The sequence below is a fragment of the Desulfosporosinus sp. genome (genome assembly GCF_014237355.1).
Taxonomy (GTDB): domain Bacteria; phylum Bacillota; class Desulfitobacteriia; order Desulfitobacteriales; family Desulfitobacteriaceae; genus Desulfosporosinus.
Genome location: NZ_JABZFS010000021.1, coordinates 1 through 57,671, shown reverse-complemented (window position 1 = coordinate 57,671; position 57,671 = coordinate 1). Strand labels below are relative to the sequence as shown.

Genomic DNA, 57,671 nt, shown 5'->3' with positions numbered 1-57,671 from the left:
CTGAAGTAAATCAGAACTTTATTCGTAAGTTTTACATTCAGACAGACAAATATTTAGGTGAATTCTTACATTTGTTAGACGAAGGCTGGACCATCATGATTGTTGCTGACCATGGTTTACTGGTAGGGGAAGAATTCCCACCACAAATTGGTGAATATGGCGGTATGAATGTACAAGTAATGCAGGAACTAGGTTATACCGTTATGAAAAAAGATGAAAACGGTAATAATCTGAAAGAAGTAGATTGGGAAAAGACTACAGCTGTCCAGACTCGAAGTAACTATATTTATATCAACTTAAAAGGTCGTGATGCCCATGGCATTGTTGACCCAGCGGACAAATATGAACTGGAAAGAAAAATTATGTCTGACCTGTACTCTTACAGATATAAAGGACAGCGTGTTATCGGGCTTGCCATGCGGAATAAAGACGCTGTTGTATTAGGAACAAACGGTCCGCAGTGTGGTGATATCTTCTTCACTGTTGATGAGGGATATAGCCGGTTACATGGTGATGGGTTATCCACTGTAGAGGGTGCTTTCGATACCTCTGTTACCCCAATTTTTCTAGCAGCAGGGAATGGAATTAAAGAAAACTTTAAAACAGCTAGAACCATTAGACAAGTTGATATTGCACCGACTATTGCAGCTTTAGTAGGTGTAAGAATGCCTGCCCACTGCGAAGGAGCACCAATCTATCAGATTTTAACCGAAGAATTCTAATATAAAAAGGGCAGGCTAATTCACATAACCTTGACTTCGTGGAATAGCCTGCCTTTATTCGTTTACCATGAACGGAAATTCTTTTTGGACTTCTTTGATACGTAATTTAAAATGCTATTTTAAAGGAGTGAAAAATATGTCCTTAGAACAATTAAATACAAATAGTTTCGAAAAAATAATCTATGATAATGAGGAGCCCTGTCTTGTTATTTTTTCTAGAAAAGCCTGTCACGTTTGTAAAGAGGTCGTTCCTGTTTTGGAAGAGCTTCAACCGCAATACCGAGACAGGGTTGGATTCTATTACGTGGATGTAGAAGAAGATAAAAACTTGTTCCAACGATTCTCCTTAAAAGGAGTTCCTCAGATTCTTTTCTTTAAGGAAGGCGAATATCAAGCAAAACTAGCAGGAGCTGTTGACGAAGACAAAGTCATAGATAAGATTGCGGAAGCTCTAGAATCGTAATCACTAAAACATTCTACAGGGAGGGAGATATTTAAGAAAATGGGAGATCTGACCTACGATTTAATTATAATCGGCGGTGGCCCCGCAGGACTCACGGCAGCTATTTATGGGGGAAGAGCAAAGCTGAGAACTTTGGTCATCAACAAAGGGACGGTTGGCGGTTTGGTTAATACTACTCGAGAAATTGTCAATTATCCGGGCTATGGGCAAATCAGTGGACCCGATCTTATGAAAGACTTTAAAAAGCATGCCGAGTCCTTTGGAGTTGAATTTTTACGAGATGAAGTTGTAAGTGTTAATTTTTCTCAAGAAGATAAAATTATCTGTACCAAAAAAAGGAAAGAATACACGGCCAAGGCGGTTATCATTGCTTGTGGCAGTGAGCCAAGACTATTAAATATTCCTGGCGAAAAGCGGCTTCAGGGCAGTGGGGTTGCCTATTGTGCAACCTGTGATGCTGAGTTTTTTGAAGGCGAAGACGTTGTTGTCGTTGGCAGCGGGGACCAAGCCATCGAAGAAGGCATGTACATTACTAAGTTCGCTCGCAAAGTCACCGTGATTGTACTCCATGATGAAGGCGTTCTCGATTGCAATAAAGTCAGTGCAGAAAGGGCCTTACAAAATGAAAAGATGGAGTTTGTATGGAACTCCACCATTGAAGCAGTCATGGGCGAGGCTAACGTCGAGGGGGTTAAAATCAAGAACTTAAAAACGGGCCGTTCAAGCGAACTTGCTTGCCAGGGTGTTTTTTTCTTTGTTGGGATGATTCCTTCGACCCATTTTCTTCAGGAAAGTGGCATTGGGATGGACAGAAGAGGCTATATTCCCGTTAATGACTTGATGGAAACGGATCTCGAAGGGGTATATGCAGTTGGAGACAATCGGGTTAAATATTTAAGGCAAGTGGTTTCTGCTGCAGGTGATGGGGCAACGGCCGCAGTCGCTGCGGAGCGCTATATTGAGGAACTAAATTCGTTTAGTACGAGTGTACTGAAAAGTAACAAAAAAGTTCTATTGCTTTTCTTCAATGCCATAAATAATCAAAGCTTGGAGTTTAGCACTTTATTAGAAGAGGCAAATCAAGAACTCGCAGAACTCTATAAAGTGGTGAAAATCGATACGGCTACTAAGAAAAATCTTGCCCAAAAGTATGATGTCAAAATCGTGCCATCAGTTGTTGTATTGGACAGAGGGCAAGAAATCAAGCGATTGGACTACTTGATGGATAAAGAAAAACTAAAAGCTCAATTAAGCTAAGGCAAATCATTATTAGTAAATAGAAAGCATTAGATGACATATTACGAGAAGTTGATTTTTATGAGTACCCCCCTGATATAGATTTAGATATGAGCCCAGCTACTTAAGGTGTAATACATTAACTAGTCAAACAGTGTGTAAGGATAATTAAAAAATCAAAGAAACCTACCTTTGCAGGGTGGGTTTCTTTGATTTTTTGTTTAATACCTTATATCAGGAATCGCTGTTTGTATTTAATTCCGAGGAGTCTCCTAACCCTTGTATTCTCATTCTGAACAGTCGATGTCGCGCTCTAGTTATAGCGACATAGAGCAATTTAAGATCGAGGTCTTCATCACTATAGCCTTCATAGATATTAAATATAAACACAACATCAAATTCCAGTCCTTTGGAAACGTAAGAGGGCACAATCAAAACTTGGCCTTCATAAAGGGTTTCATCCCCTAGTAAAATTTCATAGGGTGTGCTTAGACTCTCTTTGAGCAGTTGACATTCTTTAAGAGTCTTTCCAACGAGGGCGATTGATTTATAGCCACTCGCAATCTGGATTTTAAGCAAGTTTTCTATGGCATGAACCATATCTTTAACACATTTAAAGTCTAGAACATCCGGAGGAACTCCATGGCGGATGACTGGTTTCGCCAAGAGGATATCTGAGCTTTTTACTTTTTTAATAACTTTGTTTGCATACTCCATAATTTCAATTGTGGTTCGATAGCTTTGCTCGAGGGTTAAATAGTTGCAGTCGAGAGCAGGAAAAACGTCTTGAATAACTTGATCCCAGCTTTTTATTCCGCGGTAGGAATGAATCCCCTGAGCCAAATCTCCAAAAATCGTAAACATATCTGTTTTTAGTATGCTACGTAGGGTGTAGAGCTGAAACACACTAAGATCTTGGGCTTCGTCAATAAAGACATGACTGACATCAAACTTTTCTTCATAACCGAATAGAAGATGCTTTAAATAGACTAGTGGAGCCAAATCCTCTAGTTCAAGTTTGTTTTGGGCGATCAGTTCGGCAGAAGAACTACACAGGTACTCAAGGGTAGGTCTGTCCAGACCTTTTGCACCAGTATCTAAGAAAACGTCTGGATCAGTAATAATCCGTTTATAATGATTCAACAGATCAATTTTAGGGAAGAGCGTCAGATACTTCTTTACCGCAGTCTTGGCGGAGTGGGTGAGTGACTTTAGGGTTTCATTGCGTAAGTCAACCAAAGCTATCCCTTTTTCACGTCGCGCCTCTTCATCGAAGGTTGAAGAAGAACGCACTTCCTGGATTTGACGGTTAAACTCCTCTTCTACTAGTTTTAAGGCAGGCTCTTTCGCTGCTTTGAGTTTATTAGTCAACACTTTTTTGATCATTTCAATTCGCTTCTGTAAGGGAAGAAAACTATATTCTTCAAGAAAAACTCGTTGAATGTCTTGTGCTTCTAAAATGACATAATCTCCGAGTTTGAAATCAACCTTCGGTACAAACGTCTCTTGTAAGCGTTCTACATAATGATCGAGGACAGCTTTAAATTGAAGGGAACCTTTGAATTCTGAGGCCCCAGTAATATATGAAGAATTTAATGAAGCCAAGTTACTGTATTCCAACAATTGGAAGAGTTTTTGTTCAGGCGGAACTAATTTGACTTTCGCTGTTTTACCGATCAGATCCAACATGAAGTCAATCAACGTCGTCTGAGTGACTCTTTCTACGCCAAGCTCCGGTAAAGCCTCGGAAATATAATTAAGAAATAATCTATTTGGGCCTAGAATAATAAAGTTCTCGGGGATGAAACGATCTTCATAAGTATAGATAAGATACGCCATTCGATGAATTGCTATAGTCGTTTTACCACTGCCAGCAACTCCTTGAACAATTAAGGGAGCGATATCTGCGCGGATCACTCGATTTTGTTCCGCTTGAATTGAGGTGGCGATATCCTTTAAACGATTATCGGCACTTGCCTCAAGTGAGGCTTGAAGGAAAGCGTCATTAGTTGTGATGTCGATATCTCCAATTTCTAATAACTGTCCATTCTCAATGGTATGTTGACGTTTAAGACCAAGCTCTCCTTGAATGGTTCCTGTGGGAGACTGATAATCAACGTTACCCAATCGCCCTTCATAATAGATCGAGGCAATAGGGGAACGCCAATCGAGGATGAGGGGCTCTTGATCTTCCTGGGTAAGCAAAGATAACTTGCCAATATAATAGCGCTTAAAGTCTTGGCTACCCTCTTGTTTAAAGTCAATCCGGGCAAAGTAGGGCTTTTCAAGTCCTTGATTGAGTTGGTAAAAATGTTCTTCTCCGTATTCTAAAAGCTGAGAAGTCACTAAAATTGAAATATAACTCTGACTGCTGTCTAAATAATCTAAGTCAATAAAAGCTTGTCGAATTTCTTCCCGCTGACCTTTGCGGTTCTCGACAATCAAATTAATCATTTTTCTCATGTATGTGATTGTAGAAGCAAGACGCTTTGCTTCTAGGTCAAATTCGGGATGATGACTGCTCATGGGTTGCTACTTGCTCCTTTCATTCGAATTTGGACTTGGAGAAATTAGGGCGGCAACTAGCCCTAATAAAGGAAACACTATCATTAAGTAAAGGACCTCAGTATAGCCGCCCCACTGATCGAAGGCTATACCTAGGGGCAATGGCCCAAGCGCCGCTCCAATAATCATTACACTAGAAGCAATTCCTCGAATACTGCCTAAGTGGCGACGCCCATAATAATTAGGCCAAATCAAATTTAAAGTAATTTGTTCAAAGCCTACAACGAATCCCCACATTAGCCCAAAAACAATGACACTAAGTTGAGAATCTACACCTTGAAGGGTTAACAGAACCATGATTTCGCCTAGAAAAACGAAGGCCAGAGCATAGTTTGTTTTCACTCGTTCTAAAATGAACCCAGCAAGGAATGAAACGGGGAACCCTACTAGGGCCATTAAAGTTAAAATAAAGGCTGAATTTAAGGGTGAAATCCCTCGTTCCCCCAGAATGGAGATCAAATGAAAGGTTAATCCTGTATTTATTAAAGCTGGAACCGCAGCAGCCAGAAGGATAAACCAGAAGGTTCTCGTTTTCTTTGCTTCCGCTAGGGTCCAGTTAATTTCTGTATCAATGATATCCTTCTTTTTGTCTATTGGAAACGATTCAGGACTCTTGACTATTTTTGGGGAGTCTCCATCGGGGGATAACCCAACGTCCTCAGGTTTGTTGACGGTAAAGTAATAGGTTAGAGGGGTAAACAGAAGGATTAGTAATCCTCCCCATACCCACCAGGTAACCCTTAAATCCCAGGTTTGGATCATCCAGACATTGAAAAGAGGAATGAAGGATGAACTGGCAAATCCTCCTAGGGCCATTATACTGAAGGCTCTTCCTCTTTTTTGAATAAACCATTGAGGAACCAAGGTGCTGGGAATAAGGGTCATGGAGCCTTGTCCAAATAATCGGAGCATAAAAAACCCAACAAATATCCAAAGGGGTCCGAGGAGGGTACTGTTCCATAAGCATGCTAATCCCAAGCAGAGGCCGATGACAGCACTCATTTGTCGCTGTCCATATCGATCGATTAGTCGTCCCATCATAAAGAGAGAAAGACCGGCGGTTAAGCTAGCCAGGGAATAAATACTGGAAATAAGGGAGCGACTCCAACCTAAGTCGGTAATATAGGCATTTATGAAAACGGAGATAGAATAGGTTTGACCGGGACCTGAGAAAAACAAACTTAGGGCTGAGATGGCGACGATAATCCAACCATAGAAAAAGGAAGTGTTTACAGGGGTTTTCCCTTGAGAACGGTGCACGGCAACTAAGCTCCTTTGCTCTTGACTAATAAAGAAAATCCCTACAAAGACTTTTAATAGGGTAATTAGACTTCTTGAAAAATCGGTATAACCATAGGGCGCCTCTTGGTCTTGGTATAAAGATGTCTACTCACAGCATCTCTAACACGATTTTGAAGAAGGTTGGTTTCATGGATACCATTCTGGAGACTGCCGGCTATGGTCTCTCTGGTGATGGCTTTTACCTCATCGAGGATTACGTTTGATTCTCGAACATAAACAAATCCACGAGTGACAACATCTGGACCCGCAAGGATTGTGTTGGTTGCACTGTTGAGCGCTAAAATGATGATCAGGATTCCATCTTGGGATAGGAGTGATCGTTCTTTCATAACGCTGCTTCCGATATCTCCGATTCCCAAGCCATCGATAAAAACTCGCCCGGCGGTAACGTTATTTGCCAGCTTTGCCCCATGCCGTGTAAACTCTATTACATTGCCAATTTCGGCCACAAAAATATTACCCCTGGGAATTCCCACTTGCGCAGCTAGTTCAGCATGTTTCATGAGCATGCGGTATTCTCCATGAACTGGAATAAAGTACTTAGGTTTTATCATGCTGAGCATTAGTTTAAGCTCTTCTTGGCTGGCGTGACCAGAAACGTGCATTCCAGAGATGGATTCATAGATGACCTTCGCCCCTAACTTGAAGAGCTGATCAATATTTCGAGAGACGGCTTTTTCATTTCCAGGGATGGGAGAAGCTGAAAGAATAACTGTATCTCCCGGATAGATGGAAATTTGCCGGTGATTATGGTTCGCCATGCGGGTCAGGGCAGCCATCGGCTCGCCTTGACTGCCTGTCGTCAGGATGCATACTTGATTGCTCGGTAGGAGCATGGCCTCATCGACGTCAATAAGTGTGTCTTTAGGGACATCGAGGTACCCAAGCTCAGCAGCTATGCTCACGACATTGACCATGCTTCGGCCGACGGCAGCGACTTTGCGCTGGTATTTAAAGGCGGCAGTGATTGCTTGCTGAAGTCGATTGACATTGGAAGCAAAACTGGCGAAAATAACTCGCCCCTCAGCATCTGCAAAGGCCTTGTCAATATTTTGTCCAACGAGTCGCTCAGACTTTGTAAATCCTGGGCGTTCCACATTCGTACTGTCCGACAAGAGGCAAAGAACTCCTTTGTCTCCAAGTTCAGAAAACTTGTGGATGTCAAGGACCTCTCCGCTCACCGGGGTATGATCTAGTTTGAAATCCCCGGAATGAACGATGGTTCCTAGAGGGGAATGAAGGGCTAAACCGACTGAACCTGGTATGCTATGGCTCCCATTAATAAAGTCAACCGCGAAGGATCCTAGTTTAATGGTTTCTCCAGGTTGGATCACCTGGGTAGTGACTTGTCCCAATTTAGCTTCCGTTAGTTTATATTGAACTAAACCAATGGCAAGGCGAGTTCCGAAAATAGGGACATTAAGATGTCTCAACAAATATGGGAGTCCCCCGATATGATCTTCATGACCGTGGGTAATCAGGATTCCAAGGATGAGGTCTTTGTTTTCGATGAGGTAAGTATAGTCAGGGATAACAAGGTCGACTCCATACATATCCTCGTCAGGAAAAGCCAGACCCCCGTCAATTATCAGGATTTGATCATTATAGCGGATAGCGGTGGTATTCTTTCCGATTTCCCCTAGTCCACCGAGGGGAATAATTTGCATTTTGCTTTCTTTAGGCAAGTAATGATACCTCCATATGATTCAAAGCTTTACTTCTATTAATGACTTTTTCACCGCTTCAGTAATATTTAAACTCCCCTTTAAGAGGAGTTTATTGATTCCGGTTTTTCTCACGGGTAATTAAGATAATTAGCATTGTCCCAACTTCCTCATTGCAGGGGATCCTGTTGTGCAGCGAGGATAATACCGACTGCGTGGCTAAAGATCAGTTGTTATTTAGAACCTTTCCCCGCGTTTTTGTTTTTCAATAAACTCATTAAGATCTTCTTTTTTTACCCGCCAACTACGGCCAACTTTAAAGGCGGGTATTTTACCATCCTGAACCAAGCGATAGGTGGTAACCTCGCTGATTTGGAGGTATTCAGCAACTTGGCGTAGGGTCATTATTTCTTTATCTTCGGCCATTTGGACTCACTCCTTAATCCTTTGCATAACTTTGGTGATTACTAGTGATCAATACTGATAACTAAATCATATAATAGGTATCTAACGAAGGCAAACTTTAACTAAAGATAGATTGTTTAGACAAATTGCTGTTTATGATTATTTGTGATAATGTACTACAGGCACTCCCGAGAATTTGATGTCCCCAATGTGTTAATCAGTAGCAAGTATTTTCTTTTTGCTCTGAGGGGACACTATCGGCAGTAGCTTATCGTAAAAAAGTGAGGTTTGTATGGTAACACTATCGTTCAAAGAGTCGTGGCTTGATATTAAAAATGACGTATTGGCAGGGATTGTCGTTTCACTCGCTTTAATACCAGAGGCAATCGCTTTCTCAATTATTGCAGGAGTAGACCCAATGGTGGGGTTGTATTCATCCTTTATAATTCCGATAATTATAGCCTTTGTCGGTGGAAGGCCTGGCATGATTTCTGCCGCTACAGGAGCAATGGCTCTTTTATTTATTACCTTAGTGAAAGACCATGGTATTGAGTACCTGTTCGCTGCTACAATACTAACAGGACTATTTCAGATCTTGTTCGGAACACTCAAACTAGCAAGGTATATGAAATTTATACCCCGATCAGTAATGGTTGGGTTTGTTAATGCTCTAGCGATTATGATTTTCACGTCTCAATTTCCTTACCTATTTGGCCAATCATGGCCATCCTACGCTATGACAGTGGGTGCTTTAGTGATTATCTACGGTTTACCCTTGATAATTAGATCAATTCCTTCGACGCTTGTGGCGATTGTTGGGATTACTGCCATTGCCATAATACTCGACGTCAAGGTCCCCATGATCGGAGACATGGGAATCATTACACGTTCCTTACCTAGTTTTTCTGTACCTGACCTGCCGATTACCCTGGAGACATTACTAATTATTGCACCGTATTCCTTTGCCTTAGCAATGGTAGGGCTTACTGAATCCTTGCTAACCGCAACAATTGTGGATGACATGACGGATACAGGAAGTAATAAAAACAAAGAAAGTCAGGGACAGGGTATTTCAAATATTATCGTCGGTTTTTTCGGAGGGATGGCTGGGTGCGCCATGATTGGGCAGTCGGTCATTAATGTGCAATCAGGCGGAAGAGGTCGATTATCGACGTTTACTGCAGGAGCATTTTTGATCGTTCTAATTATTGGCCTTAGGGATTATGTCGTGCAAATTCCTATGGCTGCCTTAGTTGCCGTGATGATTATGGTGTCTATTGGGACCTTTGATTGGCAATCGCTAAAAACCTTGAGCATTACTCCTAAAACAGATGCCTTTGTCATGATTTTTACCGTTTTGACAGTTTTTGTAACTCATAATTTAGCGTTAGGCGTTTTAGCAGGAGTAATTTTAAGTGCAGTCTTTTTTGCCTCCAAAATTTCTAAGGTATATGTAAAAAAACGAATAGAACAAGACGGAATACTAAAAACATATAAGATTAGTGGACAGCTATTTTTCGTCTCTGTAACAGACTTAATTAATGTATTTGATTTTACGATGGATAACCGAGATAATATACAAGAAGTGGATATTAACTTTAGTAATGCAAATCTGTGGGATGATTCAGCCGTTGCTGCGATAGATAAGATCGTCTTCAAATACAGGCAATATGATATCAAGGTTACGTTAAGTGGACTAAATGAACAGAGTGCGCGATTGATTGATAAATTGGCCACCCATACAGATTTGGACTCTGGGCCGCCCATACACTGAGTAAGACAATGATACCTATAATAAATTGGGGGTTGTACTTATGTTTGAAAAAATCCTTTTGGCAGCCGATGGCTCGGAACACTCAATAAGAGCTGCAGAAAATGCCATTGTTTTAACGCAAAATAACCCTGAGGCAAAGATTGAGATTGTCTATGTGATCAACAGTGAGGCTTCTAAAGCAGATGTATTACGTGACCTAGATACAGACGCTATAACCTTAAAAAGGAATCAAAAGTTGCTTCCGCTTCAGGAGAAGATGAAACAGGCGAAGGTTGATTTTAAGGTGAAGTTTATTCACGGTGAACCAGGGCCTGCGATCGTAAAATATGCGAATGATGGTAAATTTGATGTTGTTGTGATAGGTAGCCGGGGTTTGAATACCTTACAGGAGTTTGTTTTAGGGGGGGTTAGTCATAAGGTAGCAAAAAGGGCTAACTGTCCGGTGCTAATTGTAAAATAGGTAGTTATTGATAATCTTTGATTTTATTGTTATCTAGCTCTCGTTATAATTCATTCAAATATTGGCTAATTCTATAATAGAATTAGCCAATATTTGAATGACGATGGATTAATTATGTAATTGGACTAAGCCACTATTTTATGTTAATTTTCTATTAACATAAAAAGAGGATATAATTATAATAACGTCTCATAAGGAACTTTGCAGTAAAGGAAAGCACCAATTTATAGATAGGATGGATAATAAATGAATACCTTCAATCAGCTTGGGCTCGATGAATCTTTGGTCAATGCTCTCAGACAACAAGGAATTGTTGAACCAACTACGATACAGGAGAAAGCGATTCCCTTGATTCTAGCCAATAAAGATGTATTGGGTCAATCGGAAACAGGCACCGGTAAAACTTTGGCTTATCTTCTGCCAATCGTTCAGAAAATTGATACTCTCAAGAAAGAAACCCAAGCGATAATTCTCACGCCGACCCATGAATTAGCTATACAAATACAGCGTGAAATTGAAATGTTGTCAATAGGCTCAGGTTTGGCAGTCACGTCAACCGCGATCATAGGAAATGTTAATATATCCCGGCAGATAGAAAAGCTCAAACAGAAACCACACATTATTGTAGGTTCCAGTGGTAGAATTCTAGAGTTAATTCAGAAGAAGAAAATAGTTGCTCAAACCGTCAAGACGATGGTCCTTGATGAAGCGGATCGTTTACTTGATGAAAATAATGCGTCTCTCGTTAAGTCGGTGATTAAGACGACCTTAAGTAGAACTCAACTATTATTATTTTCAGCGACGTTACCACCTGCGACTTATCTGCGGGCTTCAGAATTATTGAAGGCTCCTGAGATCATTCGGGTTACGAATAAAATTATGATTGCGCCTACTGTTGAGCATATGTTTTTTTTAGCTGAACAGAGAGATAAAATCGAAGTTTTGAGGAAGCTGATTAGGATAATCGTTCCCACACGTGCCTTAATATTTATTAACAAAAGTGAAGAAGTTGAGAAAACTGTGGAAAAGCTAAACTATCATGGCTTAGAAGCAGAAGGGATTTACGGAGGCGCCAATAAAGCAGATAGAAAAAGAGCGATGGATGATTTTCGAACTGGCAAAAGCACCTTATTAGTGGCTTCAGATCTTGCTGCCAGAGGATTAGACATTAAGGAGATCACCCATGTCTTTAACCTAGATCTACCGGAGGAGCCACAACTATATCTACATCGGGTTGGCAGAACGGGTAGGGCGGGGCAAAGCGGGGTAGCTATTTCTATAGTTAATGATAAAGAAGTTTCCTTTTTAAGGAAATTAGAAAAAACCTTTGAAATTCGGATTAGTGCAAAGGAAATGGTACAGGGGGAAATTGCTGATATAAAGAAAAAGCCGCACAAGAGAAGATAAGGGAGACCTGAGTTGAACTTTTGCTCACAAGTAGTATAATTAAGTAAAAACTGGAGGAATCCCGAGGAAATGGAGCTATTAGGTTAAATGCAAGAGGTGCGCATATATAACGGTATAGTACATATGTTTGGAACTACCCTTAATGTTTATGCTTACATAGTGGACGGCATGCTTATTGATAGCGGGCCTCATAGGCTACAGGACGGTATTGTAGATTTCTGCCTACATTACCGTCCTGATAAAATTGTTCATACTCATTTTCACGAAGACCATACTGGAAATACGGCCTATTTAATTAATAAAATCCAAGTTCCTGCATATATACATCCGGATTCTTTGGATATTTGTCGTCATAAAGGAGATATTCCATTTTACCGATTAGCCTTTTGGGGGAATAGAAGGGGCTTTAAAGCAGAGCCCTTGCCTGATGTTATTGAAAATGAGCATTCTCGCTTTGAAGTGATTCATACACCTGGACATACCACAGACCATGTCGTATTTTTAGACAGGGAGCAAGGTAGATTATTTAGTGGAGATCTTTTTCTTCACCCTAAGACACGGGTTGTTAGGCGAAGAGAAAACATACCCCTTCTCATGAAATCGTTACGTAAACTTTTGCAAGAACAGTTTGACACAGTCTATTGTGCTCATGGAGGGGAGATAAAACAAGGCTATCGTTCGCTTGAGCAAAAGCTCAGTCACCTTGAAGAATTACAGGACCAAGTCCGGAGCCTTTCTCAGCGAGGGCAGGATATTAAAGCAATCGTCAAGAGAATCTTTCCTCAAACCCCGACTATAGCCTATTTTAGTCTTGGTGAATTTTCTTCCTACAACTTGGTCCGTTCACTCATTGAAGATAACGATACGGAAGGAATTTGAGATTATGCAGACATCTCCTCTGGATTTAGCTAAACAGCTTGAAGATGAAGGTTATCTTATAGATCAAGAAGCAGCGACCACCTTATTTCTTGCATTAGCCTTAGAAAAACCTTGTCTGATCGAAGGACCAGCTGGGGTGGGCAAGACACAGTTGGCTTTAGCGTTGGCTCGGGCAGAGAAACGAAGACTTATAAGGTTACAGTGTTACGAAGGCCTTGATATAAGTAAGGCACTCTATGATTGGAATTATGCTAAACAGCTTTTGCGTTTACAACTTGCTAAGACTGAAGATTGGGATGAGATAAAGGTTGATCTTTTCTCTGAAGAATTTTTGCTTTCCAGACCTCTTTTAGAAGCTATTCTTTCACCCGAACCGGTTTTATTACTGATTGATGAATTAGATAAGAGTGACGAGGAGTTTGAGAGCTTTCTCTTGGAGTTACTTGCAGAACAGCAGGTCTCAATTCCTGAATTAGGTACTCTTACATCCAAATCAAAACCTATTGTCCTCTTAACCAGTAATAATTCTCGAGACTTCAGTGATGCTCTTAGACGGCGATGTATACATATCTATCTTACCTATCCGTCCCTAGAACGAGAAATTGCGATCCTCGGTTCTCAAGCTCCTGAGCTTGCGGAGGGGCTAATTAAGGATGTTTGTGAGTTTGTTGGTAAGACCAGGAAGCTACCCTTACAAAAGCTTCCCAGTGTTTCGGAAACCATTGATTTTGCCCGGGCTTTAAATGCTCTCCAAAAGGTAGAATTGAACTATGGAGACCTAATGGGGACCCTCAGTGTGTTACTAAAATATCCTAAGGATGTTGCTAAACTGGAAGAGCGTCTAAAGAAGTGGGAAACCGAAGCATCATACAAACGATAATACAACAGTCCAGCCTAACCCTATTCGTGAACCAATTCGGACCCCGTTCCCCGAACTACTGACCTCGGACCCCGCGCCTCGAACCTCGCGCTTCGCACTTCGCACTTCGCACTTCGCACTTCGCACTTCGCACTTCGCACTTCGCACTTCGCACTTCGCACTTCGCACTTCGCACTTCGCAAAAAGGGATGGAGACTATGGATGGATGGTTATTTATCAGGTTAATTCACGCTCTAAGGCAGGTTTCGTTATCGATTTCCTCGCAGGATATTCTTGACGCCCAGACTTGTCTAATTCGATATCCTAGCTTACCTCGTAAACAACTATTAAAATCATTACTGGTTCATCGTCCTCAAGATGTTGGCATCTTCGAGACGGTTTGGAGAATCGTCGTTGAAAGTAATGAATCCTACGAAACAGAGCATCCCCTTGACATAACCTCTAATAAGGACTCAGGTGAACATCAAAATAGTCAAGGCTTTGGAGGGCAAGGAGTAGGGCGAGGATCTGGTGGAATTAGTTTGACTGCAATAGGGGATATTCAGGACCTTTCACGTATTTCTAAATTAGTTCCATTTTCGCGGCTTGAGGAGTTAATAGGAAAAGGGATAGAGTTTGAAGAAGTTGTTAAATCAGCTTTAGCAGAAATCGACTATTATACTTGGGTTAATTCCTTTGATTTAGCCTATCAGCGGGGTACTCTTTCTGAAGACGAGTGGTATACCCATCAGAACACTCGGTCCTCTATCCTACGTGAGATTCGGGAGCAGGTATTAATGACGCAAGTTGGGTTTGATAACAGTTGGGAACCTCTTGTTCGACAGCACTGGATGTTTAAATCATTAAGTTCGTTATCTGAAGAAGAAAAGGAACTTGTCAGGTCAAGTATACGAAAATGGGCACGAAAATTAGCTTTACGGCCAGGCTCACGTTGGAAATCTTACAACAAAGGAACAATAGATATAGCGAGTATCGTTCAGAAAAGTGTTCAGTGGGATGGATTATTTTTGCGATTATGCTATCGACATAAAATGCCTCGTGCTCCTGAATTGGTAGTGCTTTGCGACGTCTCTAATTCCATGGCTTCATTTGTGGAATTTTTAATACATTTGGTAACATGTCTTAGAGCTCGTTTTAGAAAAATAAGAGTCTACTTTTTTATTGATGCAGTTTGGGATGTCACTGAGTTTGTTTGGGATGATGATATAAGTGGAGTGAAACAAGAGATTAAGAGCTGGGGACATAAGGTAAGTTCCGGATTTTCGGATTATGGAGCAGTTTTTAAGGAGCTCGCTAAAACTAAATTTATTGATGTGTCATCAAGAGCGATTCTAATGATACTGGGAGATGGAAAAAACAACTATCGTCCACCTCAATCGGACTATTTTGCCGAAATCTCAGAAAAAGTAGGTAAAGTGTTTTGGTTGAATCCTTTAGAAGTAAAGGAGTGGTTTGAGACAGATAATGTTATGAAAGACTATAAGAGCTATTGTTCTAAAGTCTATCGGTGCCGAACTGCCAGTGACTTACAGAGAATTGTAAAGGATGTTTTCTAAGTAAATAAATGATCAAGTAATTAAATGGATGATTTGTGGATCTCCCGAGCGAGTAATGCCGCGCCTAAAGCTGCTGTAATCACGGGTTCCTGGAATACGAGCAGGGGGTACCCTAGCTGTTTGGTTAACGCATTAACAACTCCACGATTAAGGGCTACTCCTCCTGTAAAAACGATATCCTTTTCTAATCCGGTTCGTCGTGTCATTGAGGCTACTCGGCTGGCTACTGAATCACAAACTCCGGCTAAAATGTCTGATTTTAGCGCCCCTGCTGATACTTGGGAAATTATTTCCGACTCTGCAAAGACAGTACAAAATGACGAAATTTTTGTCGGGTTTTTAGATGAAGACACTAATTCCCCAATTTTAGGCCATTCTACTTCTAGGGCTGAGGCCATTACTTCTAAGAACCGACCCGTGCCTGCAGCACATTTGTCGTTCATGGTAAAGTCTCCAACTCTGCCATTTGGTAATAGTTTGATTACTTTACTGTCTTGTCCCCCAATATCAATTATGGTTCGAGAACTAGGAAACAGATGACTTATTCCTTTAGCTTGACAAGTGATTTCGGATACTTCCCGATCCGCGGGAAAGGTGACGCGCCCATAACCCGTTGCTACCGTGGCACTGATCTTTTGAGGTGTTAGACAGGATTCCGCGAGAAGTTGTTCTTTTAGGCGTGTGGCAACGTCTTTTCCGCTATAGCCTGCGCGGGTTTTTAACTGACCGAGAATTTCTAAACCATCGTTTATGAGAACCACTTTAACTGTAAGAGAACCGATATCTACTCCGACAAAGTATTTTGTCATGAACTCTTTACCTCCTTATGGGGTGTGCGAGGTTCGTTTCGGACCTCGGACCTCGAACTTCGATCATCATAGATCGTCAAATGTCTCTAAAAAAGCCTGAACACGATTGCGGACGGGCTCTTCGGCATAAGCTCTAGGGTCAGCCATGTCCGCCTCGATCATTAATCCTGGAACTCCAGTTTCATGTATTACTTCTTTACGGATCACTTCTTGCACCAATGAATAGGGTTTGCAAGAACGATTTGAGTGCATTACGAAACCATCGGCCTTGAATTCTTTAATAAGGTTAATCAACTGATTGGCTCGATACTTAGGTGAACGGTTAAGAAAAACTTCAGTGTAAGTAGCGGCTAAGCTTTCCAGGGGAGTACCGGGAGCTTGCTCGACAGCCCACCCCCCGCTATAGGTGTCAGTGACAAAACATGCACCTTTTTCGGAAAACATTTTGTAGAAACTAAAGAGTTGAGGCCAGATGGCGATGTTATCCCAGACTAAGCGAATTCGTTCGTTTTCGATGGCACCCTGAGCAAGATCTACTCGCTCTTTGACCTCGTCTCTGAGCTTACGGTAAAAGTTAATTCCCTCATGTGAGCCTCTCAGAACCACAATAGGTGCCATGTTGATAAAGAGATCGGGTGCGTTGAGGGGAGAGGGGCTAGCGCGGCAATACTGGCGGGTTTCTATCCAGAGTGAGGTGATTTCACGGCTCAGGCTCATCTGTTGAGCTAATTTTTTTTCATCGAGTCGCCGATGGGTAATTTTCTCCAAATCTGTGACCATAGCTTTTAATTGTTCCAAGACGTACTCTTTTGCCTGTGTGGTTAGTTCACCTGTAAGAAATGGAGTATCTAGAACCAACAGTGGTACATCAAAATGACGTGCTAATACCTCATACCACTTTAGTACTGTTCCACAAATATTATTGCAGGCTACTAAGAGGTCAGGTTTAGGCATTCCTCCTAAAGGAGCAAGGTCAGGCCTTAGTACTCCGCCAATATTTGACCGGGCATAGGAACAGAGGTCTTGGGAATAACCTGCTGCTTCAGCGACTTCACACAGATTAACCGTTGCGTTACGTGCACTATAGATAGCCGCATATTGTTCTGGATAAGCAGAGTGAATGTTAAAGGCACGTAGGAGTTCCACTGGGGCACCGCTGGTAACCCATGCTAAAGGACGTCGCATGAGTTTGCCCCAGTAACGGTGATAGTTTGTTAAAGCATAATAACGACCCATGGTTTTTTGAAGTGTCTTGCTGCTAACTAGAGGACGGTAATTACGTCGTTTTTCTTGTGACACCTGCATCTTATCTTCTCCTTTACAATCCAGGGCCTTCGAGCAAACTCTCTAAAAAGGCCTGGAGTCTAGTTCTTTCTTGTCCGCCAACATTTGCCCCTTCGAGTTCAAGTGTCAGAGTACGAATGCCGCATCTGCGGAAGCTTTCTGAGAGTGTCACGGCATCCCACGCATGAGGTTCGCAATATTTTCGGACGATGATAATTGCTCCTTGAGCATGTCGTTGTTTAGCTAACGCAGTTAAATATGAAATCCGTTCATTTAGACTGCGGTTTTTACACGGACAGGGGGGCATGTTAGTGTACCTTTGGACGATGTCCAAAAGTAGATTTTCCGATCCGCTTACAGTCACGCCAGAATAGTGGCGATACCCGGTACATGTATCATCGGCAACGACTCTGCCTCCTAATTCTTCGATCATTTCAAAAAGGCTGTTATTTTCTAGTACAGCGCTGCTGACTAGAACGTTTGCTTTGTTGTGGGTTTCTTTTGCCATATCCTTTAATAATGGAAGGCAATTCTCGAGAGCTAGAGCATACTCAGGACGCGGCATTAGCTGTCCGGCTCTGAGTAGAGAAAAAATCAAAGGGGATGGAAGGTTAAAACGAAGTTCATCGAGTTCGGTTACTAGTTTTCGCGTATTCGCACATAAGACTAGGGCAGCTCGAAGGGCTTCGTTTTGGATTTCATGTTTAGTAAGGGCTGTAAGCTCATTCAGAAGTGAACCGAGCTCAGCATGATAGTAGCTTGAAGCCCCTGGGGCATTTAACATAACAGGAGGGACAATGTCAACGGTTATGCTGTTACCGCAGGCTGCCCAGATTCCGCTTAGACACTGCATAGTGTCGCAGGTATGAGTAAACCCGATACCGACAAGGTCGCTCCACTTCTCTCTTACTTCCATGTCTAGGGTTCCCCTGGCAAGAGAACAGCAATAAGCTGGAAGTTCCACTGGAGTGGGGTTCTCCGAATCCGGTAAGAGGCGCAATGGCTCTAGACCTGCTGCTAAAATAAGTTCTTCGGGGAAATATGAGCAAAAATAGCCAAAAAATTTTCTGTTTGGGTAACGAATTAGACGTTTTGCGCCCATTAGAGTCGCTTCTTCAAGAAGTAGTTCCAGTGATTGTCTCGGATCTTTTAGATGATTATTCTCAAACATGAGTGACTCCTCTCCTTATGCTTAAATGTCTTAACTTTACTCCCGAAGGGAGCGCTTTAGAATTTTACCGATAGCTGTCTTAGGAAGTTCTTGGCGAATCTCAACTTGTTCTGGGACTTTATAGGGCAAGAGATGCTTTCGACAAAATGTGATAATATCTCCTTCTTTGACCATGGCACCTTCTCTCAAGGTAATAAACCCCTTGACGAGTTCCCCCTTATAGTCATCCTTGATGCCAATAACGCATGCTTCTCTTACAGCGGGGTGTAGATAGAGGACATCTTCTACTTCGCGTGGATAAACATTGAACCCGCCAGTAATAATCATATCTTTCTTACGGTCTACAATATAAAAATAACCCTCTTCATCCATGTAGCCAATATCACCGGTGTAGAGCCAACCATCTCGGATTGCAGAAGCAGTTTCTTGGGGTTGATTATAGTATCCAAGCATGATCTCCGGACCCCTGAGCACTATTTCTCCAATTTCTTGGGGTGGGAGGATAATTTTCCCGGTCTCAATATCCCTCACCTGCATAATAACATCAGCAAAAGGTATACCAATGCTGCCTGTCTTATTTACGCCACGATAGGGATTGGCACAAAGCGCTGTAACGGCTTCAGTAAGTCCATATCCTTCCATCAGTCGACTTTCTGTGAGTTTTTCAAACTGGCGTTTGACTTCAGGAGCTAAAGGGGCTGCACCGACAAAACAACCACGTAGAGATGAAAGGTTATACCGCACTAGGTTTGGATGGTTAATGAGGCCTATATACATGGTAGGTACTCCAGCAAAGAGAGTAGGCTGGAAGCGGTGAATTCCTTTGAGAATGTCATCTACATTGAAACGCGGAATAAGGACACAAGAAGATCCTGAAATCAGAGGTGCATTCATACAGACTGACATACCAAAGCCATGAAATATGGGGAGAACTGCTAATAAACGGTCGTCTTCTTGCATTTGGACCCAAGCAGCTCCTTGGGTTGCGTTGGCAACTAGGGCTTGATGTGAAAGCATGACTCCTTTGGGTTTGCCAGTAGTTCCTCCTGTATATATTAGCAACGCTATATCTCGGATAATATCAATAGTTGTTGGGATTAAAGGCTGAGATTCTTCTTTAAGCAGTGGTTTAAACCACTTGCAATGAGGTAAGCGAGTTTTCGTCTCATCGGAGAATGTTCGAGAAAATGGATAAAGAATCTTCAGTGGAACAGGCATAAATTCGTTTAAAGCAGTATAAAAAGTATGCTCTAAGATATGGTGTTCACCTGAATTGTGACAAGTATCGCGAACATTCTCCAAACGTCCTGCTAAGAGATCCAAGCCAATAACAACTCTGACCTGGCCATCACGGAAAATATGGAGGAGCTCAGATTCTGTACTTAGGGGATTAATCGGTACTACTACAGCGCCGATACTTAAAATAGCAAAATAACTTATTACATATTGAGGACAGTTTGGTAAAAGAAGTGCAATTCGGTCCCCTTGTTGAATGTCGATCCCCTGTAAAGCCGTAGCTAAATTGTTTACATAGTGACCCAGTTGTCTATAACAAATGTTTTTGCCGAAAAAAACTAAAGCTATAGCCTCAGCGTGCTCTTCGACACTTTTACGGAATAATTCATCTAGAGAGACGGTAGGGTACTTAAGTGTTATTGGAACTTCAGAGTCATAATGTTTGGTCCAAGGAAGAAATGGTTTATGGGGTGTAATGTTATTCAATTAATTGCCCTCCTTGCACATAATTTTAACTTTACCTATTAAGAGAATTTTAATTTTCTGACAAGACAGAAAATTAATACTAATTGTATTCATGAATAGCTATTCAATGCGTGTTATGTTCTTAAAAGCGCATTTAATGTTAATTATAAAAAAGTAATTAGTTTAAGGAGGATAATCGTTTTTTTTGGAGAATACTAATATTCATAGTCAATAAAATGAATGGAGGCTAACTAATGACAAACCTAAGAGAGCTTTATGTATGTGGCATTTGCGGAAATGTTATTGAGGTTGTTCATACGGGAGCATCTTCATTGGTCTGCTGTAACAAACCTATGGATAAACTTGAGGCAGGGACGAAAGATGCTAGTTTAGAAAAGCATGTACCCGTTATTGAAGAAGCAGATGGGGGGATCAAAGTCAAAGTTGGAAGTATAGCTCATCCAATGGAAGAAAAACATTTTATTCGATTTATCGAAGTTTTAACGAAGGGTCAAGTTCTCAGGGCTGAGTTAGAACCGGGTCAAATACCCGAAGCCTTTTTCTTAGTTAAAGCAGATAACGTTGTTGAGGTTAGAGAGTACTGCAACATTCATGGTCTCTGGAAGACCATGATGTAATAATTGAAAAAGAGAGATAGGCAGGATAAAATCCTGCCTATCTCTTATATAGGGCTTGACACTCTAAACTTGATATCCTATAGTTTTTTCTAATGGGTGAAGAAGGGAGAAAATGCATTAATGACACTTAATAAAGAGGATATGATGATTGGCTTTGTTGGCACAGGAGTTATGGGGAGGAGTATGGCAGCTAATTTAATGAGGGCAGGTTATCAAGTAGCTGTATATAACCGAACTAAGGCTAGTGCTGAGGATTTGATTAATATGGGAGCGGTATGGCAAGATACTATCGCTGAATTGGCTGGGCGATGTAAGGTTGTCATCTCCATGGTTGGTTATCCAAAAGATGTTGAAGAAGTTTACTTCGGGCCAGATGGGATTATAAAGCATGCTAAGGGTGGAAGTTATTTAATAGATATGACAACTTCGGCACCAGAGCTGGCAAAGAGGATTTATAAAGAAGCACAGTCACTAGGGTTGTTTGCACTTGATGCACCCGTTTCAGGTGGGGACGTAGGAGCAAAAGAAGCTCGGTTGGCAATAATGGTGGGCGGAGACGAAGAAGTGTTTAATGCAATGCTTCCTGTTTTTAATTGCCTTGGTAAGAATATTATTTTACAAGGGAACTCAGGGGCAGGACAATACACTAAAATGTGTAACCAAATTGCTATAGCTTCAAATATGATTGGGGTATGTGAAGCCATGGCCTATGCTAATAGGGCTGGCCTGAAACCGGAGAATGTTTTAAAGAGTATTGAAACAGGAGCGGCCGCAAGTTTTTCTTTAAGTAACTTGGCTCCTCGTATGTTAGCTAATAATTTTGCTCCTGGTTTCTACGTTAAGCACTTTATAAAGGATATGACGATTGCCCTAGATTCTGCGCAACAAATGGGACTTCTTACCCCTGGCTTAGAATTGGCAAAGACGCTATATGAGAGATTAGCTGATCAAGGGGAAGAAAACAGCGGTACGCAAGCCTTATATAAGCTCTATTTGGAAAGCAAGAGCTAATTAGTGACTGCATAATAAAGGAGAGTTAAACCAACATCGGTGTAACTCTCTTTTATTGTTCCAAGATCATATGAAGTTTTTCTATCGCAAATTTTTGGTTTAAACGATAATAATTCTGCTCTAGAAGGAATTCGAGGGGAGAATGTAGAAGATATTGAAGATATTAGGTAACTCTGGACTGAAATGGAAAACTATTAGACTTTTTTGGGTAATCGGGCCTTTTTAGTAGTGATAAATACCAAATAGGGTCTTAAGCCCATTGTAATTGAGGGCTTAATCACCTACAAGGTCAAAAGTTTAGATGTATCTTCAGGGGTATTCTGCATATTCTATTAAATCTGAACCAATTGTGAGTAATTTTTCCATGTTTGCCATACGATTTATTAATTATCGCCATATTGACTTATTACGACCAGAGTGCTAGTCTTATTTTGGAAGTAAAAATTTTTTTAATATAGTTTGTGCATTTTGTTACGTTTAATCTGAATACATATAAATAGGTGTAGACAAGTTCTTAATTATATATGTGAAAGAAATCATATTCCCTTGAGGTTATGATGAAGTTGAAGACTTCTATTCATATCGTCAATTAGCCATAGTATCCTATATATTCCCCAAAGTACTATAGAAAGCAAATATCTCCTATTTAAAATAGGAGGAATGCTATAAGGTTGGTCAAGGGATCCTTGTCCAACTGACTCGGTGAATTCCGAGAGTTTTATTGACATATAAGGGAGGTAGAAGGATGGCGCATAAGAGTATTTTGGTGGTCGGAGGGGGAGTAAGCGGACTTACAGCCGCTGTTGAAGCTTCCGAAGCAGGAAGTGAGGTCTATCTGGTTGAACAGAAATCCTACCTAGGTGGTAGAGTGGCCCAGATGAACCAGTATTTTCCGAAGTTGTGCCCCCCGAACTGCGGGTTGGAGATTAATTTTAAACGGATTAAGCAAAATCCCCGGATCAAATTCTTCACTTTAGCTGAAATCGAAAAGATAAACGGTGTAGAAGGAGATTATACAGTAACAGTAAAATTAAATCCCCGTTATGTAAATCAGAACTGCACAGCTTGCGGTAAGTGTTCCGAAGTATGTCCTGCAGAAAGGTCTAACGAATTTAATTACGGAATGGATAAAACAAAAGCTGCTTATAAGGCTCATGAGTTCGCTTTCCCAATGAAGTATGTTATAGACGGTGAGGCGTGTTTAGGAGCAGAATGCGGAAAATGTGTTGCCGCATGTCAGTACGGTGCTATTGAATTAGATATGGCGGCAAAAAGCTTTGATTTGAATGTTGGATCAATCGTTTGGTCTACGGGTTGGGAACCCTATGATGCCACGAAGGTTGATTATTATGGTTTTGGGAAACACCAAAATGTTATTACGAACGTTATGATGGAGCGTTTGGCTGCTTCAAATGGACCTACTGCTGGAAAAATTGTTCGGCCATCCGATGGAAAAGAAGTTAAAACCATTGCTTTTGTTCAATGTGCTGGTTCCCGTGACGAAAATCATCTGCCCTATTGTTCTGGAGTTTGCTGTATGGCTTCGCTAAAACAAGCAACCTACGTCAAAGCAATGTATCCGGATTCAAAGGTTTATATGTTTTATATAGATGTCAGAGCGATGGGTAAACACGAAGAGTTTTATACCAAAGTTCAAGATGACATCACTATGATCAAAGGAAAAGTTGGCGAAATCTCTGAAGATCCAGAGACTAAAGATGTAATTGTTCAAGTAGAAAATCAGTTAACTGGCGAGATCATGAAGGAAACTGTTGACATGGTTGTGTTAGCTACAGGAATGGTACCAGCTACTTCGAATGTACCGGATGCAATAGCCTATGATGAGGATGGCTTCGTTGTTTCCGATCCACAACAACTAGGGATTTATGGCGCAGGATGTGTTAAGAAGCCGTTAGATGTTTCCTCATCGGTTAAAGATTCTACTTCTGCAGCGCTTAAGGCCATTCAATCTACGGTGAGGAGGTAGCCCAATGGATAAAAAAACAGGTGTTTATATCTGCACTGGCTGTAGTATCGGAGAATCTCTGAAAGTAGAGAGCCTGTCCAAGGTTGCCACCAAGGAAGGCAAGGTTCCGGTTTGTAAAACACACCCCTTTCTCTGTGGTGCAGAAGGGGTTGCATTAATAAAGAATGACATTGAAGCTGAGGGTGTTAATACAGTTCTTATAGCTGCTTGCTCACCCCGTGTTAATTATGATGTCTTTGAATTTGACGGTTCAGTAATCATGGAAAGGGTCAATATCAGAGAACAGGTCATTTGGAGTCAACCAGCTAATGACGAGGATACCCAGATGATGGCTGAGGATTATCTGAGAATGGGCCTTGCTAAAGTGAAGCATATCGATCTGCCGGTGCCTTACCAAGGTGTTGATATGGTCAAGACCCTCCTAGTAGTAGGTGGAGGCTTGACAGGTATGAGTGCCGCTTTAGAAGCTGCAAAAGCAGGGTATAAAGCAGTTCTAGTTGAAAAAAGCCCCGTTCTTGGAGGCTGGATGAACGGCTTGTTTAAGCAAGCTCCCCGGAAAGCGCCTTTTACAACCCCTGAAGAGGTTGACATAGCTGAATTGGTTAAACAGGTTGAAGATCATTCAGACATTACCGTCTACACTAGCGCAGAAATACAAGAAATTGCTGGTGCCCCAGGTATGTTCGATGCATCGATCAGTCAAAATGGCGCTACAGTTAAGGAAAGAGTCGGTTCTGTGGTTCTCGCTACAGGCGCTGTCCCTTATGATCCCACAAAATTAGACTATCTTGGTTATGGTAAATATGAGAATGTTATTACATCACAACAAATGGAGGAACTGGCTTCTAAGGGCAAGATTGTTCGCCCAGACGGAAAAGAAGTACAGAGTATTGCCTTTATCCAATGCGCTGGCTCACGGGATCCTGAACATTTACCCTATTGCTCTGCAACCTGTTGTGTAGAGTCTTTAAAACAGGCGTCTTATCTAAAGGAGCAGAATCCAGAAGCTAACGTATTTGTTTTCTACAAAGATATGCGGGCTGCTGGTCAGTACGAACGTCTCTATCAACAAGTGCAAAAAGATGGAGGTATCTTCGTTCGAGGAGAAATTAAGGGTATTACCGAAGATGGGGATAAGAATCTGCTCATCGAAGCAACCGATGTTCTATCTGGAGCAACGATTGCGACTGAAGGCGTAGATATGGTGGTTTTAGCCAATGGTATGGTTCCTACGACAGCTTTTGGTGAGGATATAGCTGCCAAGGCTGACACTGAAGAAGATGCAAAAGAAGATGATGGTCCGAAGCCGGAAATTATTCGCAAGTCCAATCTCCTGAATCTTGCCTATCGTCAAGGTCCAGAGATGCCAACATTAAAATATGGTTATGCAGATTCTCATTTTATCTGCTTCCCATATGAAACTCGACGTACAGGAATTTATGCAGCTGGTAGCGTCAGAGCTCCGATGGATGAGTTATCCTCCGTTGAAGATGCTACTGGAGCAGCGTTAAAGGCTATTCAATGTATGGAATCAAGCGCCAAAGGCGTGGCTGTACATCCTCGTGTAGGGGATATGTCTTTCCCGGATTTCGCAATGTCAAGATGTACCCAATGCAAACGTTGTACAGTGGAATGTCCCTTCGGTGCGATTAACGAAGATGATAAATTTAATCCGTTGCCAAATCCTACACGTTGCCGCAGATGTGGAATCTGCATGGGAGCTTGTCCAGAACGGATTATCTCGTTTAAAAACTACTCAGTACCTATGATTGGTAATCTTATTAAGTCAATCGAAGTCCCTGATGAAGATGAAGAAAAACCAAGAATCCTGATCTTTGCTTGTGAAAATGATGCTTACCCAGCTTTGGATATGGCTGGTATCAATCGGCTGAATTATAATGCATGGGTTCGTGTTATCCCACTTAGATGCCTTGGTTCATTGAGCTTAGTCTGGATCGCTGATTCAATGTCACAGGGAATTGATGGGATCTTCCTACTTGGCTGTAAGCATGGCGATGATTATCAATGCCACTTCATTAAAGGTAGTGAGTTAGCCGAAATCAGATTATCAAAAGTATCAGAGACCTTAAACAGGTTGGATCTGGACTCTGAACGTGTGCGAATGGATCAAGTCTCTATTACGGATTATGACAAGATACCCGCAATGTTAGATGACTTTGCTGAAAAACTGAATGAGCTGGGCCCCAACCCCTACAAAGGGTTCTAAGTAGACCCCTCCTACCATTAGATAGCAAAGGAGCAGTATTATGGATGAAATAAAAGAAGTTTCTCTGGAGATGAGAGAATATATTATTTCTTCAGGGGCGGAAACGCTCAACTGGTGTATGCAGTGCGGTCTCTGCACCAATCTATGTCCTTATCGACAGGTCCCAGGTGAGCTAAGCGAAGTGTTTAATATCCGAAAAATGCAACGTCAAGGTCAGTTGGGTTTAGAAGGTTTTGATGATGAGAGTGTGCTTTTTGCCTGTGTTACCTGTGGTATGTGCCAATCCAATTGTCCAAGAAGCGTAGAAATCATTAAAAATGTACGTTCTATGCGTAATACCATCGTTGGAGCCGGCATCTTACCGGGGCATTTACGTCCGGTTGCAGGAAGTCTTCATGCTAATGGTAACCCATGGACTGGGCCTTCCGAGAAGAGAGCTGATTGGCTTGAAGGTTTGAATGTCCCAGCATATTCGGAAGACACTGAGTATCTGCTTTATGTCTGCTGTACTTCATGTTATGACACTCGCAGCCAAAAAATCGCTAAGAGCGTCGTAAAACTCTTGCAAAAAGCTGGAGTTAGTTTCGGAGTACTCACAGGTGAAGAGAAGTGTTGTGGTGAAACCATACGTAAAATCGGGGATGAAGAACTCTTCGCGAAACTCGCTGAATCAAATATCAAGCTGTTTAATGGAAAAGGCGTGAAAAAGATTATCACGACTTCACCACACTGCCTCTATACCTTTAAACAGGATTACCCCGAACTAGGTGGAGAGTATGAAGTTATGCATTATGCTGAACTTCTAAGCAGTCTTTTAAAAGACGGAAGGCTATCTTTACCAGGTGAATTAGCTAAAAAGGTCACGTTCCATGATCCTTGTTACTTAGGGCGGCACAATTTGGTTTACGATGCTCCAAGAGAACTTCTAGAAGCAGTTCCAGGGGTAGAGTTTGTAGAATTAGATCGCGCTAAGAATAAGAGTCTTTGTTGCTCTGGCGGTGGCGGACGGATTTGGGCGGAGGTGCCCTTTGGGGAGCGCTTCGGCGAGCTGCGAATCAATGACGCAGTTAAACAAAATGCGGATGTTATAGTTACAGCTTGCCCTTACTGCATCACAATGCTGGATGATGCCTGTGCTGGATTAGAAAAGGGCGATGTCCTAAAAGTTATGGAAATGTCAGAATTCCTCTGTGAATCGCTTGAGAAGTAAACGCGTGGAAATTCTGAGTAAATATTGATGTTAAACTAACCCCAGGCTAAAAGTAAATGAAAAAGTTCAGATGGCTTATAGCTATGGGGTTAGTTAACTGATATGGTGAAAAAAGACTCAAAGTGTAAGTGAAAGGGGGGATGCCAGAAACTCTGTTTATATAGTGTCTCTTCCGACAGAATTGTTGTTGGTGATGGGCAGGATAAACACTTGTTTCTGTAGTAGACTCACATTCATTATAAAAATTAAGGAGGATTAGACGATGTCAAAACTAGTACCACCCCATGGTGGAAAGTTAACACCGGTATTACTTCCTGAATCACAAAGAGCGGATGCTTTAGCAAAAGCTAAAACATTACCAGTGATTCGCATGACTTCCAGAGAAACATCTGACCTATTGATGATTGGAATGGGTGCATTCAGCCCATTAACAGGTTTCATGGGCAAAGCCAATTATGAGAGTGTTGTTGAAACAAAACACTTAACCAATGGCTTGGCATGGCCTCTCCCAATTACCGTTTCTGTCACACGCGAACAATCTGAAGCTATCAAAATTGGCATGGAAGTAGCTTTAGTCGATGATGAAACAGATACTTACTGCGGTATTTTAACGGTTAGTGATAAATATGAGTATGACAAAGTCAAAGAGTGCAAAGCAGTATTCTTTACTGATGACCCAGAACATGATGGTGTCAAAAAAGTTATGGCTCAAGGAGACGTCAACGTTGGCGGTGAGTTAGTAACATTTAGTCAACTCGGCTACGCTTCAAAATACGGTGACTACTATGCTACACCAGCGCAAACCAGAGCGATCTTCGACGAAAAAGGCTGGGCAACTGTTGCAGCTTTCCAAACTCGTAATCCATTACACCGTTCGCATGAGTTCCTTTGCAAAATGGGAAATGAAGTCTGTGATGGACTATTCATTCACCCAATCGTAGGAAAACTAAAATCAGGCGATATCCCTGCTGAAACTCGTCTAGAATGCTACGAAGTTCTTATGAAGAACTATTTCAATGAGAAAAATGTTGTGATGAAAGTTTATCCGATGGAAATGCGTTATGCAGGACCTAGCGAAGCAATTCTTCACGCTATTTTCCGTCAAAACTTCGGATGCAGCCATATTCTTGTAGGCCGTGACCATGCTGGTGTAGGCGACTACTATACAGCATATCAAGCACAAGAAATCTTCGAAACCTTTAAACCAGGTGAAATCCTTTGCCAACCTCTAAAAGTGACAGCAGCTATGTATTGCAATAAGTGCGAAGGCATGACTACTGAAAAAACTTGCCCACACGGTAAAGAAGATCATCTGAAAATCAGTGGCACGAAGCTAAGAGCAATGTTGGCAGCTGGTGAAGTACCACCTAGCAACTTCAGTCGTAAAGAAGTACTGGAAATTCTTCTTAAATATTACTCCTCAAAATAAAAAACTTTGGTTTGAAAATTAAACAAGAGAATCATTCTTAAGTTTAGTTTCAAAAATATATGAATGATGGAGGTTAAACGAATGCCAAGTTTTGTAATGCAGGAAAAGTGTGACGGATGTAAAGGGCAAGACAAAACAGCTTGCATGTATGCATGCCCAAATGACCTGATGTTGTTAGACAAAGAAAGAATGAAGGCTGTAAACCTTGATCCTAGTCAATGCTGGGAGTGCCTATGCTGTGTTAAGGCTTGCCCACAACAGGCTATGGACGTTCGCGGATATGCTGACTTTGTTCCACTAGGCGCTTCTTGCGTACCTCTTCGTAGTTCCGACAGCATTATGTGGACAGTTAAATTCCGTAATGGCATGACCAAACGCTTTAAATTCCCAATTCGTACAACCGAAGAAGGTTCCGCAGTACCTGATGCTGGTTATGAAGTCACCACTGACATCAACAGCTACGAACTGTATACCGAACCTGCTTCAATGCATATGCCAGTTTGGACTTATAAGAAGTAAGCTCTTGTAAAAAGGGAATAAATAGGGAGGTTAAAATCAATGCCAATGAACTTTGAAACAGTAGAAATAACAACCGACCTTCTCATCATTGGAGGCGGAATGGGGTCCTGTGGTGCAGCAGTTGAAGCAGCATATTGGGGCAAAAAACATGGACTCAAAGTAACCTTAGTTGATAAAGCATCAATGCCACGTTCCGGTGCAGTTGGAATGGGATTGTCTGCTATTAACCTATATGTAGGACTTGCAAAAGGCAAAAACACCGTTGAAGACTATGTTAGATACGTAAAAAATGACATGATGGGGATTGCCCGTGATGACTTAGTCGCTAACATTGCACGTCACGTTGATAGCTCAGTTCATATGTTTGAAAAATGGGGACTTCCTTTATGGAAAGACGAAGATGGCGGATATGTTCATGAAGGTAAATGGCAATTAATGATCAGCGGTGAGTCCTATAAAGTTATCGTTGCTGAAGCAGCTAAGAACGCTTTAGGCGAAGAGAACATTTATGAGAGAGTTTTCATCACCGAGCCACTATTAAAAGATGGTAAATGCGTAGGAGCCGTTGGATTTAGCGTTCGTGAGAACAAAATCTATGTCTTCAAAGCAAAAGCTACACTCTGTGCTATGGGTGGTACAGTAGGAGTATTTAAACCAAAATCCACTGGTGAGGGCGCTGGCCGTTCTTGGTATCCTCCCTTCTCCACAGGTTCTTCCGCATACTTCACCATGAAGGCCGGAGCTGAAATGACCTGTCAAGAAGTTCGTTTCGTTCCTATTCGTTTTAAAGACGCTTATGGCCCTGTTGGAGCTTGGTTCTTACTCTTCAAATCCCGTGCAACCAACGCATTGGGCGAAAACTACATGGAAACCCGTGCAGATGAACTTAAAAACTGGGGTAAATACGGATCAGCTAAGCCGATCCCAGCTAACCTACGTAACTACCTTGGCTTGATGGACATCAAAGAAGGCAAAGGACCTCTCTACATGCGGACTGAGGAAGCAATCGCTAACTTGGCCAAGAAGTATGAAGATGATGCTAAAGCCTTTAAGAAAAAGATGAAAGAGCTCGAAAATGAAGCTTGGGAAGACTTCCTCGATATGACGATTGCACAAGCGTTACTATGGGCTGCAACTAACGTTGAGCCAGAAGTTAGATCTTCTGAAATCGCAGCTACCGAGCCATACTTCATCAGTTCTCACTCTGGATCCTCTGGTGCTTGGGTATCCGGTCCGGAAGACCTTTCCGCTGGAACAGACTATTTCTGGGGTTATGCTCAAATGACCACAGTACCTGCACTCTTTGCAGCCGGAGACGCCACCGGAGCCTGCCCTCACAAGTTCTCCTCAGGAACCCATGCTGAAGGACGTATCGCAGCTAAATCAGCTATCAAGTATATCTTAGAGAACAACACACTGATTGAACCAGATCAAGCGGATATTGATGCAGTAAAAGCTGAGATTGTTAAGCCACTCGAAATTTTCGAAGCTCATAAAGACTTCAGCACAGATGTTGAAGTAAATCCCAACTACATTATGCCTAAGCAGTTCATGTATCGCTTACAAAAGCTCATGGATGAGTATGTTGGCGGAGCTAACGTATTTTTCAACATGAGCGAATCTTCCTTGACTCGTGCAGCAGAACTGTTCGAATTCATGAAAGAGGACTCCCAAAAATTAGCTGCTAGAGATCTCTATGAACTCTTGAGAGCTTGGGAAAATAAACACAGATTATGGCAAGCTGAATCTCACCTTCGCGCCGTAACCTTCCGTGAAGAAACACGTTGGCCTGGATACTACTTCAGAACAGATAAGCCAACCCTTGACGAAGAGAACTGGCACTGCTTTGTTAACATGAAGTGGGATCCAAACACAAATGAATGGTCAGTATTCAAAAAGCCTGTCATTGATATGTTTGGCGTTGAGTAAGACTAATTCAGTCAGTTACTAAGATAGATATTAAATATCTTCTATTTTAGACTGATTACAAGAGGGGATGGGTACAGATTCTTGAAGAATGTCGGAATTTGTATTCATCCCCATTGTATTAAGTAATAATCTAATTCTTCCTTTAATATTTTGTGATAATCAGTTATAATTTATTATCTGGGGAACTAATTTCGTCGAACTAATTTAAAGGAGGAAACATTGTGGATCAAGAAGATGAACTTATGCAAAAGAGTATTGAACTTGGTAAAGCAATTGCTCAAACAGATATCTACAAAGAATTTAAAAAGGCTGAATATCTCCTCTTTCAAGATGCAGAAGCTCGAAAGTTAGTAGAGGATCTACAAAAATTAAAGCATGAACAGCGCGGAAAAGTTATGGCTGGGATAGAGTTGACTAAAGAAGATCAAGAACAACTTAAAGAATTGGAACAATCATGTATCCGAAATCGTCAAGTATTGGCTTCGAACGAAGCTAATACAAGGTTCCAAGACTTTATGGAGAAAATATCTGGAAGCATTAAAACTGGTATTAAAAGCGTCGATAAATAAACATTAATATAACTTATCCCAAAAAACAGGTATACTGGAACCTATGGCTAGAGAATGCGTTGGCCTCGGAGGGAATAAAGCCCAATTAATGACACACCTGATGAGCCTGTAACATATTTTTAGATAATGGCAATACATCACACTTTTCCTTCATGTGTGACTGTATTGCCATTTTTACGTATTCAGACACAATAATCCTATTTTTTCGCAATAGGATTTATTGATTGCAATAATATTGACTGGATATAATATCAATGTTAATCTACATTAAAGGAAAGTTTTGCAAGCTAGTACTATAGTTTGTGCAATTTTTTACGTGTAATCAATGGTTCAGTCAATGTAATGTTGATAATTTCATATAGCTTATTGTATCAATAGGAGGTGAAATGCGGACTTTACATCGCTTTCGAACTTCGTTGTAAAATGAACATTAGGATTTTTTCAAAATAATTAGTGAAAATAATCTCTATATTTAATTGAGCCATTGGTGATTGGAAGGAGGCATCCTATTAACGTTGGCATTTAAAATAATAATTGATGAAATACAATATATTAATGGATAAATAATTCAAGTATTTAGTTTTGTAATTGAAAGGTGGGAGTCCTTTTGTACTTAACAAGATTTAAATATATTCCTTTGATAGGAACCATCGGAAACTATAAGAAGGAATATTTCAGTAAGGACTTAATTGCAGCTCTGACCGTAGCTGTAGTAGTTATACCACAGTCTATGGCCTATGCACTGATAGCGGGCGTTAACCCTGTTTATGGTCTTTATACGGCCATTGTATCGACAATGATCGCCTCGGCATTCGGGAGTTCTAATCACATCATAGCAGGACCAACGAATGCCATTGCTCTTCTCGTAGCAAGTAGCCTTGGTAGCTATATGGGACAAGATAATGTTTACCAAATGCTCTTCTTGATGACATTTATGGTAGGGGTCTTACAAATACTATTTGGTGTTATCAAACTTGGTAAGGTAATTAATTTTGTGTCACATTCCGTAGTTATTGGTTTCACTGCTGGTGCGGGTGTATTAATTGGACTGGGTCAACTGAGCACACTACTGAGCATATCAATTAAAGATTCCTCTCATATGTCTACCATGCAAAAGTTTTATTATGTTATGACCCATCTAAATGAAACGAATTATTATGCCCTTGGACTTGGTGTTATGACCATGGCGATTATAATAACTTGTAAGAAAATTAATAACAAGCTTCCTGGGGCTTTAATAGGAATTATAATCCCAATTATTTTTATTGTTATGTTTTCATTGGATCAGAAAGGAGTAAAACTGACCGGCTTTATTCCATCTTCATTACCGCCTTTTAAAATGATACAATTCGATGTATCTGTCATGCAGAATCTATTTGGAGGAGCAATAGCTATCGCTATCATAGGATTAGTTGAAGCCATAGCAATTGCTAAATCCATTGCAACTACCTCACGCCAAAAAATTGATGCTAACCAAGAATTTATTGCACAAGGCTTAGCAAATGCAGGTGCATCCTTCTTCCAATGTTTTGCAGGTTCAGGTTCCTTTACACGTTCTGCCATTAATTATCAAAGTGGTGCTGTTACCAGAATTGCTGGAATATTGTCAGGTGTGATAGTTGCACTTGTCCTATTGTTTTTTGCTCCATATGCTAAGTACATTCCCAACCCCTGCCTTGCTGGAGTAATCTTAGTTATAGCCTATAATATGGTTGACAAAAAAGAAATAATGCACATTGTAAAGGCAGGTAAATTTAAGTCTGACTCCCTTGCAATGTGGGCGACATGTATAGCAACAATTGTTATGCCTCATCTAGATGTAGCAATTTATACTGGTATAGCTTTATCTATTGCTTTGTACTTGAAAGATACTAATAAAGCACCGATGAAGCTTCTTCTACCATCACAAGGAAATAATGGACAAATCATTGAAAAGGAAGTTAGGTCGATTAAACAAAAACTTGATATCTTGATTGTTCAGTTAGAAGGAAATCTGTTTTTTGGTTCAGCAGAGGACCTTCAAAACAAACTTGATGATCTAGTCGATAAATCTAAGGTATTTATTCTAAGAATGAAGTATGTTGCTACTATAGACTTGACTGCACTTGGAGCTTTGAAGGTATTTATAAGGACTGTAAAAGAATCAGGTGGAATAGTTATCTTTAGTGGTGTAAAGTCTGAATTTAATACCTTACTATCAAATTCCCATGTTACGTCTGATATAGGCGAAGAAAACATTTTTATGTCAGAGAATGAAATTTTTGCTTCATCAACCAATGCCTTAGAAAGAGCAAGAAATGTTTTAGGTTGTGAAGTTATGGGAAATGATGAGAAATCTGCTGCTTGTATCTTATTAGAATCAGAAACGACCTCAAATTTGGGTACTAGTGTTAAGAGTAAGAGCACGGCATCTTTTTAGAAAAAGAAGTCATGTAAAGATTGAAGGGGGTATATGGAATGAGTGATTCAATGTTTAATGTCCTTCTCTATTCCGATGGATCTCAGCAGGCTTTTTCTGCAGCAGTCTATGCTGCCAACCTTCTAAAGAATATGCCCAATATGCATTTAACCATTGTACAGGTTCAAGAAAAAGACGAAGGTTCTACAGGAACAGAGTATAGTTGGATCGATACATGGCCAGTTAGTCCTACCACAGAATGGATGAAGCGTGTCATTGAATCAGATACGAATGTTAGAAACATGTATAATGATATACTTACTAAAACCAACAGTGTATTTACAGAAAGACCAAAAAACGTCAATCACCATGTAATATATTGTAATCCTAGTATTACTGATACTGTTGATGCACTCCTAGAGTATGCTGAAAAAGAGCATTTCAAATTAATCATCATGGGAACGCGGGGACTAACTACTTTAAAAGGTTTGATTTTCGGTTGTTTAGCGCACAACGTACTTAATCGATCTCCAATACCGGTCTTGTTAATTAAGAAACTGCCTCAAGACTTTATTGATAGTTATTGCTCTGCCTAAATCTAGATAAAGAAGAAGCCATACAATCCTATAAGCCCCGCAGAGATAATGTCTCTTCGGGGCTTATAGTAATTAAACTAGTAAACTGTTTTAATAATAACCACTAAAAGATATAATACTATAAGAAATTATCAATCTCTGAGGCCCGCTTTTCATGTACTATCAGACCCCAATGCCGATTTGCGGCACCACTGATGAATGAAAACTTCAGTGCGTTTTTGTCATTGTTATGAAAGTACTCAGTCGATATGTCATCCTGAAGGAGGCACGACTGAAGGATCTAGATCCTACGCTATCGCTCAGGATGGACATTAAACTAAACTTATTTAAAGGGCAGATCCCCATGCTTAGGTAAGCTATCCTAAGTCGGAAGTATTCGTATGGATCTGCCTATGTACATTGTAGTAATCATTAATGCAAAGGTGGGATCCGATTTGTCCAGCTTAACCCATAGTGAGGATATACTATTGAATAATAGGCAGAAGAGAGAGTGGGGGGAAAAAACTTATCCTATTTGGTTACTATTCAATCCGAAACATCCGGCAGTTCGTCACCATATTTGGACCCCAATATTATCAGTAATACAGGACAATGTATTTAGAAAGTTGCGGACACGGATAGACACATCTAATATTTATATTAGGTATGCTGTTAGCGATAGCGGAATAGTACCCAATACGCAAAATTGGTGGGATACTAAAGTAGATAGAGAGATAAATGAGTTTAGAGAACTCGCGGACGAATATGAACCTAGATTGCTTATTTCCTTTGGAGCATTTCCTTATGAATTCGTAAGGCGCGTTTATACAATTAAACCTGAGAAAGGTCCTAAGTATTGGGGAACTACTAACTTAGGGGATGAATTCACCAAATCAATTGATAACTTTGATATAAACAGAACTAATAGGATTCCCTTACTACGTCGGATAGTTGCTAGTGGTAAGTTCGTTGAAGATCCTTTTTATTCTGAGAATTATTTTGAATATGCAGGAACAAAGATTTCTGAAAGGATTATTGAGAATAAGGAACGTCTTGATATTTGGATGGAGTGAATTGTGAATAATCCAATTTATGTAGAAATATTACAAACCAACGATAAGTGGGGGTGATTATGGCCGAATAGATTTGATGAAAATTAAACGAGCATAATGATAATTGGTAATTGCGGACAAATACATTTACCAATTAGGTTTATTAAAATAAATTGATAATAACAGCTGTCTAACAAAAGTTTTTTTAGGATTAAAGGGTTCCAAAGTAAAATACTTTCGGAACCCTTTTGTCTTTAATATGACTCTACTTTTAAGTGGATATATAGGAATAAATTACTTTTTATTGGTTTGGATTCTAGTATTAAAGACTTTTACAATATCATTAGGTATATTGATTATGAGTATATTGATTTCCTCTAGACACAATTGTGTCATAATGATAATCTCTAATTGTGATGAAAATCACACACGAAATTAAAGGAGGTGTGGTTAGAGTCGTCTCAACGCGAAAGTTACTTCTAATAATTATAAAGCTGTCTACTAAGGCCGCTAAGAAATTTGATCGTAGTTGAACAGATCGTGCTAGGATTCCCATTGTTAGCAGTAGAAAAGATGAAAGGTGGGGTTTAATTTGACCTGCTTAACTTCCGACAATGTTCTATCAAATGATGATAATACTAAGAGGGAATTAGGGGAAAGAACTTATCCGATATGGCTGTTAATAAATCCAAAATATCCTGCAGTTCGACATGATATTTGGCGACCAATTCTAGATGAGATTCAGGATAGAGTATTTAGAGAATTGTATACAAGAATTGATACCTCTAATATTTATATTAGGAGTGCAGTGAGCGACGGCGGAATAGTTCCAAATACCCTAAATTGGTGGGGGAAGGAAGTTGCAAAAGAGATTGAGTTTTACAGAGGGATTATTCAAGAACACAAGCCAAAAATGCTCATCTCTTTTGGCGCATTTCCTTTTGAATTTGCAAGGCGAGTTTTTGAAGTAAAACCGGAAAAAGGACCAAAGGCCTGGAGTTCATCAATTCTAAGGGATGAATTTGATAATGCAATGGAGAACTTCGATATTCATTGTACCAATAGGATTCCCTTACTTCGACGAGTGATTACCAATGATAAGCGCGTTGAGAATCGCAGTTTTTTATCTAAGACCGAAAGAGAGGCATATTTTCAACATGTCGGGTCAAAAATAGCTGAAAAGATAATCGAAAACAAGGATCAGCTGGATATTTGGATTAAGTAAAATATTACTGCATAGAGTTGATATGAATCAAGTACTTTCTTTATTTCGTTAATCTTGTATAATTAAGTTACTTTATTCACTTTCCCAAAGCGAAGGAAGTGTTTTTATTGAATAAGATACTAATCATTGATGATGAAGAGCATCTGTGTTGGGCTCTCGAGAAAGGCCTCCGTCAAGAAGGATATCAGGTAATTACATCTACGCGGGGGAAAGAAGGCCTGGAACTAATTCAGCATGAAACACCTTCCTTGGTGATTCTTGATCTCAAAATGCCTGAAATGGACGGATTAGAAGTATTGGTTAAGGCCAAAGACCTTATGCCAAAGCTACCAGTAATTATGATAACTGCCCACGGCTCAATAGATACAGCCATTGAGGCTATGAAACTAGGGGCAATTGACTATATTGCTAAACCTTTTGACCTTGACGAGCTAAAGATTGTTGTTAAACAGGCCTTAATGGTAAGCCGATTAAGGGAAGAAGTTGTTTTTTTGCGCTCGGAACTCAACAAAAAGCATGGCCGAATTTTAGGGAACAGTCCAGCCATGCAAGAAGTTAACACCCTTGTTGAAAGGGTCGCTGACAGTAACGCAACAGTATTAATTACTGGAGAAAGCGGGACTGGCAAAGAAGTTACAGCCTTATCGATTCACAATTTAAGCTACCGTCGAGAAAAACCCTATGTACCGATTAACTGTGCAGCTTTACCTGAGTCGTTACTGGAAAGTGAATTGTTTGGCCATGAAAAGGGAGCCTTCACAGGTGCTGTGGGCAGAAAACTAGGGCGATTTGAATTGGCTGACCAGGGAACACTTTTCTTAGATGAGGTTACCGAAATGCCTTTGTCTATGCAAGTCAAATTGCTTAGAGTTCTTCAGGAAAGGCAGTTTGAAAGGGTAGGGGGAACTGAAAGTATTAAAATTGATGTAAGGATTATTGCGGCAACTAATCGCGACCCGATGGATTGTGTTAAACAAGGTACCTTTAGGGAGGATCTATACTACCGTTTAAATGTTTTGCCGATTCACATTCCTCCCTTAAGGCAACGATCAGAAGATATATCCTTATTGACTATGCACTTCCTACAAAAATTCAATCCTTCTCATGATCAAATGATATCTCCAGATGCTATGGGATTGCTTATGAACTATGAGTGGCCTGGAAATATTCGAGAGTTACAGAACGTAATAGAAAGGTCGATTATTCTTTCTCAGGGACGTGAGATTAAGGTGCAGCATTTACCGAAGGAGATTCAAAAGGTTGATAATAAAAAGAACGGGAAAGCTCAAGGGTTGATTCTAAATTTTCCTGACAAGGGTATCTCTTTTGATGAGGTCGAAAGAGAACTAATTCTTAAAGCCCTTGAAAAGAGTAAGGGGAATCAAACGAAGGCGGCTCAACTTCTAGGACTTACTCGGTCGGCGCTTCTTTATAGAGCTCAAAAATACCAAGTAAAGTTATAACTGAGGAGGGGTATCAATCATGAACGAAACCTCTAAGTGCAGTCAATGTATTCATAAGGAGTTGTGCCATATTCGTTCTAGACTCAACAGGATAATACAGGAAGTTATAAGGAATTCAGAAGATGAAGTGCAACAATTGTCGCCCAAAGAGATAGACTATATGATTTATACGGACATTTCTATCATCCCAACCAGATGTGAAAACTATAAATGTCGGCAGGTGTCATCTGAAGAACGGAAGGGTTTATTCAGACTTAGAAGAACCATGGCAACTGCGGCAGTATAATAATCCGTGCAATTTATCACAATAATCAGTAGGATGCTTGGGTAGATCTCTTTTCAGTTTTATAACTTACTGACCTTACAAAGGAACTTGCTTCATCAAGAGCCTTTCCGGATGTGGCAAATACCTCATCGTCTTCCATAAAGATATTTTCTTTTCCGACATGATCGACAATGTGCATTTTGTTCAACATTCTTAAGATATTTGGCGTGACTCCAGATAGGATGACTCTCTTTTCTTCCTCCAAAGCACGATTAATGAAGCTCTCGATAACCTCTAACGCTGTAATGTCAATTATTGCAACGGATTTGAAGCGAACTAGGAACACCTTTGAGTTGGAGTAGGAGTCACTCAGCTTCTTGTCAAGGTCGGCGGAGGATCCAAAATATAAATTCCCTTCTAATTGTAGAATCGAAATCGATGTATCTTGTCCGTTACCGATCTGTTCCACAAATCGCCCGTCAGTGCCTCTGACTGGTTCAAGGTTTCTGACAACTGCCACGCCGGTATCTTTGAGGTAGAGAACTATTGAGATGGCAACTCCCGCATAAATAGCTTGCTCTAAATGGGGTGCAAAGATGGTAGTTAACATGGTTACGAGTAATACTATCCCATCATTTCGATTAGTTGTAATCACTTTTGCTAAAGCTTTTTTATCAATCATAGAGTAAGCAACTAGCATGATTACTCCTGCTAAACTTGCATTGGGGATATATCGCGCAAAGGGTGCTAAAAATATTAACACTATGAGAATTATTAGACCTACCAGTACTCCCGTTACCCTAGTTTTACCTCCGTTTTGATAGGTAATAGCAGATCGGGTGAAGGAACCTGAGCCTGCTATACTGCTGAAAAAAGAGCCGCCTATATTCGCCATACCTTGGCCAATAAATTCCTGATTTGGGTCTATCTTTTGATGTGTTTTAGATGCAATTGCTTTGGAAATGGATACAGCTTCAACTAGACCGATAATAGCTATGACAGCAGCACCTGTTCCTAAATCACCAATAGCAGAGAGATTGAAATTGGGCATACTTAAGGGCGGGATAGCCTGAGGTATTTGTCCTACAACGTTTACTCCGTATTTCTCCAAATCTAGAACTATAACTAAAACTACTGAGAAAATAACACTTAATAATGCCCCTGGCAGGTTTTTATTGATTCTTTTTAGTATTATTATTACTGCTATAGTAAACAAACCAATACCAAAGGCATGGTAATTCAGTTTATCGATACTCTGAAAACAGGCCATAACCTTACCAATACTTGAAAGGTGACCACTTGGTAACTTAATACCCATTAGATTATTAAGCTGTCCCATAGCGATAATGATACCTGCCCCGGCAGTAAAGCCAACGATCACTGCGTGGGAAACATAGTTGACTAGGGAACCCAATCTTAGGATTCCCATTGTAAGCTGGATAGCCCCTACTAAAAAGGTCAAAAGGAATAAATTGGCGAAAAAGTCAGAACTACCTGCAAAGGGTATCATGTAGGATGCTATCAAGAGACAGATAGCGTTGGTAGGACCGGTGGCTAGCTGATTGGAACTACCAAAAGATGATGCGATAATTGTTAGCACAATCCCCGAGTATAAGCCGTAAGCTGGGTGCACACCTGCGATCATCGCATAAGCCATTGTTTGTGGTAAAGCGACTACAGCAACTGTTAGTGCTGCAATTAGATCAAATTTGAAATTTTTCTTGTCATAATTTCTTAAAGTATCAAGAATTGGAATAAACTTATAGATCATTTGCATTGCCCCCCAAACCGTTTAAATTTCTGTTTGCAGATTACGTTTAATTAAGGCAGAGTAGGAAATTTTTATTGTGAAACATAGTGCGTTCAAAAACACGATGCTATGAGGGTTTAGTGAGATCTCATGTCAAATCCAGATATTAAGACTATCCTTGTGTTTAATAATCTTGTCTGCAATTTTGTCTGCAACATTATGAAAATAACCATTGCTGTCTTCCCAATCTTGGTTGTTAATACTCGAATTACTCATTCGACGAACTAAGGGGATCGAGTTTGCCTGAGATATATCAAAGTTTTCTATTGAATGTTCAAACGCATTTCCTAAGTTACAACTATTCCAATATTTAATCCCATTCTCGGGTCTTGTTTCTGTAACACGTCTTACAAATTCAAAGGCAATAGTACCAAAAGTAATTAGAAGTTTGGGTTGATATTCAAGCAAACTTTCCCTTAATGTTACAATACTTTTAGCTACTTCAGCTTCAATTGAGGAATCATTAACTCTGCCAATATCGCTAACAGCATTCTTGATGAAGATTTTTTTGCTATTAATTCTTGCATGCAGTTTACGATATACTTTATCTTGAATCTCATACATTATGGGGTCCCAAATGTTGGTGATATCCTCGGGGTATTTCGGGTTAACAAAGAGCCAAATCGAGCAGGATCGATCTCCGCATTCCTCCTTTAATCTATCAACGAAGGTTGAATAATTATTAAGCAATAAGCTGGACAAAAAAATTCCACCTTTCTGTGCTGCATATCATTGATTGGCCGTTACTTGCTCTACAATTTTTTCCTGGTTTAGAGAGTGGAATTTCCTCATCACCTCCACAATAAGCTTACTCGTTTCAATCTCATTATGAATATTACAGGTATCAAACAATTCTTGTACCCATACTGTGAATTGATTAGTGGTCATAATATTTCCCCCTATATGTTTACTTAAATTCAATAAATTCACGACCTTGGGTCATGACTCACTCTAGTGCAATTATCATGCCAGCTGTTTTAGCTGTTTTCTGTATGTTGTTTGTATGTTTTCAGCCATGAATTTGTTGCTTGCATATATCAAGGCTTAGAATGTTATCTATTAAACTAGTAATTCCACCTAAAGTGGCTAACTTTTTTCGGTATTCTTGATTGTTTGTTTTTATACAATTAATACTGCATTGTCTGAAATTGTACTATGGGAGGCGTAAACTTGTTAAGAATCTTAAAAAATAGTTCCTTCGCTTCTCAAATAATGTTCACGGTTACAGCAATCCTGTTGATTCCAATCCTTGTTATGATGTATGACATATTTTTTTCTGGGGCCAAGGATGAAATGCTATTGAAAACTAAAGAAGAGCGATTAGGAACTATGGTTAATGCTACTGTTCAGAGTTTAACGGAAGTTCTAGATCGTTCGGATATTGAGTATAACTCCCCTCTCGCAATTAAAGATATAAGTATTATTTCGACTGCCTTTAATGTAATTGCCAAACCATTGGCAGATGCTAACCCTGGGGTAAGGTTGGGTTTATACATCCCTGAAACTAAAGATTTGTATGTCTATGGATTTCTACATCAATACCGTCCACAAACCGAAGAGGAAATTAAAGCAAGAGAGTATCGAATTTTAGATGAAGCTTCCTCAGGACTAATAGCTGTTAATGCTACGAAAGAACCTCTTTCCCGTATCGCAGGTTCTCTCGGAAACCAAGCTTTCGAGTATTTAATGCCAGTTATGCAGGAGGGGCAGCTAATCGCCATTGCTTGGGCAGACGAACAGGTTCATCCGGTCTTTGCCCAGAGCAGGCAATTCAGTTTAGTTACTCGATACTTGACACTTTTAGGATTGATATTTGGATTGGGAACTGCTCTATATGTCATTCATAACTTGGCTACCGAGGTCCAAGTAATTAAAAATGGAATCTTAAGCATGCAGGAAGATAGCGAAAAAAGGCTTTCTTCTATGCCAGGAGAAATCGGAGAAGTTGTCCAAGCTATTAACAATATGGCGGATAACTTAAAGGAAAAAAAACGTCTAGAAGAAGAACTAATGCGTTCCGAAAGACTAGTAGCGTTAGGTCGCCTGGTTACAGGAGTTGCCCATGAGTTGAGAAATCCCTTAGCGATTGTTAAAGCGACAGTCCAAGTCATGGAGGGTGACTTTAAACAAGTGCAAGGGTTGAAAGAATACTCTAAAGTAATTTGTGATCAAGTTGATCGTGGCAATCTGGTCATAAAAGAGTTATTGGATTTTGGCCGTCCTAGTAAACCAGTTGTTAGTCCGACAGAGTTGAATAGTCTTTTAGAATCCGTGCTTACCTTTACCTACCCAATGTTACGGCAAAATAAAATTGTTTTAGAGAAGAAGCTTGAACCTAACCTTCCTTTGGCAAGTATCGATATGGATCGAATGAAACAAGTTTTTGTCAATTTGATCCTAAACTCTATTCAAGCAATGCAGGGTGGAGGTAAACTTATCATTCAATCAGTCGTAAAGGAAGAAGCTATTGAGGTTGAGTTCATTGATACGGGTACTGGCATCGAGGCTAATGACCTTTCGCGAGTTTTTGATCCCTTTTACACGACAAAGGATGATGGAGCTGGGTTAGGACTGTCGATTAGCTATCAAATTATACACATGCACAAAGGGAAGATTTGGATTTCGGATACTTCTCCTCGAGGAACTACTGTGGTGGTGAGTATACCTAAATCGAACTAGATGCGAGCTGATTAATCTGTAAGGATGTAAGCATATAGTTAGCTTATGTAATTAATAGGTGAAGATTATGAATGTATAGACGCTGGATTAAAAAAACTCCTGAGAGAAAACCTTTTCTCCTAGGAGTTTTTTTCTATAATAGATCAGATTAATTAAGAAAGAACTGGTCACTCACTTGTTATGGCTTTAAGTAATTACAAGGGAGACGTTTTAAGAAGAAAATTACTTAGCTATTAGCCAGGACTCACATAAATTCGGGCTGTGGAACGGAAATCTTAATAGATTCAGTTGATTATATAGAAAAGAATGGACAATGATTCTCCTTGGCAATAGGATAAATCGATTAAGATCATTTCGATTTACTATAGACGCACTGTTGTCACGATGTTAATCTTTACTTGTGAGGATAGTCACATACAAAGGGGAAGGGGGGACTGATCGATTTCAAAAGCTGCTAAATAAGACTATTACGGACTGACCTCTATAGATGTAGAAGTTGTATGAGATTGGAGTGGTAGATAATCAGACAATGTATAAAAAATAACGAGCTAAAATTGTCCAGAAAAAAAGCAGCCTCGAAAGGCCGCTAAGAAATTTAATCGTAATGCTATTATAGCACAAAAAAACTGTGAATGTGTGATTGGTTAAATAATTTTGTTTTAGGTGTAAGGTGGCGTTAAATTTTCCTAAAGAAGCACCTTAAAAACAAAAGAGGGGTGTGGTTAATAGTGAATGGTATAAATGCAAAACGAATATTTTTTATCTTGTTAGGTATATCCGTTTTTTTAATATTTTATTATGCTCCGCAATTTGGGCCGGCAGTTGATCCTTCCGGTAAATCCTTCGAGTTGAGCCAACAGGGTAAAGCTGCCATAGGACTATTCTTCTTAGCAAGTATTTGGTGGGTTTTTGAAGTAACTCCTATTGGTGTTACAAGCCTTATGATAGGGGTTGCTCAAGCCTTATTCCTTATTCGTCCAGCAAAGGAAGCCTTCCGAGATTTTATGGATCCAACGGTTATGTTTATTCTGGGATCATTACTCATAGGGCTAGCTTTTACGAAGTCGGGAATCACTAAAAGAATAGCCTATAAAATGTTAGATGTAGTAGGTGAAGATACCAGAAAGATATTGTTGGGGGTATTTATTGTAACGGCATTATTGACTCATATTATGGCCCATACCGCCGTGGCAGCTACTATGTTCCCAATTTTAGTAACAATTTTGGCCTTATATAATGGTGACAACTCTGATGGTAAACCCAACAAGTTTGGTAAGGCTTTGTTCATTGGAATGGCCTATACTGCAGGTGCAGGAAGTATCTGTACACTCCTGGGTGGTGCTCGCAATCCTGCAGCAGTGGGTTTTTACACTGAGTTCACAGGGAAAGAAGTTTCCTTTGTTGACTTTTCCATTCACTTGGCGCCCTTTGGTTGGGCTAGTGTCTTTCTTATTTGGGCATTGTTAATGATCATTTACAAGCCTGAAAAAGCAAATATCCCTGGCCTACGAGATAAGGCAAGATCAGAATATGCAAAACTTGGTCCTATTAAAAAGCAAGAAATATTCGTAAGTATTGTCGTCGTCTGTGCGCTTGCCATGCTTGTATTACAACCAATAATTCCGGCTTTAAAGACCATGGATCGTTCAGTTCCCTTGCTACTCGCAGGAGTATTATTCTTCCTCTCTAATGTATTGAATGCAGAAGATCTAGAAAAGAAAATTCCTTGGAATATCGTTTTGTTGTTTTCGGGGGCGATGAGTATTGGTTTCTGCCTATGGCAAACAGGTGCTGCCCAGTGGATAGCAATAAAGTGGTTAGCAATGATAGCTGGTGCACACTGGTTGGTTTTCCTTTTAGCAGTTTGTTTCTTAGTGATGCTTATGACAAACTTTATTATGAACGTTGCTGCTATTGCCATTACACTTCCGGTTGCTCTGGTTATGGCACAGTATCTTGGGGTTAACCCAGAGCTTATCTTGTACGGTGCCGTAGCAATGGCTGGAATGCCTTTCTTACTATTGATTGGTGCAGCGCCTAACGCAATTGCCTATCAATCGAAGCAATTTTCTACGGGTGAATTTTTCGTAAGCGGTATTCCTGCTAGTGCAGTTATCATGGGTCTTTTAATATTCATGACTTTTACCTACTGGCCTATAGTGGGTATGCCTGCCCTTCTAAGATAGTACCGTGTTAAAAATAGATATGCCTGGATGTTTCCAGGCATATCTCCTATAAATATGTTGATTTCGAGCGTTACATGAGAGGTGGGATTAGTTGTCGGCTTAGCACGTGACAAATATTTACCGTTAGTTAACAGAGATTCAGGGAATAAAACCTATCCAATTTGGCTATTGATTAATCCTAAATACCCTACAGTTTTAAATAACATTTGGAGACATGTTTTGGACGAAATTCAAGACAAAGTATACAGGGAAATTCACTCGAGAATCGATACAAAAGATATTTACGTTAGGAGTGTTGTGTCCGATTGTGGAATTGTTCCCAATACATTAAATTGGTGGGGGAGCGAAGTCACCTTAGAAATCAAGTTATTAAGGGAAATTGTCCTTGAGTATCATCCGAAATTATTGGTTACTTTTGGTGGGTTTCCATATGAATTTGTGAGACGGGTGTTTGAAAGTAAACCACAAAAAGGACCTAAGTATTGGAATGTTGATATTATTAGGGATGAATTCGAAAATTCTATTAACAATTTTGAAGTAAATAAAACTAATGTGATCCCCTTACTTCGCAAAGTCAATTCAAGTAATCGACTTGTAGAAACATCTGATTCCTACAGTCGTAATGAAACTGAGCATTACTTTCATTTTGTTGGAACAAAAATATCTGAAATGCTTATTAAGAATAAGGATAGTCTGAGTATTTGGCTGAAATAATGAAGTTTTTTAAGTTAGAAGTACCGACCCAAGAAACTATCTCCTTGTTTTAATTGATATGGATCTCCACCGCTATCCAAGAAACGCTCGTAGTGATAAACCCAGCTGTCGATATCTGGTATCAACGTTTTCCATGATTTATCTCCTAAGATTTTGTAATACCAATACATCATTTGAGAGTTTGCGAGTTTTGAGGAGTTGCAGTACTTCTTTTCAAATTCCAAAAGGAATTCTAAGGATTCATTAGCGTTTTCCAAAGATTTTTCCTTCCTTCTTACGTAGATGGTTTCTATGCGTTTAGCCTTACCAATTCGGTAGTTCTAAAATCATTATTGGTTATATTAATTAAGAACGTTTCGTTTTGCTATATACGCCATATGTATACGATGATAATCTTTACTTGTAAGTGTTTTTTGACACAAATACTATTTGGAAGGGGGCATGAGTTAGCTTTATAACAAATTAACGCAAATTGTAAATTACTATTGCATATAAAAAGCTGCCTCAAAAGGTCGCTAAGAAATTTAATCGATAACCAACATTTCACTCCATGCCAAAGGAGGGTTTAGTATGAGAGATGAATCCCTTGATTATGGGATTAAGTACACTCGGGGTAATTTCTTAAAAGTTGTACCAGTGAATGGACCTGAGGGTGAGCGTAATTATAAGTTTGAACTTTATAATAATAGGGTTAGGGCCAAACGACCGGTTGCTACACTGACCGCAAGTGTAGGTACAGTTATCAGAGAAGGTATGTTCAAACGATCGTTTAATGCCACTTTAGAGATCAGACCGGATGTGCCATTTAGCCAGGAGGAGTTAAACGATTTGCCTGCTGACATTGCGACATTCATGTTTCGAGAGTTAGGAGGTAACCCTTTACAAGAAGAATTCAATATCAGAATTACTTGCACGATCCGAGATGCTTCACTCGAGAAGAAGGAAAATGTAATTTCAGAATCGTGGATTAGTGGAGCTATTAATTTTAATCGTTATAATATTTTTTCCAGCAACCCCTTGGTTATGTCTTCTGGGTATTAGGATGAATGGATGTAAGTTTAATGTGCTACTTTATTCAGAAGAGTCAAAGTCTGCATTCTATGCATTCATCTATTCAGCTTTTCTAATGATGAATATGCCCAATATGCATTTAACTGTTGTACACCTACAAGAAAGCAAGGGCACTTTTATTGGCGATAATCAGAACGGACTTAGTTCATGGCCGATCAGTCCAACCTTTGACTGGCTGAAAGATGTCATTGGGAGAGCTGATTCGGCCACTAAAACTAAGGACTTCGAACTGCATACTAAAGCAAATGACGTATTTTCTGCCAGAGCATCAGACGTTTATCATCAAGTCATCTATTGCAATCCGAATATTCCGGATTCGGTAGACGCGCTTCTCGATTATTCCAGAAAAAAGTCAATTGAGTTAATAATCATGGGTACTGGAGAACTTGGAACGTTAAAAGGTTTGATCTTTGGTAGTTTAGCCCATACGTTGCAAAATAAGTCTTCAATACCGGTGTTGTTAGTTAAGAACCTTTCGGAAGATTTTCTTAATAGTTATGGATCAAGACCTATCCTAAAGCTTATTCACAAATGAGTCAACTGAAATCCAAGATCTTTAGATAGATTAGAAGTGTTGCTTGTCAACACTTTTTTTTGTACTTTCAGAAAGTATAAACTTATCGTTATATACTGCAAGAAGGTTAATACGTGCGAAGACAGTGCTGCAAGAAGGTTTAACCCGTGCGAAGACGGTGTCTTCGTCGTCTGAAGCATAACTGCAACTATGGCTACCGCCTTCGCCTACGGCTTGGCGCTAGCCAAGTTTTCTAATGTTCACTCAAAGAATCCAGAAAAAAGCTATATTATTTTCGTAATTGTACAAGTAAATGATTTAAAGATTAGATTATAAAGAATTGGTTTTAGTATTTGTTAAATTTGTGTGTGCAAAAATCGTCCCGAAGCAGATGGATTATTCAATCCTTGAGAAAGAAAGAGAAATAATATTCCGCTGAACGTAGCTTTGCTGGTTTTTCAGGAATTTCAGAGGGTTAGCATATCATAAGTTTATTCGATATTGATATGCTTGAATCATTAATCCCGAAATAATTCAATCCAAATTTTAATTAATAAAAAGTATCGCTCAGAGTAACGAAGCTTTATTTATATCGGGAAACGATTGAATTCGACAATATCCCACAGTCTATACTAGGTAGCCATAGAAATCAGTGATTATAGGGATACGGATACTCTATAGACACATTTATTATCCAGTGCTACTCTTTATTTGTGAAATCAAATTTTTAAAAAAAGGAGGGCAGTGTTTTTAAAATTGATGAGTCCTATTAGAATTGAGGAGGACCTGACCACACTTTTTTTAGTGAGTAGTGAAAAATGTCACGTAAAGGGGTACCTCTTCAAGAAAAAAAGCAGCCTATAAAAGGCCGCAAAAGAATTTTCTCAATTGTAATTATATCATAAATACCGAAAAAGTGAGGTTTAGCCATCTAAAAATTCTAAGTTTTAATTAGGGGCTAAAGTCAATAGAGGAGGGAACGATGAATGAAAGACTTATACAACTCCTTGATGTATGCAGCTAGGGCTCATGCCCAGTGGGAGATTGAAACTTCTTTTAACATTATTAAAAACCGAAAGAAATTATTAGTACTGTTTATAATGGCCCTGCCCTTGCTCATACCAGCAATGGCTCATGCGGCATCTACCTTACCAGGCTTTATCGGAGGCAAATCAGCCTTTGGTCCGTCGTTTTTTTCGCCTACTACTTTCTACGGCTCCATAGCCGTGGGTATCATAGCAGGTCTAATTACAGGTTGCATAGGGGCAGGCGGAGGCTTTGTCATCACCCCTGCACTTATGAGCTTGGGAGTAAAAGGTATATTGGCAGTAGGTACCGACATGTTTCACATCTTTGCCAAGGCAATCATGGGCACAACCCTCCATAAGAAGATGGGTAACGTCCATGCGGGTCTAGCTATCGCCTTTCTGGTTGGTTCTGGACTTGGGGTCACAGGCGGCGGTGTGATAAACCGGGCATTATTTAACTATAATCCTATAATGAGCGATTTCGTAATAAGTTCTATCTACGTGGTTCTGCTGGGTTTCTTAGGCATTTTCGCTATGAGCGATTTTATTCGGACTAAGAAAAATGCTCCAAAGGTCGGTGGCGATGTTCACGGTAGCCCAGAGAAAATGACGGGTTTAGGAACAAAGCTGCAATCCATTAACCTAGCTCCGATGATTAAATTTGATGAGCACGTCGTTCCAGGCGGTAGAAGAATTTCCGGGATCTTTGTTGCAATATGCGGAGCTGTGACAGGCTTTTTAGCATCCATTCTGGGTGTTGGCGGCGGTTTTGTTACCTTTCCAATGTTTGTGTACGGACTTGGAATTTCCACAGCAACTACTGTAGGAACTGATATATTCCAAATTATATTTACAGCTGGCTATGGTTCAATAGCTCAGTATGCTGTCTATGGTTACGTGTTCTATACCTTGGCCATGGGGATGCTGCTAGGTTCGTTATTTGGTATCCAAGTAGGTGCCATCACAACCAAAGTGGTTCCTGGCACGCAAATTAAGGCCTTCTATGCATTGGCAATTATGGCGGGTTTCGTCAACAGACTCTTTGCCCTGCCAGAAAAATTGACACAGATGGGCTATATCAGTCTGACCGCTGCTGCTGGCGCTATAATTACCAAGATTGGGGTATGGTTATTCTTTGGTTTAGTTTCCTTCTTCGGCATATGGATCATAGGCACATTTATCGTTAATATACCGAAACTTCGGGCTGAATCTGTTGAGGATTATAATGCCAAAGGAGGTGTTAGCCAATGAGTGTCGTTCGAAACAAAAAGACGTTTATAATCGGTATTGGATTGCTTCTAAGTTTCGTGCTAGTCTATGTTGGTATGATGTCACCGAACTTCGGTAACGGCAGGAATGGTCTGGAATACGCCGATGATATGTTTAACTCACTCTCTAAGGGCTCAGCGTATTTCATTGATGAAGCTAAACAAGTTGCTGATTCTCAACAGGGAAAAAATATCAACTTCACAATAAAAGCCTTAAATCCAGAAGATGCTGAAAAGTGGGGCAAATTATACACTACAGCTGGAGCTACTGTCACCGTTAAAGATACTTCTGTGACCATTGATGGAGATTATGGCAAAATCTTAGGTGCTGCTGTGGCTGACAGCGACCTCATGTATCACAATGATAGTAAATCCGTTGAATCAAAATATGGTTATGATGGTCGTGAAGCAACCTACAACTGGAATAGTTCCTTAAAGAAAATTGAAGCCTCAATGAAAGCTAAATCGCAGTTTCAAGAAGCATCTCAGTTAACTAAAGTACAACAAAAAGCTGTTGAGCCAGCCTATAACTACTACGGAGTTGAGATAAAGAAAGTCAGTGAGAATAAAGCCAGTGTCATCTTTCTGCTCACCTTCTACCTTATATACACCATGTGGTATGGCTTTGGACTCTTTTACTTCTTTGATGGTCTTGGTATTGTTGTTGCCAAACCTAAGAAGAAGGAAGCTTAAAACGAGCCTATATCATGAGGCTTAACCTTTTGCTACAACTAGTGGCACGATTGGAGACTTATTGGTTGCAGCAAAAGGTTTCTTTTTTCTAGCAAGAAAGGCATTTAATATTATTTTTATAGTTTACTCTGTGATGAGGGGATTGAGAGATAATGAAGAGAGAATCGGGGGATAAAAGTTATCCCATTTGGGTATTAATCAATCCAAAACATCCTATTAGCCACGATAATTGGACACCAGTATTAGATGCAATTCAGGATAAAGTATATAGGGAAATGCATACGCGAATTGAAACTAATAATATTTATTTCAGAAATGCTGTGAGCGAAAGCAGACTTGTTCCTAATACCTTGAATTGGTGGGGACCCGAAGTGGCTAAAGAAATTGAGTTGTTCAGGAAGCTGGCCTTAGAGTACAAGCCGAGGATCATCTTTTCTTTAGGTGCTTTCGCCTATGAATTTTTGAGGCGTGTCTATGAAATCAAACCTGAAAAAGGACCAAAGGCATGGAGTAATTCAATCCTAGGTGAAGAGTTTGAAAGGTCCCTTGAGAGCTTTGATATTAACAAAACAAATATAATTCCCTTACTCCATCGAGTTGGGGCGAGCGCGAATTTCATTGACACTCACAATTATTTCTATAGAAAAGACGGAGAGAATTACTACCGCTATGTTGGTACTAGATTAGCCGAAAAGATTATTGAGAATAAAGGTCGACTTAATATCTGGATCAATAAATCAGTTTCATTGAATGCTACTTGCAATGCACCTTAGACATTGTTTTTAGGAAGGGAGTATTAAAAATGAATGATTCCAAGTACAAAGTGCTCCTTTACTTTGATGATTCAATGCAAGCCTTTTATGCAGCTGTTCAAACTGCCACACTCTTGAAGAATATGCCCGATATGCATTTGACAGTAGTGCAGGCCCAAGAGGGCATTGAAGACTTTAAGGTTACGGAATATAGTTGGATTGATACTAAAGATTTAGTTAATTGGGCCTTGGTAAGAAGTAAGGCCAAAGGAGCAGAGTATTATTGGCCAATTAGATCAAACTCAGATTGGATGAAGCAAGAGAAATATATTAAGATTCTTTCCGAAGTTAACGAGTTATTTACGGAGAGAGCTGAGAACGTAAGTCATGTTGTAATTTATTGTGATTCTAGTGTTTCTAATACTTTAGAGGCGCTGTATGATTATGCAGCAAGGAATTCTTATAATTTGATAGTTATAGGCACACGAGGACTTACTACTTTGAAAGTCTTAATTCTTGGTTGTTTAGTCAACAAATCTCCAATCCCTATGATGTTGGTAAAGAAGCTCCCCCAAAGTTTTATTAAGCAATAGCGAACTCTTTAACAAGAGTCGTACATTGAGTACTGCTCCACTTGAGTAAACGGAGTTGACAATAGGGTAAAGGATTCGAAGGTCCCCAATAAATTGCAAAGCAATAAAATCCTATGCCTAGAGGACACTAGGGCATGGGATTTTTAATTATTGATTAACAGAGAACTGATAATGATCGTAGGAATATCGATAATCACTGTGATTTTTCAAGGGTGAATAATGTTAGACAATCGAGGTGTAAACAATAATGGATACAGGTTATTAATTACTATTATAATCTCTTTTCGAATATGATATAATTAAATTTAAATCATTAAAAGGTGGAATTTTCATGTCTGATTCTAAATTTCTTAAGGTGCTTCTTTATGCGGATGGATCGCCGCATTCTTTTTCTGCAACCGTATATGCTGCTAGTTTATTTTCCAGTATACCCAATATGCAATTAACTGTTTTGCATATACAAGAAAATGCTCAGGGCTCTATTGAGGGAGATTATAATTTGCTGGAAACTTGGTCATCTAACCCTAACTCAGATTGGGTGGAACACTTAGTTGAGGAGAATTCAGAGACTAGAACGGAATACTCTCGAATTCTCGCCATAACAAATAAAATTTTTTCAAAAAGAGGACAATATGTCAACCGTCAAGTGATATATTCTAATTACAATATACCCGATATAACCGAGGCTATTCTTAGTTTTGCAACCAAAAAGAACTATGAACTAATAATTATGGGTACGCGGGGTATGACCAGTCTAAAAGGATTAATTCATGGTAGTTTAGCGCACAGTGTGCTTAACAAGTCGGATATACCAGTTTTATTGATCAAGAAGCTTCCGCAAGATTTTATAGATGATTACGCGGTTGTTGATATTTAAATCAGTCAAACACAGGTTGTGTCATTTTTTTACGCTAGTATCCCAAATAAGTTAATATAATATGAAGGAAGATAATAGCCCGGGAGAGTTGTATTGATATGCTTCCCGGGCTTTAGTATTGCCGTCATACCATTTGTGCCTTAAAAAGCAAAATTTCCATTACTAAATATCGCAATTGCTTTACCCTCTGTGGTAATTCCAGTAATTTTAAGATCACTTGTTCCTATCATAAAGTCAACGTGTACGAAGGAGTCATTGGCGCCGAAGCTCTCCAACTCTTCTTTGCTTAAATTGTCACCATTTTCAAGACACACAGGGTAAGCTTTCCCAATAGCTAAATGACAGGATGCATTCTCATCAAAAAGAGTATTGAAGAACAATACTTTAGAGTTTGAAATTGGAGAATCATATGGAACCAGGGCAACTTCGCCGAGATAATGAGAACCTTCATCCGTTTCAATGAGATGTTTAAGTGTTTCATACCCTTTTTTAGCACTATATTGAATAATTCTTCCCTCTTCAAACTGTAGTGAAAAGTCTTCTATTAGATTTCCATTATAATTTAAGGGCCGAGAGCTGACGACAGTGCCACTGGCTCCGGTTTTATCAGGCAATGTAAATACCTCTTCAGTAGGCATATTAGCGATAAATTCTATTCCAGTTGGTGTTGTTTCTGCACCGCCCAGCCAGAGATGATTCTCGGGTAATTTGATTTTTAGATCTGTACCAAGTGAATTTTTATAATGCAAAAACTTCAAAGAAAGGGAATTCAAAACGCTAAGACGTTTTTTTAAATTAGCTTTATGTTCATCCCATGCGGCTTCAGGATTTTCGGTATCGACCCGTACCGTTCTAAAAATGGCGTCCCAGAGCTTAGTAACGGCATCCTCATTATTAAGGTCTGGAAAGACTTTCTTTGCCCAAGAAACCGTTGGTATTGAAACAACGCACCAAGTATTTCTGTTACTCATAAGACGTTCCCGATATTCCTGGAGTGCAACCGCTCTTGTTTTTTGAGCTGTAATTATCTTCTCCGGATTGATCTCTTTCATAAGCTCTGGGTCAGAAGCGGAAATGCTTAAAAACGCTGCTCCCTGATGAGCATAGGAAAGATAAAATTCCTTCTGCCACGCTGGAAAGTCCAAAAAAACCTCTTCAGGAGCATGCAGAAAGCGAATTTTCGAGAATAATTCATCTTGCCATTGAATTATGACATCTTTAGCACCTTCTTGATAGGCTGTTTGAGCAACCAGACGAGTAAACTGTGCACATTCAATTGGAGAAAAAATAACTAGAATCTGCATTGGTTGAAGGTTTAATCCAGTTTTTACGATCAGACGAGCGTATTTTTCTAAGTTTGTATCCATGAAAGCTCCTTTCAAATTGTATTATGTGTAAGGAAACGGTTATTTAGAGAAATGTTGGAGTAACCATATTAGTTTAACTGCTTTAGTTAAATGTATTACTAATTTAAGGAGACTAGAGTGAAAATGCTCAAAAATGGTCATTGCTATTATATAAGGAGTTGCTTACTGATTAATTATACATAAAATCAAATATTTGTCTGTCCGTCAAGTCAATATGTGCAAACAGTATAGAATGTTTGCTTGAGCTTGGCGTATTATGGTAAAATGCTCATAATGAATAGGGAATTGGAAAGGTAGGAGAAATAATGGCAGTAAGACTTAGCAAAGGGCAAAAAGTAGACCTTACTAAAAGTAACCCTAACTTAAAGGAAATTATTGTTGGATTGGGTTGGGCTTCTAACCCTGCCGCCAGCAGCTATAACTTTGATTTAGATGCTTCGGCTTTTTTAATAGGAGCAAATGGTAAAGTGAAGGATGAAAATGATTTTGTCTTCTACAATAACCCATCGGGTGGTCAGGGTTCAGTAAAACACAGCGGGGATCATAAAAAGGGTTCTGGGGAGGGAGATGACGAGCAGATTCGGATTAACTTGTCTGCGGTTCCTTCTCATATTGAGAGAATATCCTTTACTATTACTATTAATGACGCTCAAATGAAGCGACAAAGTTTTGGAGATATTAAGAACTCTTATGTAAGGATTCTTGATGCAAGTACCAACGAATTACTCCTTAAATATGAACTGGGTCAGGAATTCTCAGTGGAAACTGCTATTGTTGCCGCTGAAATTTATCGTCATGCCGGGGAGTGGAAGTTCAATGCTATTGGAAGTGGATTCCAGGGTGGACTAGCTGCTCTATGCCGTAATTTTGGACTGGAAGTTGAGGAAGAACAATCCTCTGCGGCTTCTAATAATTCATCTAATACCAGCTATGGAAATACTGGAAATACTAGCTTAGGCAATCCTGTTCCAGTCAGTTCTGCGGTTCCTTACAGTGGTTCTCAGAACGCACAAAATACCTCCTACTCCTATGGACAAAATACTTCCTATGGACAAAATACTTCCTATGGACATAATAGCTCCCAATCCTATGGCCAGAGTGGTGGGTATAGTCATGATCAAGGCGGCATGAACTGTCCGCGTTGCCATTCCAATCAGGTAACTGCTGGTAAGAAGGGATTTGGCCTTGGCAAGGCTGCAATTGGAGGAGTATTATTAGGTCCAGTAGGTTTATTGGCCGGATTTATCGGAAGCAAAAATATGGAGTTTGTTTGCTTAAGCTGCAAGGAACGGTGGAACTCAGGCAGTAATACAAATACTGCTGAGTGGTTACAAAGGCAAACGGAAAACGCCCGCAATATTGTGAACAAGTATATGGGTAAAGACCTTACAGAAGCCTTGGTTGCCGGCAGTGCTTTGGTGGCTTTAGCAGATGGGGTTATCGAGTCTTCGGAAAGGGAGAAGCTCATTGATTATTTCCGTACGAGTCAGGAAATGCGGGGAATTAATATTCATGAAGTAGATTCCCGTTTCAATTACTTTGTCCAGAGGATTCAAAGTGATCGTATGCTAGGAAAGGCTGAGGCTTTGAGGACCATCGGTAAATTAGCCAGTAAACCGGATGCTGCTCGGTTGGTGGTTCGATTATGCTGTGCCATCGGTTTTGCAGACGGAGAATTTGCTCCAGTGGAAAAACAAGTAGTGGAGGAGATTTGCCGCGAGGTCCGCTTAGATCCCAGAGAGTTTATTTTTTAAATATTTATAAGTCTTAAGGGGCCGTACTTCAATGTTCGGCTCTTTAAATTGAATTTGTATATTATTAGTTAGGAAATGAACTAAATTGCATAACGAAAGGAAGAGATAAGTCAAATTTAATCGAATGGAATGCATTATCTAAGACTTACATTATACGGAATAAAGTAATATACTTGATATAAGAATATTTAGAATTTACATTATGATGTTACTCTCGATTAGAAAGGAGGATGTATGGATACAGAAATAGCTAGACCAATACCTAAAGATACTTTAATGGAAGCTTTAAGTATCAAAATAGTGGAACTCAGCCAAGAGCGAGTTGTGGCAACTATGCCTGTCATGGAAGCTACAAGGCAACCCTTTGGATTGCTGCATGGTGGAGCATCGGTAGCTTTAGCTGAAACGGTAGCTAGCGTGGGAACCTTCAATTTGATTGACCAAGCTAATCAACGAGCGGTGGGGTTAGAGATTAATGCTAACCATATACGTGGCAAGCGAGATGGAATCGTTACCGCAGTGGGTATCCCTCTACATAAAGGCAGGACAACAATGGTTTGGGATATTAAAATGATGGATGAAGAGGAAAAGTTAATCTGTGTTTCTAGATGTACTATGGCTGTCATTAATGTCAAATCGGTAGATTAGGGCTTAAGCTCAACGTGAAGGTTAAACGTGATAATCACAAATAACGCCTCTGGCTTATAATTAAGCTAGGGGCATTATCTTTAGTTATACGAGTTGGCTGTGTAATTTATCCATTTAAACTTATCCTTATGAAGGGATTCATTACTTACTGTAGAATATTTAAGAAAGACGATAGTATCACTTATAATGAATATTGTCATAATCTAATTAGATCCTAAATTTAAGGAGAAGACGAGTAAAGGATGAATATTCAACTATTCGGAATCAAGAAATGCTTTGATACTAAGAAAGCTGAACGTTATTTCAAAGAGAGAAGGATCAAATACCAATTCATTGATCTGACAATAAAGGGCTTAAGTAAAGGAGAGCTCCAAAGTGTGAAGGCTGCAGTTGGATTAAAGAATTTGATTAATAGCAATGCTAAGGATTATAAGCGATTAAATATGGATCACATTATTTCTGAAAGTGGTAGGGAAGAGATTTTGTTAAATAACCCCAATCTCTACAATACCCCTATTGTACGAAATGGCAAACAAGCGACAGTAGGATATGAACCGGATGTATGGGCGTCTTGGGAAGGATAAGGAGTGAGAAAGTACGGAGACAAGTAAGGAAACTAGAACCGTCTTAAAACAATCCAATGATGTTTTTAAAGATATACTGTCTCCTTCAAGAGAAAGGGGGACAAGCCCTTATGTATATTTTTATAGAATTATTGGATGCGATGAAGAAAGGGAGTACCTAGAAAAGATCATCCATTTAAACGAACAACTCAAGCTAACGGGGAACTATCTTCTTTTTGAAAAAGTGATTCCTGTCAGCACCAATACAGCGGTAATAGAGCGAGCGAGGAAATTGTTTGAGCCGGTGCCCCTTAAGGATTTCAGCAATGGAGCTATCTTAAATGTATTGGAATCACAGGGCTATTTTTCATTAAGCTCT

The 57,671-nt window shown here is 39.9% G+C and carries 50 protein-coding genes and 2 pseudogenes (1 of these 52 running past the window's edge); 39 read left to right on the top strand and 13 right to left on the bottom strand.

Annotated features, from left to right (window positions below; genetic code table 11):
• The 3 genes from HGJ98_RS05210 to trxB form a co-directional block, all read left to right on the top strand.
• Nucleotides 1-722: the 3' end of an alkaline phosphatase family protein gene (locus HGJ98_RS05210; protein ID WP_291350000.1), read on the top strand. It extends 1,324 nt beyond the left edge of the window; 722 of the gene's 2,046 nt are visible here — the last part of the coding sequence; the start codon falls outside the window, past its left edge; it ends in the stop codon at nt 720-722.
• A 136-nt stretch (nt 723-858) separates the two neighbouring features.
• On the top strand, nt 859-1,185 hold the full coding sequence (locus tag HGJ98_RS05205; RefSeq protein WP_291349999.1) for a co-chaperone YbbN: 327 nt from the start codon (nt 859-861) through the stop codon (nt 1,183-1,185).
• 39 nt (nt 1,186-1,224) lie between these two features.
• Nucleotides 1,225-2,442, top strand: coding sequence for a thioredoxin-disulfide reductase (gene trxB / locus HGJ98_RS05200; protein WP_291349998.1), 1,218 nt, complete (start codon nt 1,225-1,227; stop codon nt 2,440-2,442).
• Nucleotides 2,443-2,655: 213 nt separating this feature from the next.
• On the opposite strand, the gene helD is transcribed toward trxB, so the two are convergent.
• The 4 genes from helD to HGJ98_RS05180 form a co-directional block, all read right to left on the bottom strand.
• On the bottom strand, nt 2,656-4,947 hold the full coding sequence (gene helD / locus HGJ98_RS05195) for an RNA polymerase recycling motor HelD (RefSeq protein WP_291349997.1): 2,292 nt from the start codon (nt 4,945-4,947) through the stop codon (nt 2,656-2,658).
• A gap of 6 nt (nt 4,948-4,953) precedes the next feature.
• Complete coding sequence (locus HGJ98_RS05190) at nt 4,954-6,246, bottom strand: MFS transporter (protein WP_291349996.1); 1,293 nt, start codon at nt 6,244-6,246, stop codon at nt 4,954-4,956.
• Nucleotides 6,247-6,311: 65 nt separating this feature from the next.
• Nucleotides 6,312-7,973, bottom strand: coding sequence for a ribonuclease J (locus tag HGJ98_RS05185; protein ID WP_291349995.1), 1,662 nt, complete (start codon nt 7,971-7,973; stop codon nt 6,312-6,314).
• Nucleotides 7,974-8,189: 216 nt separating this feature from the next.
• On the bottom strand, nt 8,190-8,378 hold the full coding sequence (locus HGJ98_RS05180; protein ID WP_291349994.1) for a helix-turn-helix domain-containing protein: 189 nt from the start codon (nt 8,376-8,378) through the stop codon (nt 8,190-8,192).
• 271 nt (nt 8,379-8,649) lie between these two features.
• Between HGJ98_RS05180 and HGJ98_RS05175 the strand changes: the two genes are divergently transcribed.
• The 6 genes from HGJ98_RS05175 to HGJ98_RS05150 all read left to right on the top strand — a co-directional run bounded on the left by HGJ98_RS05175 (nt 8,650) and on the right by HGJ98_RS05150 (nt 15,313).
• The gene (locus HGJ98_RS05175; RefSeq protein ID WP_291349993.1) at nt 8,650-10,131 is read left to right on the top strand and encodes a SulP family inorganic anion transporter; all 1,482 of its coding nucleotides are present in this window, start codon (nt 8,650-8,652) and stop codon (nt 10,129-10,131) included.
• Nucleotides 10,132-10,171: 40 nt separating this feature from the next.
• Entirely contained in the window at nt 10,172-10,591 is a 420-nt protein-coding gene (locus HGJ98_RS05170) for a universal stress protein (RefSeq protein WP_291349992.1), read from the top strand.
• Between the two features lie 246 nt (nt 10,592-10,837).
• Nucleotides 10,838-11,998, top strand: a complete 1,161-nt coding sequence (locus HGJ98_RS05165) for a DEAD/DEAH box helicase (RefSeq protein WP_291349991.1) — start codon at nt 10,838-10,840, stop codon at nt 11,996-11,998.
• 87 nt (nt 11,999-12,085) lie between these two features.
• Nucleotides 12,086-12,877, top strand: coding sequence for an MBL fold metallo-hydrolase (locus HGJ98_RS05160; RefSeq protein ID WP_291349990.1), 792 nt, complete (start codon nt 12,086-12,088; stop codon nt 12,875-12,877).
• A 4-nt stretch (nt 12,878-12,881) separates the two neighbouring features.
• Nucleotides 12,882-13,757 (top strand): MoxR family ATPase, encoded by an 876-nt coding sequence (locus HGJ98_RS05155; RefSeq protein ID WP_291350007.1) that lies wholly within the window; start codon nt 12,882-12,884, stop codon nt 13,755-13,757.
• A 197-nt stretch (nt 13,758-13,954) separates the two neighbouring features.
• Nucleotides 13,955-15,313, top strand: coding sequence for a VWA domain-containing protein (locus tag HGJ98_RS05150; protein WP_291349989.1), 1,359 nt, complete (start codon nt 13,955-13,957; stop codon nt 15,311-15,313).
• A 20-nt stretch (nt 15,314-15,333) separates the two neighbouring features.
• Here the strand turns inward: HGJ98_RS05150 and HGJ98_RS05145 are convergent, their stop codons facing one another.
• From HGJ98_RS05145 to HGJ98_RS05130, 4 genes are all read right to left on the bottom strand, one after another.
• Nucleotides 15,334-16,122, bottom strand: coding sequence for an acyl-CoA dehydratase activase (locus HGJ98_RS05145; RefSeq protein WP_291349988.1), 789 nt, complete (start codon nt 16,120-16,122; stop codon nt 15,334-15,336).
• A 66-nt stretch (nt 16,123-16,188) separates the two neighbouring features.
• On the bottom strand, nt 16,189-17,427 hold the full coding sequence (locus HGJ98_RS05140; RefSeq protein WP_291349987.1) for a 2-hydroxyacyl-CoA dehydratase subunit D: 1,239 nt from the start codon (nt 17,425-17,427) through the stop codon (nt 16,189-16,191).
• Between the two features lie 13 nt (nt 17,428-17,440).
• Nucleotides 17,441-18,577 (bottom strand): 2-hydroxyacyl-CoA dehydratase subunit D, encoded by a 1,137-nt coding sequence (locus HGJ98_RS05135; protein WP_291349986.1) that lies wholly within the window; start codon nt 18,575-18,577, stop codon nt 17,441-17,443.
• 36 nt (nt 18,578-18,613) lie between these two features.
• The gene (locus HGJ98_RS05130) at nt 18,614-20,299 is read right to left on the bottom strand and encodes a long-chain fatty acid--CoA ligase (RefSeq protein WP_291349985.1); all 1,686 of its coding nucleotides are present in this window, start codon (nt 20,297-20,299) and stop codon (nt 18,614-18,616) included.
• Between the two features lie 233 nt (nt 20,300-20,532).
• Between HGJ98_RS05130 and HGJ98_RS05125 the strand changes: the two genes are divergently transcribed.
• The 15 genes from HGJ98_RS05125 (at nt 20,533) to HGJ98_RS05055 (ending at nt 38,796) form a co-directional block, all read left to right on the top strand.
• Complete coding sequence (locus tag HGJ98_RS05125) at nt 20,533-20,916, top strand: desulfoferrodoxin (protein ID WP_291349984.1); 384 nt, start codon at nt 20,533-20,535, stop codon at nt 20,914-20,916.
• A gap of 120 nt (nt 20,917-21,036) precedes the next feature.
• Nucleotides 21,037-21,927 carry an NAD(P)-dependent oxidoreductase gene (locus HGJ98_RS05120; RefSeq protein WP_291349983.1) on the top strand — a complete coding sequence of 297 codons (891 nt, stop codon included), beginning with the start codon at nt 21,037-21,039 and terminating at the stop codon, nt 21,925-21,927.
• Between the two features lie 745 nt (nt 21,928-22,672).
• Complete coding sequence (locus tag HGJ98_RS05115) at nt 22,673-23,914, top strand: CoB--CoM heterodisulfide reductase iron-sulfur subunit A family protein (protein ID WP_291349982.1); 1,242 nt, start codon at nt 22,673-22,675, stop codon at nt 23,912-23,914.
• A gap of 4 nt (nt 23,915-23,918) precedes the next feature.
• Nucleotides 23,919-26,141: a hydrogenase iron-sulfur subunit gene (locus tag HGJ98_RS05110; RefSeq protein WP_291349981.1), complete on the top strand. Its 2,223-nt coding sequence runs from the start codon at nt 23,919-23,921 to the stop codon at nt 26,139-26,141.
• Nucleotides 26,142-26,181: 40 nt separating this feature from the next.
• A complete protein-coding gene (locus HGJ98_RS05105) occupies nt 26,182-27,351 on the top strand; it encodes a (Fe-S)-binding protein (RefSeq protein WP_291349980.1) in 1,170 nt (389 codons plus the stop codon).
• A 262-nt stretch (nt 27,352-27,613) separates the two neighbouring features.
• The gene (gene sat / locus HGJ98_RS05100) at nt 27,614-28,780 is read left to right on the top strand and encodes a sulfate adenylyltransferase (protein ID WP_291349979.1); all 1,167 of its coding nucleotides are present in this window, start codon (nt 27,614-27,616) and stop codon (nt 28,778-28,780) included.
• 81 nt (nt 28,781-28,861) lie between these two features.
• Complete coding sequence (gene aprB / locus HGJ98_RS05095) at nt 28,862-29,299, top strand: adenylyl-sulfate reductase subunit beta (RefSeq protein ID WP_291349978.1); 438 nt, start codon at nt 28,862-28,864, stop codon at nt 29,297-29,299.
• Nucleotides 29,300-29,338: 39 nt separating this feature from the next.
• A complete protein-coding gene (aprA, locus tag HGJ98_RS05090) occupies nt 29,339-31,228 on the top strand; it encodes an adenylyl-sulfate reductase subunit alpha (RefSeq protein WP_291349977.1) in 1,890 nt (629 codons plus the stop codon).
• Between the two features lie 221 nt (nt 31,229-31,449).
• Complete coding sequence (locus tag HGJ98_RS05085) at nt 31,450-31,797, top strand: YlbF family regulator (protein ID WP_291349976.1); 348 nt, start codon at nt 31,450-31,452, stop codon at nt 31,795-31,797.
• 607 nt (nt 31,798-32,404) lie between these two features.
• Entirely contained in the window at nt 32,405-34,216 is a 1,812-nt protein-coding gene (locus HGJ98_RS05080; RefSeq protein WP_291349975.1) for a SulP family inorganic anion transporter, read from the top strand.
• 38 nt (nt 34,217-34,254) lie between these two features.
• Nucleotides 34,255-34,791 carry a universal stress protein gene (locus HGJ98_RS05075; RefSeq protein ID WP_291349974.1) on the top strand — a complete coding sequence of 179 codons (537 nt, stop codon included), beginning with the start codon at nt 34,255-34,257 and terminating at the stop codon, nt 34,789-34,791.
• Between the two features lie 434 nt (nt 34,792-35,225).
• Nucleotides 35,226-35,843 (top strand): hypothetical protein, encoded by a 618-nt coding sequence (locus HGJ98_RS05070; protein ID WP_291349973.1) that lies wholly within the window; start codon nt 35,226-35,228, stop codon nt 35,841-35,843.
• 571 nt (nt 35,844-36,414) lie between these two features.
• The gene (locus tag HGJ98_RS05065; RefSeq protein WP_291349972.1) at nt 36,415-37,047 is read left to right on the top strand and encodes a hypothetical protein; all 633 of its coding nucleotides are present in this window, start codon (nt 36,415-36,417) and stop codon (nt 37,045-37,047) included.
• A gap of 107 nt (nt 37,048-37,154) precedes the next feature.
• Nucleotides 37,155-38,510: a sigma-54 dependent transcriptional regulator gene (locus HGJ98_RS05060; protein WP_291349971.1), complete on the top strand. Its 1,356-nt coding sequence runs from the start codon at nt 37,155-37,157 to the stop codon at nt 38,508-38,510.
• Between the two features lie 19 nt (nt 38,511-38,529).
• Nucleotides 38,530-38,796 carry a hypothetical protein gene (locus tag HGJ98_RS05055; RefSeq protein ID WP_291349970.1) on the top strand — a complete coding sequence of 89 codons (267 nt, stop codon included), beginning with the start codon at nt 38,530-38,532 and terminating at the stop codon, nt 38,794-38,796.
• Nucleotides 38,797-38,821: 25 nt separating this feature from the next.
• On the opposite strand, the gene HGJ98_RS05050 is transcribed toward HGJ98_RS05055, so the two are convergent.
• The 3 genes from HGJ98_RS05050 to HGJ98_RS05040 all read right to left on the bottom strand — a co-directional run bounded on the left by HGJ98_RS05050 (nt 38,822) and on the right by HGJ98_RS05040 (nt 41,473).
• On the bottom strand, nt 38,822-40,552 hold the full coding sequence (locus HGJ98_RS05050) for a SulP family inorganic anion transporter (protein ID WP_291349969.1): 1,731 nt from the start codon (nt 40,550-40,552) through the stop codon (nt 38,822-38,824).
• A gap of 126 nt (nt 40,553-40,678) precedes the next feature.
• Nucleotides 40,679-41,287, bottom strand: coding sequence for a hypothetical protein (locus tag HGJ98_RS05045; protein ID WP_291349968.1), 609 nt, complete (start codon nt 41,285-41,287; stop codon nt 40,679-40,681).
• Between the two features lie 27 nt (nt 41,288-41,314).
• The gene (locus HGJ98_RS05040) at nt 41,315-41,473 is read right to left on the bottom strand and encodes a hypothetical protein (RefSeq protein WP_291349967.1); all 159 of its coding nucleotides are present in this window, start codon (nt 41,471-41,473) and stop codon (nt 41,315-41,317) included.
• A 282-nt stretch (nt 41,474-41,755) separates the two neighbouring features.
• On the opposite strand from HGJ98_RS05040, the gene HGJ98_RS05035 reads away from it, so the two are divergent.
• The 3 genes from HGJ98_RS05035 (at nt 41,756) to HGJ98_RS05025 (ending at nt 46,164) form a co-directional block, all read left to right on the top strand.
• Entirely contained in the window at nt 41,756-43,264 is a 1,509-nt protein-coding gene (locus HGJ98_RS05035) for an ATP-binding protein (protein ID WP_291349966.1), read from the top strand.
• A 728-nt stretch (nt 43,265-43,992) separates the two neighbouring features.
• Nucleotides 43,993-45,450 carry an SLC13 family permease gene (locus HGJ98_RS05030; RefSeq protein ID WP_291349965.1) on the top strand — a complete coding sequence of 486 codons (1,458 nt, stop codon included), beginning with the start codon at nt 43,993-43,995 and terminating at the stop codon, nt 45,448-45,450.
• 81 nt (nt 45,451-45,531) lie between these two features.
• Nucleotides 45,532-46,164 carry a hypothetical protein gene (locus tag HGJ98_RS05025; RefSeq protein ID WP_291349964.1) on the top strand — a complete coding sequence of 211 codons (633 nt, stop codon included), beginning with the start codon at nt 45,532-45,534 and terminating at the stop codon, nt 46,162-46,164.
• 14 nt (nt 46,165-46,178) lie between these two features.
• On the opposite strand, the gene HGJ98_RS05020 is transcribed toward HGJ98_RS05025, so the two are convergent.
• A complete protein-coding gene (locus HGJ98_RS05020) occupies nt 46,179-46,421 on the bottom strand; it encodes a hypothetical protein (RefSeq protein ID WP_291349963.1) in 243 nt (80 codons plus the stop codon).
• A gap of 313 nt (nt 46,422-46,734) precedes the next feature.
• On the opposite strand from HGJ98_RS05020, the gene HGJ98_RS05015 reads away from it, so the two are divergent.
• The 7 genes from HGJ98_RS05015 (at nt 46,735) to HGJ98_RS04985 (ending at nt 52,960) form a co-directional block, all read left to right on the top strand.
• Entirely contained in the window at nt 46,735-47,205 is a 471-nt protein-coding gene (locus tag HGJ98_RS05015) for a hypothetical protein (RefSeq protein ID WP_291349962.1), read from the top strand.
• Nucleotides 47,206-47,293: 88 nt separating this feature from the next.
• Nucleotides 47,294-47,770 (top strand): universal stress protein, encoded by a 477-nt coding sequence (locus tag HGJ98_RS05010; protein WP_291349961.1) that lies wholly within the window; start codon nt 47,294-47,296, stop codon nt 47,768-47,770.
• A gap of 965 nt (nt 47,771-48,735) precedes the next feature.
• Nucleotides 48,736-50,028, top strand: a complete 1,293-nt coding sequence (locus HGJ98_RS05005; protein WP_291349960.1) for a sulfite exporter TauE/SafE family protein — start codon at nt 48,736-48,738, stop codon at nt 50,026-50,028.
• Nucleotides 50,025-50,738, top strand: coding sequence for a hypothetical protein (locus HGJ98_RS05000; protein WP_291349959.1), 714 nt, complete (start codon nt 50,025-50,027; stop codon nt 50,736-50,738). Before HGJ98_RS05005 ends, HGJ98_RS05000 begins: the two co-directional genes overlap by 4 nt.
• Before the next feature lie 152 nt (nt 50,739-50,890).
• Complete coding sequence (locus HGJ98_RS04995) at nt 50,891-51,511, top strand: hypothetical protein (protein ID WP_291349958.1); 621 nt, start codon at nt 50,891-50,893, stop codon at nt 51,509-51,511.
• Between the two features lie 29 nt (nt 51,512-51,540).
• Nucleotides 51,541-52,083, top strand: a complete 543-nt coding sequence (locus HGJ98_RS04990; protein ID WP_291349957.1) for a universal stress protein — start codon at nt 51,541-51,543, stop codon at nt 52,081-52,083.
• A gap of 331 nt (nt 52,084-52,414) precedes the next feature.
• Nucleotides 52,415-52,960, top strand: coding sequence for a universal stress protein (locus HGJ98_RS04985; RefSeq protein ID WP_291349956.1), 546 nt, complete (start codon nt 52,415-52,417; stop codon nt 52,958-52,960).
• Between the two features lie 140 nt (nt 52,961-53,100).
• Here HGJ98_RS04985 and HGJ98_RS04980 read toward each other — a convergent pair whose 3' ends face one another.
• Nucleotides 53,101-54,327: an aminopeptidase gene (locus HGJ98_RS04980; RefSeq protein ID WP_291349955.1), complete on the bottom strand. Its 1,227-nt coding sequence runs from the start codon at nt 54,325-54,327 to the stop codon at nt 53,101-53,103.
• Between the two features lie 302 nt (nt 54,328-54,629).
• Here HGJ98_RS04980 and HGJ98_RS22325 point away from each other — a divergent pair.
• The 5 genes and pseudogenes from HGJ98_RS22325 to HGJ98_RS04960 form a co-directional block, all read left to right on the top strand.
• A pseudogene (locus HGJ98_RS22325) lies at nt 54,630-55,211 on the top strand (TerD family protein); the annotation flags it as partial.
• Nucleotides 55,212-55,454: 243 nt separating this feature from the next.
• Nucleotides 55,455-56,081, top strand: coding sequence for a tellurite resistance TerB family protein (locus tag HGJ98_RS22320; protein WP_367142670.1), 627 nt, complete (start codon nt 55,455-55,457; stop codon nt 56,079-56,081).
• Nucleotides 56,082-56,315: 234 nt separating this feature from the next.
• Complete coding sequence (locus HGJ98_RS04970) at nt 56,316-56,729, top strand: hotdog fold thioesterase (protein ID WP_291349953.1); 414 nt, start codon at nt 56,316-56,318, stop codon at nt 56,727-56,729.
• Nucleotides 56,730-56,971: 242 nt separating this feature from the next.
• The gene (locus tag HGJ98_RS04965) at nt 56,972-57,313 is read left to right on the top strand and encodes an arsenate reductase family protein (protein WP_291349952.1); all 342 of its coding nucleotides are present in this window, start codon (nt 56,972-56,974) and stop codon (nt 57,311-57,313) included.
• A gap of 61 nt (nt 57,314-57,374) precedes the next feature.
• A pseudogene (locus tag HGJ98_RS04960) lies at nt 57,375-57,671 on the top strand (hypothetical protein); the annotation flags it as partial.

Excerpts from the sequence above, each read along its gene's own strand:
- HGJ98_RS05150 (WP_291349989.1), top strand. The coding sequence starts at position 13,955 with ATGGATGGATGGTTATTTATCAGGTTAATTCACGCTCTAAGGCAGGTT.
- HGJ98_RS04965 (WP_291349952.1), top strand. The coding sequence starts at position 56,972 with ATGAATATTCAACTATTCGGAATCAAGAAATGCTTTGATACTAAGAAA.
- HGJ98_RS22320 (WP_367142670.1), top strand. The coding sequence starts at position 55,455 with ATGAACTGTCCGCGTTGCCATTCCAATCAGGTAACTGCTGGTAAGAAG.
- HGJ98_RS05135 (WP_291349986.1), bottom strand. The coding sequence starts at position 18,577 with ATGTTTGAGAATAATCATCTAAAAGATCCGAGACAATCACTGGAACTA.
- HGJ98_RS05125 (WP_291349984.1), top strand. The coding sequence starts at position 20,533 with ATGACAAACCTAAGAGAGCTTTATGTATGTGGCATTTGCGGAAATGTT.
- HGJ98_RS05140 (WP_291349987.1), bottom strand. The coding sequence starts at position 17,427 with ATGCAGGTGTCACAAGAAAAACGACGTAATTACCGTCCTCTAGTTAGC.
- HGJ98_RS05105 (WP_291349980.1), top strand. The coding sequence starts at position 26,182 with ATGGATGAAATAAAAGAAGTTTCTCTGGAGATGAGAGAATATATTATT.
- aprA (WP_291349977.1), top strand. The coding sequence starts at position 29,339 with ATGCCAATGAACTTTGAAACAGTAGAAATAACAACCGACCTTCTCATC.
- HGJ98_RS04985 (WP_291349956.1), top strand. The coding sequence starts at position 52,415 with ATGTCTGATTCTAAATTTCTTAAGGTGCTTCTTTATGCGGATGGATCG.
- HGJ98_RS05175 (WP_291349993.1), top strand. The coding sequence starts at position 8,650 with ATGGTAACACTATCGTTCAAAGAGTCGTGGCTTGATATTAAAAATGAC.
- sat (WP_291349979.1), top strand. The coding sequence starts at position 27,614 with ATGTCAAAACTAGTACCACCCCATGGTGGAAAGTTAACACCGGTATTA.
- aprB (WP_291349978.1), top strand. The coding sequence starts at position 28,862 with ATGCCAAGTTTTGTAATGCAGGAAAAGTGTGACGGATGTAAAGGGCAA.
- HGJ98_RS05180 (WP_291349994.1), bottom strand. The coding sequence starts at position 8,378 with ATGGCCGAAGATAAAGAAATAATGACCCTACGCCAAGTTGCTGAATAC.
- helD (WP_291349997.1), bottom strand. The coding sequence starts at position 4,947 with ATGAGCAGTCATCATCCCGAATTTGACCTAGAAGCAAAGCGTCTTGCT.
- HGJ98_RS05155 (WP_291350007.1), top strand. The coding sequence starts at position 12,882 with ATGCAGACATCTCCTCTGGATTTAGCTAAACAGCTTGAAGATGAAGGT.
- HGJ98_RS05165 (WP_291349991.1), top strand. The coding sequence starts at position 10,838 with ATGAATACCTTCAATCAGCTTGGGCTCGATGAATCTTTGGTCAATGCT.
- HGJ98_RS04980 (WP_291349955.1), bottom strand. The coding sequence starts at position 54,327 with ATGGATACAAACTTAGAAAAATACGCTCGTCTGATCGTAAAAACTGGA.
- HGJ98_RS05170 (WP_291349992.1), top strand. The coding sequence starts at position 10,172 with ATGTTTGAAAAAATCCTTTTGGCAGCCGATGGCTCGGAACACTCAATA.
- trxB (WP_291349998.1), top strand. The coding sequence starts at position 1,225 with ATGGGAGATCTGACCTACGATTTAATTATAATCGGCGGTGGCCCCGCA.
- HGJ98_RS05205 (WP_291349999.1), top strand. The coding sequence starts at position 859 with ATGTCCTTAGAACAATTAAATACAAATAGTTTCGAAAAAATAATCTAT.
- HGJ98_RS04995 (WP_291349958.1), top strand. The coding sequence starts at position 50,891 with ATGAAGAGAGAATCGGGGGATAAAAGTTATCCCATTTGGGTATTAATC.
- HGJ98_RS05005 (WP_291349960.1), top strand. The coding sequence starts at position 48,736 with ATGAAAGACTTATACAACTCCTTGATGTATGCAGCTAGGGCTCATGCC.
- HGJ98_RS05050 (WP_291349969.1), bottom strand. The coding sequence starts at position 40,552 with ATGCAAATGATCTATAAGTTTATTCCAATTCTTGATACTTTAAGAAAT.
- HGJ98_RS05040 (WP_291349967.1), bottom strand. The coding sequence starts at position 41,473 with ATGACCACTAATCAATTCACAGTATGGGTACAAGAATTGTTTGATACC.
- HGJ98_RS05010 (WP_291349961.1), top strand. The coding sequence starts at position 47,294 with ATGAATATGCCCAATATGCATTTAACTGTTGTACACCTACAAGAAAGC.
- HGJ98_RS05120 (WP_291349983.1), top strand. The coding sequence starts at position 21,037 with ATGACACTTAATAAAGAGGATATGATGATTGGCTTTGTTGGCACAGGA.
- HGJ98_RS05145 (WP_291349988.1), bottom strand. The coding sequence starts at position 16,122 with ATGACAAAATACTTTGTCGGAGTAGATATCGGTTCTCTTACAGTTAAA.
- HGJ98_RS05110 (WP_291349981.1), top strand. The coding sequence starts at position 23,919 with ATGGATAAAAAAACAGGTGTTTATATCTGCACTGGCTGTAGTATCGGA.
- HGJ98_RS04970 (WP_291349953.1), top strand. The coding sequence starts at position 56,316 with ATGGATACAGAAATAGCTAGACCAATACCTAAAGATACTTTAATGGAA.
- HGJ98_RS05160 (WP_291349990.1), top strand. The coding sequence starts at position 12,086 with ATGCAAGAGGTGCGCATATATAACGGTATAGTACATATGTTTGGAACT.
- HGJ98_RS05115 (WP_291349982.1), top strand. The coding sequence starts at position 22,673 with ATGGCGCATAAGAGTATTTTGGTGGTCGGAGGGGGAGTAAGCGGACTT.
- HGJ98_RS04990 (WP_291349957.1), top strand. The coding sequence starts at position 51,541 with ATGAATGATTCCAAGTACAAAGTGCTCCTTTACTTTGATGATTCAATG.
- HGJ98_RS05000 (WP_291349959.1), top strand. The coding sequence starts at position 50,025 with ATGAGTGTCGTTCGAAACAAAAAGACGTTTATAATCGGTATTGGATTG.
- HGJ98_RS05055 (WP_291349970.1), top strand. The coding sequence starts at position 38,530 with ATGAACGAAACCTCTAAGTGCAGTCAATGTATTCATAAGGAGTTGTGC.
- HGJ98_RS05015 (WP_291349962.1), top strand. The coding sequence starts at position 46,735 with ATGAGAGATGAATCCCTTGATTATGGGATTAAGTACACTCGGGGTAAT.
- HGJ98_RS05075 (WP_291349974.1), top strand. The coding sequence starts at position 34,255 with ATGAGTGATTCAATGTTTAATGTCCTTCTCTATTCCGATGGATCTCAG.